The sequence below is a fragment of the Curtobacterium sp. MCLR17_051 genome (assembly GCF_003234395.1).
Taxonomy (GTDB): Bacteria; Actinomycetota; Actinomycetes; order Actinomycetales; family Microbacteriaceae; genus Curtobacterium; species Curtobacterium flaccumfaciens.
The window spans coordinates 564262-620634 of record NZ_QKTA01000001.1 but is presented as its reverse complement, the minus strand read 5'-3'; the positions used below and the strand labels follow the sequence as shown (position 1 = coordinate 620634).

Genomic DNA, 56373 nt, shown 5'->3' with positions numbered 1-56373 from the left:
GACGGCGACGGACGTGCCGCCACCACCGCGGGTGAACACCCACACGAGCGACAGGACGACCACGAGGGCCGCGGCCCCGGCGACGATCCACAGCGCGGACGCTGGGACGTCGAGGCTGCGGGGGAGGTCGACGTACGGCTTGACGGCGTCCTGGACGGCAGGCAGCACACCCGCGCCCATCGCGATCCCGACGACCACGGCGACGAGGCCGAGGACGAACAGGATGATCCGGTTGAGGGTCCGGTTGCTCTTGGTCATGCGAGGGTTCCCTTCTCCTCGACCCGGACGCGGACGCGTCGGCCGAAGCGCTCGTCGAGACCGCTCAGGCGCTCCACGACGGCGGCGCGGACGCGCGCCTCGTCGACCGGCACACCCGTGACGGGGACGATGCGGACCTCGGTGGAACGGCCACGGGCGGTGGCGGAGGCGTTCCCCTCGGGGACACCGGCCGCCATGCCGGCAGCGTTCGCCGCGGTGGAGGCGACGATGCGGGCGTCGATGACGACCGCACCACGCTCGTGCTCGACGACCGATCGGTGCTGGCGGCCGGGCTTGAGCGCCAGGACGACCAGCACGACGCCGAGGACGACGAGCACACCCGCGATGACCTCGACGACGGTGACGAACGCGGCGTCCGGACGGAGCGCCGTGTCGACCACGGTCTGGGGGTCGGCGACCAGCGGCGGGCGTCCGATGGCGCTGAGCACCGCCTCGGTGCCGATCCAGGCGGCCACCAGGGCGAGCACCACGAGTGCCACCGCCACTGCTGTGGAGCGGGAGCGGTGCACGCTCCGACGACGGATGCGTCGTTCGACGGAACCGTTGCTCATGATGGCCTCCTAGCGGGCACGGGACTCGTGCTCACGCACGATCCCGGTGAGTTCGATGTGGGCACTGCCGACGCGGCGCCCGGTCAGGTCGCTCACGCGGCCCTTGACCTGGTCCGCGATCCGGATCGACCCGGAGACGATGTCGTCGCTCGCGGCGATCGGCCCGGTGATGTCGAGCGACAGCGCTCCCGACGCGTCGCCGAGTCCGACGCGCACCCGCTTGGCGGGGGCGCCGAGCCCTTCGGCTGCGACGGCCCGCGCCAGCGAGGTGAGCGCGCGTGCGGTGATCTCGACGCGGCCCGGGACGTCCGGGCCGGCGTTCACCGGGAGCTCCGGCGTCCGGTCAGCACGTCGGTCAGGGCGCCGCGGTCGATGCGACCGGTGGCGAGTGCGGCCACGAGGGCCCCGATCGCACCGAACACGATCACGAGCACGAAGCCCCAGAACCCGAACTGCAGTGCCACGACGGCGAGGACTGCGCCGATGAGGGCGCCGATCAGCGTGTTGCTCATGCGACTCGGGCTTCCTTCTTCTCGTCCTCGTTGTCGTCGTCGTCACCCGGGATGTAGACGTCCTGGACGGTCACGTTGACCTCGGCGACCTCCATGCCGACGATCTGCTCGAGGGCGCGGGCGACACCGGCACGGACGCCGTCGGCGACCTGCTGGAGCGACACCGGGTACTCGGCGACGATCACGATGTCCGCGGCGACCTGCTTCTCGCCGACCTCGACCTTGACGCCCTGACCGAAGTCACGCTGGCCGATGGCGTCGCGGATGGCGCCGATGGCACGGGCCGCGCCGTTGCCGAGGGAGTGCACGCCGTTGACCTCGCGGGCGGCGATGCCGGCGACCTTCGACACGACGGTGTCGTCGATGACGGTCTTGCCGGTGACGCCGCTGGTGCCGGCGTGCGAGGTGGCACGGGTCGCCGTGGTGGCCGGGGTGGGGGTGATGGTGTCAGCCATGTTCGTTCCTTCCGTTGACCCGCCGGGCGTTCCCAGCGGTTGCTGTTCACGGATGAGACGGGCTGTGGAAGAGATTCGTCACATACGACTTCTCGGATTCGGGTGATGTCCAGGGATCCCCGGAAAACCGGGGATGTGGGTGTACCCCCGGGGTGTTCCGTCCGGCCGTTCAGCCGATTCCGGCCGCGCCGTTGCGCTCGGCAGCGGCCCGCATGGCACGCACACAGGCCATCGGGGACTCGCCGCGCTCCTCGCGGAAGAGCTGCTGCAGCCGTCTGGGGAGCACCCCTGCAGCGGCCGCGATGTCGTCGAGCGTGAGCGGGTCGTCGAGGTGCTGCTCGATGTACGACACCGCACGACGGACACGCCACGACGCCTTGCCGGCCTCCGGCTGCGCGGCCAGCGACGCGCGTTTCGTCACGGCGGGGTCCTCGCCGAACCGGTCGCGGTAGGTCTCGGCGAACCGGCCCGGGTTGGTGAAGCCCCAGCGGCGGGCGATCGCGGCGATGCCGGAGGACACGAGCGGGCAGTCCGCCGGGGCGACCGGGCCACCACGGTCCGCGCGGAGCAGCTCCTCGCGCACCCGGTCCAGACGGTGGTCGCGGAGGAACCGGTGCGGGGTGGTGTCGAGCGTCCGGGCGAAGACGTCCTGCAGCCCACGCTGGCTCAGTCCGCACGCGGCGGCGACCGTGGGGACCGAGGGGCGTTCGGCGGCGTGCAGCTCGATGAAGCGGATCGCGTCGCGGAGCCGGTTCGCCACGGGGACGTCGTCACCGCGGTTCCGGATCGGGAACGTGTCGAGGATGACGACGGCCAGCCGGCGGTTCAGCGCGGTCCGCATCGGTCCGAGCACGCGGTCGTCGACCAGGGCCGGCCCGAGTTCACGGATCAGGTGCCGCAGGGGTTCGCGCCGGGCGACGACCTCGTCCTGCTGGTCGAACAGCAGTGGGCCGTCGGGCAGGCGGTAGCCGAGGTCGCGGCCGACGCTCCGCAGGAACCGGTCGGACACGTGCACGCCGTTGTAGACGGTGCCGTCGGACTCGAACCGGTAGGCCTCGGACGCCGAGGCGATGTACGGGCTGCCCGGCTCGACGACGCGGGTGCGGTCGGCGAAGTGCATCTCGAGCCGGCCCTTGGTCAGCCAGAACACCACGTGGTCGTCCCGCACGCCGATGACCCCGCCCCGCCGACCGCCCTCGGCCCGCATGGTGCGCAGCGACAGGTCGTCGTCGCCCACGACCGTGTACTCGTACCGGGTGTCGTCGGTGGCGAAGGTCTCGGAGGCGAAGTCCGAGCCGCCGTACTCGGCCGCGAAGATCTCGGAGTAGTCGGAACCCTCGCCGTCGGAGAACCGCAGCCGGCGGAATCCGTTCGTCGTCGAGGGGTCCATGCGCTGATCATGCCACCGGTTGCGCGCGGACGAGATCGGAATACCCTAGGGGGGTACCGTATTGAGAACGGTGGAGGCGGACATGCACGAACACGTCGGGTACATCGGCGACAAGGACGACCTGCTCAAGCGACTCCGTCGCGCCGAGGGGCAGGTGCGCGGCATCGCGCGGATGGTCGAGGACGAGACGTACTGCATCGACGTCCTGACCCAGATCTCGGCGGCGAACCGGGCGCTCGAACGCGTCGCGCTGTCGCTGCTCGAGGACCACCTGGCGCACTGCGTCGCCGAGGCCGTCGCCGAGGGCGGGGACGCCGCCGACGAGAAGGTGCGCGAGGCCAGCCAGGCGATCGCCCGGCTCGTCCGCTCCTGACCCTGACGACCCACCACCGAGAAGGAGACACCATGACCACCGAAACGCTGCTCGTCGAGGGCATGACCTGTGACCACTGCGTGATGAGCGTCACCGAGGAACTCACCGAGGTCGACGGAGTGTCGGGCGTCGACGTCCGACTCGTCCCCGGCGGATCGTCCGAGGTCACCGTCAGCTCGGCGGCACCCGTCGACGCGGACGCCCTCCGCGCCGCCGTCGCCGAGGCGGGGTACGAGGTCGTGCGCTCGTGACCGACCGCGCCGTCGAACTCGACATCACCGGGATGACCTGCGCCTCGTGCGCGAACCGCATCGAGCGGAAGCTCGGCAAGCTGCCCGGGGTCACCGCCACCGTCAACTACGCCACCGAGAAGGCGCAGGTGCAGGTCGCCGCGGACGGCACCGCCGACCCCGAGGCGCTGATCGCCGCGGTGGAGTCGGCCGGCTACGGCGCCACGGTGCCGGCCCCACCCGCCGCTGCTGACGCCGACCCCGCGGTCGACGAGGACCCGACCGGCCCGCTGCGCCGACGCCTGGTCGTGTCCGCCGTGCTCGCGGTGCCCGTCGTGGTGCTCTCGATGGTGCCGGCCCTGCAGTTCCCGAACTGGCAGTGGCTCGCCCTGACGCTCGCGGCGCCCGTCGCCGTCTGGGGTGCGCTCCCGTTCCACCGTGCCGCGTGGGTCAACGCCCGGCACGGTGCCGCCACCATGGACACCCTGGTGAGCGTCGGCGTCCTCGCTGCCTTCGGGTGGTCGCTGTACGCCCTGTTCTTCGGCGACGCCGGCACGACCGGCATGCACATGACGTTCTCGTGGTTCGCCACGGACCCCGAGGCCACCGACCTGTACCTCGAGGTCGCGGCGGCCGTGACGGTGTTCATCCTCGCCGGCCGGTACATGGAGGCCCGCGCGAAGACACAGTCCGGTGCCGCACTCCGGGCACTGCTCGAACTCGGTGCGAAGGACGCCACCGTCCTGCGCGACGGCGCGGAACACCGCGTGCCGACCTCGTCCCTCGTCGTCGGCGACGTCGTCGTGGTGCGACCCGGCGAGCGGATCCCGAGCGACGGCCTGGTGCAGGACGGCTCCTCGGCCGTCGACCTCAGCATGCTCACCGGCGAGTCCGTGCCGGTCGAGGTCGGCCCGGGCGACCGGGTCACCGGTGCCACGATCAACGTCGGCGGGCGGCTCGTCGTCGCGATCACGCGTGTCGGCGCCGACACCGAGCTCGCCCGGATGGGTCGCCTGGTCGAGGACGCCCAGACCGGCAAGGCCGAGGTGCAGCGTCTGGCCGACCGCGTGTCCGGGGTCTTCGTGCCGATCGTCATCGTGCTCGCCGTGCTGGCCTTCGTCGGCTGGCTCGTGTTCGGCGGCTCGGTCACCGCGGCCTTCACCGCGGCCGTCGCCACCCTGATCATCGCCTGCCCGTGCGCCCTCGGGCTCGCCACGCCCACCGCGCTGCTGGTCGGCACCGGTCGCGGCTCCCAGCTCGGCATCCTGATCGGCGGTCCGCAGGTGCTCGAGCGCACCCGCGGCGTCGACACCGTCGTGCTCGACAAGACCGGCACCGTCACCACGGGGTCGATGACCCTGCGGTCGGTCACCGCCGTCGACGAGACCGAGGACGTCGTCCTGCGCCTCGCCGCAGCGGTCGAGGACGGCTCCGAACACCCCGTCGCCCGCGCTGTGACCACCGCGGCCCGTGCCCGGGGCGCCGGCCTGCCCCAGGCCGAGCAGTTCACCGCCACCGCCGGCGCCGGTGTGCAGGCCGTCGTGGACGGCGACGTCGTCCTGGTCGGCACGACCCGCTGGCTCGCCGACTCGTGGTCGATCACCCTGCCAACGGTGCTGTCCGACGCCGTCGACCGTGCCGAGGTCGACGGGGGCACGGCGGTCGTCGTCGCCCGGAACGGCACCGCCCTCGGCGTGGTCGTCGTCGGCGACACCGTGAAGCCCGAGGCCGCCGACGCGATCGCCCGCTTCCGGGCGCTCGGCCTGCACCCGGTCCTGCTCACCGGCGACAACGACGGTGCCGCACGTGCGGTCGCCGCGAGCGTCGGCATCGACGAGGTGCACGCCCGCGCGACCCCGGCGTCGAAGCTCGAGACCGTCCGCCGGCTGCAGTCCGAGGGGCGGAGCGTCGCGATGGTCGGCGACGGCGTGAACGACGCCGCCGCACTGGCCGCGGCCGACCTCGGCATCGCCATGGGGGCCGGCACCGACGCGGCCATCGCCGCGAGCGACATCACGGTCGTCAGCGGTCGGCTCACCGTGGTGGCCGACGCCATCCGGCTGTCGCGCGCGACGCTCGGCGTCATCAAGGGCAACCTGTTCTGGGCGTTCGCGTACAACGTCGCGGCGATCCCGCTCGCGATGGCGGGGCTGCTCAACCCGGTGCTCGCGGGTGCGGCGATGGCGTTCTCGTCGGTCTTCGTCGTGACGAACAGCCTGCGGTTGCGTCGCTTCGCGGCGCAGCCGTGAACCCGGCGAGCCGACCGCGGCCCTGAACGCGACCGGCCGGGAGGCGTGACGCGCGCAGCGAACGCGAGCCGCGCCTCCCGGCCGACTGTGCGCACCACCCGCCGGAGCGCACTACGCTCGAAGACGGTCCGCGACGCAGCGCTGCGTGACCCGCGGGCTGTACGTCTTGAACGTGATCCCCAGGAGGACCGAAGTGACCGAATCCGCTCCCGTCGACCCCACATCGACCGAAGGCTGGAAGAAGCTCGACAGCATCGCTGCCGGCTTCACCCCGGACCTGCGAGGGTGGTTCGACAGCGACCCCGGTCGTGCCGAGCAGTACACCTTCCAGGCGGCCGACCTGACCGTCGACCTGTCCAAGGGCCTGGTGACCGACGAGATCCTCGCCGCGCTGCTGCAGGTCGCGAAGGACACCGGCGTCGCCGAACGCTTCCAGGCGATGCTCGCCGGTGAGCACATCAACGTCACCGAGGACCGCGCCGTGCTGCACACCGCGCTCCGCCGCCCGAAGGCGACCGAGGGCCTCGTGCCGGCGGCGCCCCTGACCGTCGACGGCCAGGACGTCGACGTCGACGTGCACGCCACGCTCGACAAGGTCTACGGCTTCGCCGAGCAGGTCCGCAGCGGCGCCTGGACCGGTGTCACCGGCAAGCGCATCGAGACCGTCGTCAACATCGGCATCGGTGGCTCCGACCTCGGCCCGGTCATGGTCTACGAGGCACTCAAGCCCTACGTCCAGCCCGGCCTCGAGGCCCGCTTCGTCTCGAACATCGACCCGGCGGACATCTACGAGAAGACCGCGGACCTGGACCCCGAGACCACGCTCTTCATCGTCGCGTCGAAGACCTTCGGCACGCTCGAGACCCTGACGAACGCGCGCCTCGCCCGCCAGTGGCTGTGGGAGAAGCTCGGCCTGACCGACGCCGCCGACGACGAGAAGAAGAACGCCGTCGCCAAGCACTTCGTCGCCGTCTCCACCGCGCTCGACAAGGTCGAGGCGTTCGGTATCGACCCCGAGAACGCCTTCGGCTTCTGGGACTGGGTGGGCGGCCGCTACTCGGTCGACTCGGCCATCGGCACGAGCGTCGTCATCGCGATCGGCAAGGAGAACTGGGAGCAGTTCCTCGCCGGCTTCCACGCCATCGACGAGCACGTCCGCACCACGCCGCTCGAGCAGAACGTCCCCGTCCTGATGGGCCTGCTCAACGTCTGGTACACGAACTTCCTCGGTGCGCAGAGCCACGCGGTCCTGCCGTACACGCAGTACCTGCACCGCTTCGCCGCGTACCTGCAGCAGCTCACCATGGAGTCGAACGGCAAGCGCGTCCGCTGGGACGGCTCGCCCGTCACCACCGAGACCGGCGAGGTCTTCTGGGGTGAGCCCGGCACGAACGGCCAGCACGCGTTCTACCAGCTCATCCACCAGGGCACCCGCCTGATCCCGGCCGACTTCATCACGGTCGCCAACCCGGCCCGTCCGCTCAAGGACGAGACCGGCGACGGCAAGGGTGTCGCGCCCGGCACCGACGTGCACACGCTGTTCCTGGCGAACTTCTTCGCGCAGACCAAGGCGCTCGCGTTCGGCAAGAGCGCCGACGAGGTCCGCGCCGAGGGCACCACCGACGAGGGCATCGTCGCGGCGCGCACGTTCCCGGGCAACAAGCCGACCACGTCGATCATCGCGCCGGAGCTCACCCCGAGCGTCCTCGGCCAGCTCATCGCCCTGTACGAGCACATCGTGTTCACCGAGGGCACGATCTGGGGCATCGACTCGTTCGACCAGTGGGGTGTGGAGCTCGGCAAGCAGCTGGCGCTGCAGGTCACGCCGGCCGTCGAGGGCGACCAGGCCGCGCTCGACGCGCAGGACCCGTCGACCAAGGCGCTCATCGCGAAGTACCTGGAGCTGCGGAAGTAACGCACGCCCCCACCTGACGGACGGGAGGCCCGTGGCGGATCCGCCACGGGCCTCCCGTCCGTCGTGTCGGGCACTGCCAAAGCGACAGTTGCGCCCGACGGGCCGCCGTCAGGCCTGCGAAAGCGACAGATGCGCGCCGATCTTCCGCGGAGAAGTGTCGCTTTCGCGAGGGCCCGCTGCGACGCCGCGGGGCTCGGCGCCGGGCCGCCGGCTCAGCGGGCGAGCGGGTCGAGGTTGAGGGACGTGCCCTCGTACAGGTGCTGGTCCTCGCCGAACACCTGGACGCCCTCGTTGAGCCAGACCAGGTCGCGGACGGTGATGCCGAACCGCGCCGCGACGTCCCCGATCAGGTCGTCCGGTGCGACGCCGTAGGACCTCGGCGCGCCGGCGGCCGTGGTCGCGGTGACGGTCCCGGTCGCGTTCGCCCGTCGTCCGGCGTCCTTCGGGTGCACGTTCGTCTGCCGGGCGGGGACGGACCACCGCACGGTGGACACCGCGAGGACCTTGCCGGCGGAGATCTCGACGGGGACGTCCTGTCCGGGCGCCGCGGCGGAGTAGGTCACGAGGGTGCCGAGGTGTGACGGGTCGACCCCGGATCCGTCCAACGGGACGTCGACCGCGGCCGCTGTGCTGGTCGGACCGCCGAGGGTCCGGTCACCGACACCGGGGTAGGTGAGCCCGTCGCCCACCGCACGGGGCAGGTCGAACAATGCGACGCCGATCGGCACCGGCAGCGTCGAGGTGATCCCGGAGTACTGCGCGGTGAAGGTGTCGTCGCCGTCCGCGACCACCCGGAAGTGGAAGTGCACGCTGCCCTTCGGCGAGGCCACGTCCCCCTGCGCCAGGACGGTCCCGGCGGGGATCGGTGTCAGCGTCGGTGCGGGTGCGGCGGCCTCCGTCGGCACCGGGGTCGGTGTGCGCGGGTTCGCCGAGGCCTCGATCAGGTCCGATGCCGACTCGCCGTCCGGGGTCGCGGTCGGGGTCTCGCTCGCGGTCGGGCTCGACGCGGGTGGGGAGGCGGGAGCGGGCAGGGCACCGTCCGGTCCCCGCAGCAGCGAGCAGCCGGACAGCACCACGCCGGCCGCCAGCACGATGGCGATTCCGCCGGTCCGTTTCATGATGCCCCCTCAGCTCGAGGGTAACGCGATGGCGAACACACGGTCGTCGTCGCCGGCGGACTGTGTCCCGGGACGCAGTCCAGCCGCCGAGGGGGCGAGATGGTGTCGGTCGGAGCGGCTACGGTCGAGGGCATGGAGCGTTCGGAGATCCTCGCCGCGGCTGCCGCCGCGCACGCCGCCCGCATCGCAGCGGCCGGTGGTGACGACGTCGCAGCGCGTGAACGTGCCGACAGCGTCCGGCGCCGGGCCGACGGGCTCACCGACCGGTACGACACGGTCGAGGGCTCGGACACCGAGTCCGATGCCCGTGACGCCGCACGCCGTCGCGCGGGAGAGGCAGACCGCGCCGCCTCGCGCACCGAGGGCGTGCTGTCGGACTGGCACCGGATGGGCACCCGCCGTGGCGTCACTCCCGACGCCCAGGTCCGCACGGCGTGGACCGTGACCGGGGTCCCCGAGCGCGGCGACGCCCGAGCCCTGGCCAACGTGCTGCTCTCCACCGCGGGGCACGCCGGACGCGTCGCCGACGCCGCCCGACGCAACCCCGCCCTGTCCGGCGCCGCGAGTGCCGCCGCCCGACGGACCGTGCGCCGCTACACCGACCACGGCGCCGACATGGCTTCGTTGGGGGACGTCCTGGGCGACGGCCCCGTCGACGACGAGCGCTGAGCCCGACCCACAGATTGGACCGCTCCCGTCCTCATCAGGCCTTCTGTGGACCGATCCAAACGACCTGACGACAGAATGTCCAATTGACAGGACATGGATTCGGGTTACGATCGGTCCACGCACTGACGCGCGATCACCGACGAAGGAGTCACCGAATGGTCGACATCAAACCGACAGCCCCGACTGTCGCACTGCCCCCGTTGGGGACCGGGCCGCACCGCCGACGACTCGGTGTGCTGGCCCTCGTCGCCACGTTCGGCGGGTTGCTCTTCGGGTACGACACCGGTGTCATCAACGGTGCCCTGAACCCGATGAAGGCGGAGCTCGGCCTCACGAACTTCACCGAGGGTGTCGTCACCAGCTCGCTGCTCTTCGGTGCCGCGATCGGCGCCATGCTCGGCGGCCGCATCGCCGACGGCTGGGGTCGCCGCAAGACGATCATCCTGCTCGCCGTCACGTTCTTCGTCGGCACGCTGATCTGCGTGTTCGCGCCGACGTTCGAGGTCATCGTCATCGGTCGTGTGCTCCTCGGCCTCGCGGTGGGTGGCGCCTCCACGGTGGTCCCGGTGTTCCTCGCCGAACTCGCGCCGTACGAGATCCGCGGGTCCCTGTCCGGTCGCAACGAGCTCATGATCGTGATCGGTCAGCTCGCCGCGTTCGTGGTCAACGCCTTCATCGGCAACATCTGGGGTGAGGGCAACGGCGTGTGGCGCGTCATGCTGGCCGTCTGTGCGCTCCCCGCGATCGCGCTGTTCGTCGGCATGCTCCGGGTGCCGGAGTCGCCGCGCTGGCTCGCGTCGAAGGACCGCTACGACGAGGCGCTCTCGGTCCTCGAGCAGGTCCGGACCACCGATCGGGCCCGCGCCGAGCTCGACGACATCAAGCGGAGCAACGACCTCGAAGCGAAGGTCGAGCGCGTCAGCGGCTGGCACACGCTGCGCGGGAACAAGTGGCTCATCCGCATCGTGCTCATCGGCGCCGGGCTCGGCGTCGCGCAGCAGCTCACCGGCATCAACTCGATCATGTACTACGGCCAGACCGTGCTCATCGAGTCCGGGTTCCAGGCGTCGGCTGCCCTCATCGCGAACATCGCCCCCGGCGTCATCGCCGTGGTCGGTGGCGTCATCGCGCTGTACAACATGGAGAAGATCAACCGCCGCACGACGCTGATCCTCGGGTTCACGCTGACGACGATCTGCCACTTCCTCATCGGCATCGCGTCGGTGGCGCTGCCCGAGGGCAACCCGGCCCGCCCGTGGGTCATCCTGTTCCTGGTCGTCGCGTTCGTCGGCTCGATGCAGACCTTCCTCAACATCGCCGTGTGGGTCGTCCTGTCGGAGATCTTCCCGACCCAGATCCGTGCGCTCGGCATGGGCATCTCGGTGTTCTGCCTCTGGATCGCGAACGCGTTCCTCGGGCTGTACTTCCCGACGATCGTCGCCGCGACCGGCATCACCGGAACCTTCTTCGGCTTCGGGGTCGTCGGGCTGCTGGCACTGCTCTTCATCTGGAAGTTCGTGCCGGAGAGCCGCGGTCGCACCCTCGAAGAGGTCGAAGAGGGCGTCACCACCGGCAACATCTTCACCGTCCCCGTGAAGGCGTCGCGCCGCTAGTCCGCACCACGCTGCACCGAGTGCGCAGAAGACGTCGGGTCGCCCCAGGGCACCCGACGTCTTCTGCTCACTGGATCCACGGTCGCCGCCCGGTTGATTGCATGGAGGCGTGACGGAACTGGTGCTGCAGGACTTCCCGGTCGCCCTGAACGTGGTGTGCTCGGCGCTGCTCGTGGTCGCCGTGGGCTGTGCCGTGTTCGTGGCGGTCGACGTGGTGCGTCGGCCGCCGCACATGCGCGTCATGGCGTTCGTGTGGCCGCTCACGATGCTGTTCGGCAGCGTCGTGTGGCTCGTCTTCTACCTGCGTCGAGGGCGGGCCTCGGCGCCCGGCCACGGACGGTGGGCGGGCACCGCGATCGACACGAGCCACTGCGGGGCCGGCTGCGCCCTCGGCGACCTGATCGGCGAGTTCGGGCTCGCGGCGTTCCCGGCGCTCGGGGTGGTCGTCGGACTGGGCACGCTCTACCAGGATCGGATGTTCGCCGGGTGGATCGTCGACTTCGTCATCGCGTTCGTGCTCGGCATCGCGTTCCAGTACTTCGCCATCGCGCCGATGCGGGGCCTCGGCGTCCGGGCCGGGCTCGTCGCCGCGCTCAAGGCCGACACGCTGTCGATCATCGCGTGGCAGGTCGGCATGTACGGCCTGATGGCGGTGTGGCAGCTGGTCGTGTTCCCGGCATTCGTCGGCGGGCGCGCGAGCGTCTTCTCGCCGGAGTTCTGGGTGGCGATGCAGCTGGCGATGGTGGCCGGGTTCGTCTGCTCCTACCCCGTGAACGCGTGGCTGGTGCGTCGGGGCATCAAGGAGGCCATGTGACGGACCAGTGAACAGACGGGAGGCCCGGTGCCAGCTGGCACCGGGCCTCCCGTCCGTTCTGTGGTCGCGCTACGGGCGCAGGAGCACCTTGCCGACTCGGCCGGCGGTGTCGCTGGCGCGCACGGCGTCGCGGACCTGCTCGAAGGCGAAGGTCTCGGCGACGGGGAGCGTCAGCGAGCCGTCGAGCACGCGGGTGATGAGCTCACCGAAGAGCTGCCCCTTCGTCTCGGCCGGCATCGTCTTGCTGACGACGGAGCCCCAGAAGCCCTTCACGGTGAGCTGGCCGAAGATGACCTTGCCCGACGGGATCTCGAGCGTCGGCGACGCCATCGCGCCGAAGACGACGAGGGTGGCGTTCTCGCCCAGCACGGAGGCGATGTCGCCGGCGGCCTTGCCGCCGACCGACTCGACGCCCGCGATGATCGGGGCGCCACCGGTGATCGCGGCGACCTGGTCCTGCCAGTCGTCGGCGTCGGTGGCGACGATGCGCTCGATGCCCTGCTCGCGGAGCTCGTCGACACCGGCGGCGCGACGGACGAGTCCGATCACGTTGATGCCACGGGCGGCGCCGAGCTGGGCGACCATGCGTCCGACCGCACCGTTGGCGGCGTTCTGGATGATCCAGTCGCCCTCGTGTAGGTCGAGCGAGTGCAGCAGGCTGATGGCGCTGAACGGCATCGAGACGAGCTGGGCGGCGGCCTCGTCGGTCATCGCGTCCGGCACCGGGACGAGCCCGGCGGCGTTGGCGGTGTAGTACTCGGCCCAGACGCCGAAGGCGCCGCCGGCGACGCGCTGGCCGACCTGCAGGTTCGTGACGCCCTCGCCGAGGGCCTCGACGACGCCGAGTGCCTCGGTGCCCGAGGCGGCGGGGAGCTCCGGCTTGAAGCCGTAGGTGCCGCGGACGGTCCACAGGTCGTGGTTGTGGATGGGGGAGAGGACCGTGCGGACGAGGACCTCGCCGGCGCCGGGCGTCGGGACGGGGCGCTCCTGCACCTCGAGGACGTCGGCGGGCTCGGCGAACGTCTCGTGGACGACGGCGCGCATGGTGGTGGGGGTGGTGGTGCTCATGGGTCAGTCCTCCGAGACGACGATGGTGACGTCGATGTTGCCGCGGGTCGCGTTCGAGTACGGGCAGACCTGGTGGGCCGCGTCGGCGAGGGCCTGGGCCTGGTCGTGCTCCAGGCCGGGGATGACGACCTCGAGCATGACGGCGAGCTGGTAGCCACCGTTGCCGTTCGGGCCGATCGACACGCGACCGCCGACGGACGAGTCGGTGATCTTCACCTTCTGGCTGCGGGCGACGCCCTGCAGTGCGGAGTGGAAGCAGGCGGCGTAGCCGGCGGCGAAGAGCTGCTCGGGGTTGGCGCCGTTGCCGGAGCCACCCATCTCCTTCGGGATGGCGAGGTCGAACTCGACCGTGCCGTCGCTCGTGGCGACGTGACCGTTGCGGCCTTCGCCGGTGGCCAGGGCCTCGGCGGTGTAGAGGGTTTCCATGGGGTTCCTTCCTTGTGGGGCGGATCGTGAAGTTCGGGGGTGTGCGGCGTGCTCTCGCGCTCAGCGACAGTTCACGGGCACACGTGGCCGCGGGGTGTCGCTCAGCGCGAAACGGCGCCGGCGTCAGCGCCAGCGGCGTCGTGCTCGGGGTCGGCCGCCGCGTGCATCGTCTCGGTCAGCCGGTGCAGCGTCGCGATGAGCTCGGCGGCGGCACGTTCGTCGGCCAGGCCCATCCCGGCGGCGATGCGCGCGGGGATGCCGCTCAGCTCGGACCGCAGTTCGCGGCCGCGGTCACCGACGGTCACCGTGACGACGCGCTCGTCGGTGCTGCGGCGCTCGCGGCGGACCAGGTCGCTCTGCTCCATGCGGCGGAGCAGTGGCGAGAGGGTGCCGGAGTCGAGCTGCAGGTGTTCCCCGAGGCTCGAGACGGTCTGGTCGCCCTCGACCCACAGGGTCACGAGCACCAGGTACTGCGGGTACGTCAGACCCCAGGGTTCGAGCATCGAGCGGTACGCCTGCGTGGTGGCGCGGGACGCCGCGTAGAGGGAGAAGCACACCATCTCGTCGGTCACGGGCATGTGTCCACACTGTCACGCAACCAAGTTGTGCACAACTCGATGCAGCGGATGCCCAGCTGACGAACACGCCGACGACCCGGACGGTTAGGCTGACGTGACCCAAGATGAGCAGCAGCGACCTCGACACCACCACGACCCCCGGCAACGGATCGGCGTCGTCCCACGGCAAGACGATCCTGATCGGTGAGCACGCCGTGGTCTACGGCGCACCCGCTCTCGTCCTGCCGGTGCTCGACGCACGGGTCGTGGCGACGGTCACCCCGGTCGCCGCCGACGCCGAGCAGCCCGGTCACAGCCTGCAGTCAACCGTGCACACCGGCCCCCTCGACCTCGCACCCGCGGCCGTGATGCCGACCGTCACCGCCGTCACCGCGACCCTGCGCCACTTCGGGGTCACCGACCGCCACTTCCACGTCCGGGTCGACAGCGAGGTCCCGACCGCCCGCGGCATGGGCTCGAGCGCCGCGGTCGCCGCCGCCGTGACCGCCGCCGTCGCCGACGCCCTGGGCGAGACCCTCGACGTCGAGACCCACCACGAGCTCATCCAGGAGTGCGAACGCGTCGCCCACGGCCGACCGTCCGGCCTCGACGCCCGGGGCGTCGTCGCGTCCGCGCCGGTCTGGTTCGAGGGCGGGCACATCGAACCCGTCACGCTCGGCGCCCGGTTCACCTTCGTCGTCGCGGACACCGGCGTCCCCGGGCACACCCGCGAGGCCGTCTCGGCCGTCCGCGCCCGCCACGACCAGGACCCGGTCGGTGTCGGTGCCGTGATCGACCGGATCGGTGCGCTCGCCCGTCGGGCACGGGGGACACTCGAGGACGGCGATGCCCAGGCTCTGGGTGCCACCATGGACGCCGCGCACGACCTGCTCAGCACACTCGACGTGTCGAGTGACGACCTGGACCGGCTCGTCGACGCCGCACGTGCTGCGGACGCCCTCGGCGCGAAGCTCACCGGCGGCGGGCGGGGCGGGTGCGTCCTCGCGCTCGCCGCGGACGACGACCACGCGGACCGCATCGCGGCCGCACTCCGCGGCGCAGGGGCCGCAGCCACCTGGACCACCACGATCGGAGCCCGCGCTTGCTGACAGCCACCGCCGTCGCGCACCCCAACATCGCCCTCGTCAAGTACTGGGGGAAGGCGGACGCGCAGCTCGCGCTGCCCGCCACGGGCAGCGTCTCGATGGGGCTCGACGTGTTCCCGACGACGACCACCGTCACGTTGGGCGGCGGGTCGGGTGACGGCCGGGAGGCGCGTGACGCGTTCACGCTGAACGGTCACGTCGTCGACGACGGTGCCCTGGTGCGCGTGCAGCAGTTCCTCGACCTGGTGCGCGAGCTCGCGGGGTCGTCCGAGCGGGCGTCGGTGGTGTCCGAGAACACCGTCCCGACCGGTGCCGGGCTGGCCTCGAGCGCGTCCGGCTTCGCCGCCCTGGCGACCGCCGCCGCCGCGGCCTACGGCCTCGACCTGTCGCCGCGCGACCTGTCCCGTCTGGCACGTCGCGGTTCCGGCTCGGCCACGCGCTCGATCCCCGGCGGTGTCGCCGTCTGGCACGCCGGCGACGACCAGGGCTCCTTCGCCGAGCCGATCCCGGCCCCGCCGATGGCGATGGTCGTGGTCACGATCGACGCCGGCCCGAAGCCGATCGGGTCGCGCGAGGCCATGCGCCGCACCATCGCGACGTCGCCCTTCTACCCGGCCTGGGTGACCTCGACGACCGAGACCGTCGGCGACATGCTCACGGCCTGCGCGGCCGGCGACTTCACCCGCATCGGCGAGATCACCGAGAGCAACGCGCTCCGGATGCACGCGACGATCGAGGGCGCGTTCCCGCCGATCCGCTACCTCAACGCCCGCAGCGTCGCCGTGTTCGACGCCGTCGCCGAGCTGCGTGCCGGCGGCACCGAGGCCTACGCCACGGCCGACGCGGGCCCGAACGTCGTCGTGCTCACGAAGCCGCAGGACCGGGCGGCCGTCGCCGGGGCGCTCGCGTCGCTGGGGGACGTCATCGAGTCCGGCACCGGACCTGCCGCGCGGGTGCTCCGCTCCGAAGAGACCGGGAGCAATCCCGACCAGAAGGAGTCCGCGCAGTGATCGAGTTCCGTGCACACGGCAAGCTGTTCGTCGCCGGCGAGTACGCCGTCGTCGAGCCGGGCCAGCCGTCCGTCCTGATCGCCCTCGACCGCGCCATCACGGCGAAGGTGCGCGAGGGGCACGGCGCGGGCAGCGTGCACTCCGAGGAGTACGGGCACCTGCCGCTCACGTGGACCCGTGCCGAGGACGGCCTGGCGCTCGACCGTGAGCACCACCCCTACGACTACGTGATGGCCACGATCGACCTGGTCGAGAAGCTCCGCACCGAGCACGGCATCGCCCCGCGGTTCCACGACCTGCGCATCGAGAGCCAGCTCGACGACGCCAGCGGCCGGAAGTTCGGACTCGGGTCCTCGGCCGCGGTCACCGTCGCCACGGTCGGTGCCCTCGACCGCTTCTACGGCATCGGCCTGACGCAGCGTCAGCGTTTCCAGGTCGCGCTGCTCGCCACCATCCGGGTGAACCCCCGGGCCTCCGGCGGCGACCTCGCCGCGAGCACGTTCGGCGGCTGGCTGCGCTACAGCGCCCCCGACCGCGAGCGCCTCGCCGCGATGCTCGGCGACCACGCCGTGTCCGCGATCCTGACGGACGCCGACGCGTGGGACGGCTTCGACGTCCAGCGGCTGCCCGCTCCCGAGAACCTGCAGCTGCTCGTCGGCTGGACCGGCTCGCCCGCGTCCACCACGAAGCTCGTCGACGTGGTGCGTCGGCACCGCAACGGCGGGTACCAGGCGTTCCTCGACGAGAGCCGCAGCGCCGTCGACGACCTGACCACGGGCCTCCAGACCGGCGACGCCGAGCGCACGCTCGGTGCCCTCCGACGCGCCCGTGGGCTGCTGCAGCGTCTCGGCGACTCGGTCGGGTCGAAGATCGAGACCGAGCGTCTCGCGACCCTGTGCGACGTCGTCGAGGCGGCGGGCGGGGCGGCGAAGCCGTCCGGTGCCGGCGGCGGCGACTGCGGCATCGCGCTCGTCCCGGCAGACACCGACCCCGCCGGCATCCACCGCGCCTGGGAGGCGCACGACATCAGACACCTCAGCGTCGCGGTGCGAGCACCAGAAGGAGCCCTCGATGAGTGACCTGCTCACACCGATCCCCACCAAGTGGGTCGGCCCGATCCGCGTCAGCGGCAACGCCGTGCAGGGGGAGCACGAGGTCCCCCTCGCCACCTACGAGTCGCCGCTCTGGCCGTCCGTCGGCCGCGGCGCCCGCATCTCGCGGATGGTCGAGGACGGCATCGTCGCGACCGTCGTCGACGAGCGCATGACCCGCTCCGTCGTGGTCCGTGCCGACAGCGCAGCAGCAGCCCACGTCGCCGCGGGGCAGATCCTCGCGCGCCAGGACGAGCTCGCCGCGATCGTGTCCGGACAGAGCCGCTTCGCCAAGCTCATCGAGGTGCACCCGGAGATCGTCGGGGACCTGCTGTTCCTGCGCTTCGCGTTCACCACCGGCGACGCCTCCGGCCACAACATGGTCACGCAGGCGGCGGACAAGCTGCTGCCGGCGATCCTGGACTGGCAGCCGGGCCTGCGGTACGTCTCGGTCTCGGGCAACTTCTGCACCGACAAGAAGGCCACCGCGGTGAACGGCATCCGTGGCCGCGGCCGCAACACCATCGCCGAGATCGTGATCCCCGGCGAGGTCGTCGAGAAGCGCCTGCGGTCGAGCACCGCGCGCATCGTCGAGCTGAACATCGCGAAGAACCTGATCGGGTCGACGATCGCCGGGGCCATCCGCTCGGCGAACGCGCACTACGCGAACATGCTGCTCGGCTTCTACCTGGCCACCGGGCAGGACGCCGCCAACATCGTCGAGGGCTCGCAGGGCATCACGAGCGCCGAGGACCGCGACGGCGACCTGTACTTCGCGACCTCGCTGCCGCACCTGATCGTCGGCACGGTCGGCAACGGCAAGGGCGGGGACCTGCCCGTCGTCGAGGACGCCCTGGTGCGCCTCGGCTGCCGCGAGGACCGCGAGCCGGGCGGGAACGCCCGCCGCCTCGCCGCCCTGTGCGCCGCGACCGTCCTGTGCGGGGAGCTCTCGCTCCTCGCCGCACAGACCAACCCGGGTGAGCTGATGGCCGCCCACGTCGCCATGGAACGCCGCGGCACGAAGCCCGCAGGGGGTGCCGCATGACCGGCGTCGGCATCCACGACATCGCGATCGCGACCGGGCACCACGTGCTCGAGCTCGACGACCTGGCCGAGCGGCTCGGCGTCGACCCGGCGAAGTACCACGTCGGCATCGGGCAGGACGCCTTCAGCGTGCCCGCGCCCGACGAGGACATCGTCACGATGGGCGCCGCTGCCGCGAAGGAGCTCATCGACCGGCACGGCGTCGAGGGCATCCGCACGGTGCTGTTCGCCACCGAGTCCGGCGTCGACCAGTCGAAGGCCGCCGGCGTGTACGTGCACGGCCTGCTCGGGCTGCCGAAGGCCGTCCGCGTGGTCGAGCTGAAGCAGGCCTGCTACGGCGGGATGGCCGCGGTGCAGCTCGCACTCGGCATCGTCGCGCGCGCCCCGCACGAGCGGGTGCTCGTCATCGCCGCCGACGTCGCCCGGTACGACGTCGACACCCCGGCCGAGCCGACCCAGGGTGCCGGTGCCGCCGCGATCCTGGTGTCCGCCGACCCCGACCTGATCGAGATCGAGCCGGCGGCGGGCGTCTACACGGCGGACGTCGACGACTTCTGGCGCCCGAACGACCGCTCCACCGCGCTGGTCGACGGTCGACTCTCGGTGAGCGCGTACGTCAACGCGTTCGTCGGTGCCTGGGACGACCTGGCGGAACAGGGCGGCCCCGCGTACGACGACATCGCCCGGTTCGTGCACCACCAGCCCTTCACGAAGATGGCGATCAAGGCGCACCGCAAGCTCACCCAGCACGTCGGCGCGCCGTTCGACGAGGCCGACCTGGCGATCGGGTTCACCTACAACCGGCAGACCGGCAACACCTACACGGCGTCGCTCTGGATCGGGCTCGCAGCACTGCTCGACCTGGACGACGACCTGGCGGGGGAGCGGCTCGGCCTGTTCAGCTACGGCTCGGGCAGCGTCGGTGAGCTCATCACCGGCACCGTCCGGCCCGACTACCGCGAGCACCGCCGTGCTGGTCGCGTGCGGTCGCTGCTCGAGGCGCGGGTCCCGCTGACGGTCGACGCGTACCGCGCGCTGCACGCCGCGGGTGCCGCCACCAGCGAGGACGTCGAGCGTCCGCGCGTCACGACCGCGCCGTTCCGCTTCGCGGGCGTGCGCGGCGGCGCGCGGCACTACGAGGCGTCGGCGCAGCCGGAGTAGCCGGCCTGCGCCCACCAGCCCCTCGCGAGAGCGACAGATCCCCGCGGAACATCCGCGGGGATCTGTCGCTCTCGGGGACCGGACCCGGATCGTGCGCCGGGATCTGTCGCTTGCTCGGGACGGACGGGAGGCCCGTGGCGGCGCCGCCACGGGCCTCCCGTCCGTCTGCCGGTCACGCTGCGGACAGGACCTCGCGCTCCAGCCGCTGGTAGCTGGCCTCCATGCCCTCCGTCATGCCGGTCGCGAGGATCATGTCCCGCTGCTCCCGGTCCGGGTAGGTGACGAGCAGCGTCATGAGCGTGACGCCGTCGGCCTCGTCGAACTGCAGGTCGTTCGTGTTCGGCGGGAAGGGCGCCCCGGTCATGCGTTCGGTCGACACCATCCGGCGTTCGGGTTCGACGACGAGGTTCTCGCCCTCGAACCCGAAGGCCTCGCCCTCGGTGTCACCCGTCGGCGCCCAGGCCTGCCGGAACGCGCCGCCCGGGGTCAGGTCGTTCTCGTACACCGTCATCTCCCACCCGTCGGGGCCGAGCAGCCACCGGCGCACCAGGTCGGGCTCGGTGTGTGCCCGCCAGAGCAGGTGCCGCGGCGCCGCGAACGCCCGGGTGATCCGGACGTGGGTGTCGTCGAGGACCTCGGTCTCGGTGCCCGCACCGAGGGCCCACTCGCGCAGGTCGGCGAGCACCCGGTCGAGCTGGCCGAACGCCTGCTGGTAGCCCTCGAGCATGCCCATCTGGAGCATCGCGTCGAGGTCGGCGGCCGAGGCGAACGAGGACACCACGGTGACCCGCGAGCCGTCGTCGGCCGGGCCGAACGACAACACGGTCTCGCCCGCGGGGAGTGACTCATCGACGGTGCCCTGGGGGTCGGTGAACAGGTCGCGGAAGACGATGCGACGGGGCTCGTCGACCTCGGTGACCTGCCAGACGGCGTGGAACCGCTCGCCCTGCGGGGACGTCATCCGGTAGTCGGCACGGCCGCCGGGGCGCAGGTCGAACGTCGTGAAGGTCGCGGGGAACCCGGGCGGTCCCCAGAACCGCTCGAGCTGGCGCGGGTCGGCGAAGGCGGCCCAGAGGCGTTCGACGGGGACGGGGAACTCGGCGACGAGGGTCATCGAGAGGGTGTCGGGATCGGTGTGGACGGACGTGGTGGGCATCATCGCTCCTGGTGTCGTCGGGTGTCGTCTGGTGCTGGGTGTCCGGACGCGTCGCCGTCGAGCACGTCGCCGAGGCGGTCCATCCGGCTGTGCCAGAGGCGGCCGTAGGCGTCGAGGAGATCACGGATCCGGTCGAGCTGCTCCGGCTCGGCGCGCACGATGCGGGTGCGGCCGCGGGCCTCCTTGCTCACGAGTCCGGCTCCTTCGAGGACGGCGACGTGCTTCTGGACGGCGGCGAACGACATCGAGTAGGCGTCCGCGAGCTCGCTCACGGACGACGACCCGACGAGTGTGCGCCGGACGATGTCACGACGGGTCGCGTCGGCCAGTGCGTGGAACACCCGGTCGACCTCGGCGTCGGACAGTTCAATTCGTACAACCATTTGGTTGTAGGTTACGTCCGGCTGGTCTCGTCCACAAGGGGGACCTGCCGGTAGTCTTGCCGCGAAGATCGGAGGGGCGATGGCGGAGCAGCTGGGTGCGTCCGGTGCCGTCCGTGCCCTCGTCGCCACCCTGCCCCGTGCGCCGCAGCTGTCCGACGTGGTGACCGGCGTCGGTCGGATGGTCGGCAAGCCCACGCGCGTCGTCGACGTCGACGGGCCGAGCTGGGGTCCGCTCACCGCGCTCGTGTCGCAGTTCGAGCACGAGAACCTGGTGCTCGTGCCGGCCGACGCACCGCCGCTCTACCGCATGCACTGCGTGCTGCACGAGCTCGGGCACCTGGTGCACGGCGACGTCGGCACACCGACCGCGTCGTCCGTCGCCGAGTTCGCCGCCGGGGGCCACGTCTGCCGTCGCGCGCTCGACGCCGACTCCGGGCTCGTGAGCATCTCCGACGACGACGAGCACTTTGCCGAACGGTTCGCCTACGAGCTCGCGACGGTCCTGCTCGCCGGGGCCACGGGCGCGGACGAGCGGGCCTACGGCTGATGGCCGTCCTGCACGCCGCGGCCTTCTGGTTCGCGGCGCTGATCTTCCTCGCCCGCACGCCGTACGTGCTGCGGAACCCCCGTGGTCGGGCGGCCTGGGGCGCCACCGGCGTCGGGGCGCTGGGGCTCCTGACCCTCGGCAGCGTCGTGCCGCAGCCGGTGCTCGACGGTGCCCTGGGCGGTTCGAACCTCATCAACCTGGTGCAGAACGTCTGCGCGACCGTCGCGTTCTGGCTGATGCTGCGCGCGAGCACCGACGACCTGCCGGAGCGCCCGGTGCTCGCCAGGCCGGTGGCGCTGCTGGTCGTGGTCGTGGCGTTCACGGTGCCGTTCCTGCTGGTCGAGGAGCGCGGCGGGACCGACTTCCACTTCATCGTGCGCGAGATCGAGCAGACCCCGATGTGGCTCTACGGGACGGTCTACATGGTGAGCGTGGGACTGATCGCCGCGACGACCCTGCGCCGTGGCGTGCTGCAGAACCCGGTGGCGCTCGTGGTGTTCCGCGTCGGGCTCGCCCTGGTCGTCGTGGCGAGCGTCGACGAGGTCGCCTCGCTCACCGCCGACCACTTCGGACTCTTCCCGGCCGGGGTGCGGGACGGCCTGCGCCTGTCCTTCGACCCGCCGTTCTACCTCGGCATCGTGCTCATCGTCGTGGCGATGGCCTCGCTGACGTTCCGGCGGTGGGGCCGTGACCTGCGACACCGCGGGCACCACCGGCGCCTGCGCCGCATCGCCCGTCGGCACGCCGTGCGGGCGGTCGAGCGGCCGGGGGACCCGCAGGCCCGGACCTACGACCTGGTGATCGCGATCCGCGACGCCGAGGTGCAGGGACGGACCCTCGACGACGCCGAACTCGCGCAGGTGCGGTCGGCGGAACGGACCCTGACCCGGAGCCTCGGAGGATGACGGCGTGACGATCGTGTGGTGGGTGCTCGGAGCGCTCGTGGTGCTGGCGGCGGTGTGCCTGGTCGGCCTGGTGGTCCTGGTCGTCCTGCGGAAGGTCGTCGGCAGGATCGTGCTGCCCGGTGGCGACCGGTGGACGCCCGTGCTCGAGTCCGACGCGGACTCCGTCCGGCTGCCGATCACCGACGACACCGTGCGACCGGGGGAGTACGGGCTGTGGCACGACGGGCCGGGGCACACCACCGTCGGGCCGGTGATCGAGGTCGACGAAGCCGCCGGGTTCGTGCGCCGGGCCGTGGTCCGGACGACCGGCGCGGTGTCGTCGCGGGTGCGGTGGAGCGGACACGTGCACCCGGACCCGGCGGCGATGGAGGTCGACTGGTCCGAGGTGTCGCTGCCGACGCCGGTGGGGCCGGCGCCGGCGTGGGTGGTGCGGCCGGGGCCGGACGGCGCTGCCCGCCCGGGCCGCCCGGCTGCCCTCGGTGCCGACTCCATGGCTGCCCGGGGTGCCGACACCGTGGCCGCCCGCACCTGGGCTGTCCACGTCCACGGGATCCGGACGACCCGGGTCACCGCGCTCCGGACCGTCCCCGCGGCGCTCGAACTCGGCTGGACCTCGATCGTCCCGTCGTTCCGCGGCGACGGCGAGGCGCCGTGGGAGGGCCGGGCCTCACACCTCGGAGCCCGCGAGTGGGCGGACGTCGAAGTGGCCCTCGACCACGCCGTCGCGAACGGCGCCGAACGGCTCGTCATCGTGGGGTGGTCGATGGGCGCGACGATCACGCACGAGCTGCTCGCCCGCTCGGCGCACCGCGACCGCCTGGCCGGGATCGTGCTCGTCGCCCCGGCACTGGACTGGGCCGTCACCGTCCGGTCCCAGGCCCGCCGCGCGGGACTGCCGGGCTTCGTGGTGCGTGCTGCCCTCGGGGCGATGGGGACGCCGGTCCTCTGCCGGACGGTGGGGCTGCGGTCGCCGGTCGACGTGCGTGCGCTGTCCTGGTTGCGCGCACCCCGGCAGCTGCCCCCGACCCTGCTCATCCACTCCACCGGCGACACCACGGTGCCGTTCTCGGCCAGTCAGGAGTTCGCCGATGCCCACCCCGGCACCGTGACACTGGCGGTCAGCGAGCCGGCCGAGCACGCCTGGGAGCGCAACGTCGACGCCGTCTGGTTCGACCGCACCATCACGAACTGGGCGTCCGGCCTCGCGCACACCGGAGCGCAGGAGTAGAAGGAGCCATGGGGCAGCTCATCTACGACGGCCGACCGCTCGACCTGCGGATCGACGACCGCGCGCTCACGCACCTGCAGATCGTCATCGTCAACATGCTCCGGCGTGACCACCGCTTCGCGTTCTCGTGGAAGGACGACGTCGTCCACGGCAACGGTCGCAGCACGATCTGGCTGCACCCCAACGTGAGCCTGCACTTCAAGTTCACCGGCAGCCGGGTGCCGTCGATCAACCGCAGCTGGCTCGAGGACCTCTACGCCTCGGCCACCTCGGGGTCGGGGCTCGTGCTGACGCCGGAGCCGGCGGACACCAGCACGGCGGCCGACTCGGCGTGGTCGCGGGCGGTGGCACCCGGCGACGCGGACGACGCATCCGGGACACCGAGTGGTAGCACAACGCGCTGATCCGGGTCAACGGGTTCCGCTCGAACTCCGCACCTCGTACGGTTTCCGTACCGCGGTTCGCTGTCGTCCCCCCGCACCAGCCTGCTAGGGCGCCGGTGCTGGCAGTGTCCGCGGCAGGAGGGGAACCCGAACAGCCCGTGACGCACAGCGAGTCCGGTGCCGACCAACCACCGGTGACCGAGACGAGCGAGGGACGTGAGTCCCGGATCAGGGGACTCCCTGCTCGGGTCACCGACGCCACGCGTCGGTGATGCGTGCGTCGCGCTGCAGGGCCCGCCGGTCCGCCCCCATCGACCGGCGCTCCTCCGGGACCGCCCCGGCCATCGGATTCGGGTTCCGTGGCCGGGGCGGACTCATCAGAGCTGCACGCGGCTCAGTAGACGTCGCGCACGTACCGCTTCGCGCGACGCATGTCGGCCAGGTACGCCTGCGCGTCGTCCTCGCCGCGCCCGCGTCCTGTCCGGATGACCTGGAGCAGCGCGGCCTCGACGTCCTTCGCCATGCGTGAGGCGTCCCCGCACACGTACACGTGGCCGCCGTCCTCGAGCCAGGCGAACAGCTCCGCCGACCGCTCGAGCATCCGTGTCTGCACGTAGACCTTCTCGGCCTGGTCGCGCGAGAACGCCAGGTCGAGGCGGTCGAGCACGCCCTGTTCCTGCAGCTCGGTGAGCTCGTCCCGGTACACGAAGTCGGTGTCCCGGTGCTGGTCACCGAAGAACAGCCAGTTGCGCCCCGTCGCCCCGGACACCGCGCGCTCGTGCAGGAACCCGCGGAAGGGCGCGACACCGGTGCCCGGCCCGATCATGATCATCGGGGCCGACTCGTCCGCCGGCACCCCGAACGACGCGTTCGGCTGCAGGTAGACGTCGACGGTGCCGTCCGGGTCGACCCGGTCGGCCAGGAACGTCGACGCGACGCCGGCGTACATCCGGTGCGGGTCGCCGTAGCGCACCGACGCGATGGTCAGGTGGATGCGGTCCGGGTGCGCCAGCGGGCTCGACGAGATCGAGTACTGGCGCGCCTGCAGCGGCCGCAGGTTCGGCAGCAGCTCGTCGAGCCCCGGAGCGGCCGGGCCGGCGTCGCGGAGCAGGTCGAGGACGTCGCGTCCCCAGAGCCAGCGGTCCAGCTCGTGCTTGTCGCCGTGCGCCACGACGGCCGCGAGTTCACTCGACGGCGCGCGCTGCACCAGGTCGGCGATGAGGTCCTTCGAGGGCGTCCGGATCTCACGGTCGGTCCGCAGGACCTCGGTGATCGGCCGGCCGTCGAACGCCTCGCCGCCGTTCGCGCCGACCTGCTCGAGCAGGTCCGCCACGAAGACCTCGTCGTTCACGGGCACGACCGCCAGGGCGTCGCCGGCCGCGTACTCGATGCCCGAGTCGCCGAGGTCGAACTCGTAGTGCCGGATCTCCTTCGCGCTGCGCGGCGAGGAGAGCAGCCGGTTCTCGACCAGGCGTGACGGGTACGGGTTGCGCTTGTTCCACTGCGACCCCGGCCGGGAGGCACGGCTCGCGCCCGCCCCGCCGGTCGCGGCGGCACCGTCGCCGGCACCACCGCCCGTGGTCGCGCCGGGTGCAGCCGTCGCGCCGGCCTCGGCGGCGAGGCGGTCGAGGACCGCCGCGGTCCACAGTGCAGCCGGGTCCTCGAAGTCGACGTCGCAGTCGACACGGTCGTGGATCCGGGTCGCGCCGAGCTGCTCGAACCGGGTGTCGAGGAGCTTGCCGGCCTGGCAGAACTCGTCGTAGCTCGTGTCGCCGAGGCCCAGGACGGCGTACTGCAGCCCCTCGAGCCGCGGCACGGTGCTCGCCTGGACCGCGTCCCAGAACAGCCCGGCGTTGTCGGGCATCTCACCCTCGCCGTAGGTCGAGGTGACGACGAGCACGTGCGACATCTCGGCGAGCTGCTCGGGGGTGACGGCGTCGAGCGCACTGGCACGACCGCCGAGTCCGCGGGCCTTCGCGCCGGCGACGAGCTCGTCGGCCAGGAACTCGGCGTTGCCGGTCTGGGTGCCGAAGAGCACGTCGATCGTCGTCGTGGGCGCGCTGGCCGCGACCTTCTTCCCGGCGGCGGCGATGCCCGCGATGAACCCGGCGAGCCAGGACTCCTGGGCGGCCGAGAACGGTGCGTCGACGGGGATCAGCGACCCGGTCGGGGGGAGCAGGCTCACGCGGTCACCGCCTCGGTCGGCGCCTGCGGTGCACGGCGGGCGATGTCCTCGAGCGCCGCGGTGGCGAGCAGCTCGTCGAAGCGGGCCTCGCGGACGCGGCCGTCGTTCTTGGCGTTCTGGTGCATGATCCACCCCGTGGTGCCCGGTGCGTCCATGCTGCGGTTGTTCCGCTGCGTGAGCGCGCGCTTGTAGTCGTCGAGCCGCTTGATCGCGATGAGCGTGGCGAGCTGGTCGTCGGCGAACCGGTCGAGCGTGCCGCGCAGGTACTTCACGACGCGCTGCTTGACGGAGAAGTCCTCGGTGAGCACGAGGTTCTTGACGGCCTCGGCGACCCGCGGGTCGGCGGTGCCGAACGCACCCGGGACGCGCTCGAGGGCGACGTCCTGGGCGACCCCGAGCACCGTGTACGACGACAGCAGCGAGAACATGTCCTCGCCCTGGTCGCCGAGTGCCGGGGCACGGCCGTCGAGCACCGTGCGCTGGTCGCGGTAGTCGAGCTTGAACGCGCGGAGCTTGTCGGTGGCGATCGAGGTCGCGAGCTCGTCGAGGAGCTCGGGCCGGGTCGCCGCCGCGAGGATCTCGCCGGCGTCCTGCGTGAGCAGCAGGGCACGCGGCATGCCGACGTACACGTGCGCGCGGGCGGTGTCCCACTCGGCGAGCAGCCGCTCGGCCAGGGCCGAACCGGTCGCCTCGAGGTGCCACTCGAGCAGCAGGCGGGCGGCGGCCTCGTGGAACGCACCGCGCTCGGTGTCGGTGACCGGGAACACCAGGAGCGAGTCCGTGCTGGCACGCTCGGCGACCTGGCCGGAGGGGTCGTACTGGTACAGGAACCCACCGGACATGCCGTTGCCGAGGCCCTTGCCGAACGCGCCGAGGTTGAACACGGCGCCACCGGTCATGTACTCGCAGCCGAAGTCGCCCACGCCCTCGACGACGGCGGTCGCGCCGGAGTTGCGGACGGCGAACCGGTCGCCGGCCTCGCCCTCGACGAAGGTGCGGCCGCCGGTGGCCCCGAACAGCGCGAAGTTGCCGACCAGCACGTTGCCGCCCTGTGCGGCGCTGCCGCCACCGGGGGCGCGGACGATGATCCGTCCGCCGCTCTGGCTCTTGCCGACGCCGTCGTTCGCGGTGCCGGTGTGCTCGAGCACGACGCCGTCGTTGTTGAAGACGCCGTAGGACTGCCCGGCCGAGCCCTGCGTGCGGATCGTGACCGCACCGTCCACCAGCCGGCGGCGTCCGCGGTCGTCCGTCGTCACGGCGGGCAGCCCCTGCACGTCCTCGGCGCGGAGCTCGTGGTTGAGCAGGCGCTCGAGGTCGATGCCGAGCTGGCCGCCGACCGACTTGTCGGCGTTGCCGAGCAGCACGCCGTGCACGAGCACGTGCTCCTGCGCGTGGTCGACGAGGGCGGTGCGGACGCGCTCGAGCAGGGCGTCGTCGGTGTGGAAGTCCTTCTCCAGGTACTCCGGGTCCGCGACGACCTTCTCGGGCACCTGGGCGAGCAGGGCACGGGCGTCGAGCCGGCCGACGCTCGCCGGGTGGTCCAGGAGCTGCAGCAGGTCGGTCCGGCCGCGGGCCTCGCGCAGGGAGCGCAGGCCGAGCCGGGCCAGGATCTGCCGCACGTCGTGGGCGATGTTGAGCAGGTACTGCGCGAGCGCGCGGGGGTCGCCCTCGAACGCCTCGGCGTTCGTGGTCAGGCCCGCCGGGCACTTCACGTTGCAGTTCTTCGCCATCACGCAGCCGAGCATCATGAGCGCGGTCGTGCCGAACTCGAAGCTGTCGCCGCCGAGCAGGGCGCTCGTGACGACGTCGCTGCCGGTCTGGTGCGCACCCGAGCAGCGGAGCGTGACCTTCTGGCGCAGGCCGTTCGCGACCAGGGCCTGGTGCACCTCGGCGACGCCGATCTCCGCGGAACGGCCGGCGTACTTCAGGCTGGTGACGGCCGCGGCGCCGGTGCCGCCGGTGTTGCCCGCCACGTTGATCACGTCGGCGCCGGCCTTCGCGACGCCGACCGCGATGGTGCCGATGCCCTCGGAGGAGACGAGCTTCACGATCACCCGGACGCGGGCGGCCTTGCAGTCGTGGATGAGCTGCGCGAGGTCCTCGATCGAGTACGTGTCGTGGTGCGGCGGCGGCGAGATCAGCTCGACACCGGGCGTGCCACCGCGGGCCGCGGCGATGTCCACCGTGACCTTGGGTGCGGGCAGCTGGCCACCCTCGCCGGGCTTCGCGCCCTGGCCGATCTTGATCTCGAGCTCCTCGAGCATGGGGTCGGCGAGGTAGCCGGCCCAGATGCCGAACCGGCCCGAGGCGAACTGCTTGATGCGGGAGCCGCGGATGGTGCCGTAGCGGGAGTGGTGCTCGCCGCCCTCACCGCTGTTCGACATGCCGCCGACCATGTTCGTGCCGTGTGCGACGGCCTCGTGGGCGGTGGCGACGAGCGCGCCGTGGCTCATCGCACCGGACGCCAGGGTCCGGGTGATCTCGTGGGCCGGCTGCACCTCGTCGAGCTCGACGCTCGCCGGGGCGCTCTGCAGCAGCGCGAGCAGGGCGACGGCCGCACCGGTGGCGCGGAGCGTCACCCCGGTGTCGTCGACGGCGTCGACGTCGATCTGTCCGGGGTGGAGCAGCGCGAGGCCATCCGCCAGGGCCGCGTGGCGCAGTGCACCCGTGGTCCCCGTCGACGTGAGCTCCAGGCGGAACCGCTCCGTGCCTCCCGGCAGGTCCTGGTCGTCCGACGGACGCGAGCCGGAGAGCCCGCGGACGGTGACGCTGGCGTTGCCGCTCGTCGAGAAGCGGCCGAGCTCGCGCGCGAAGTCCTCGGCCGTGTCGATGCCGGTGACGTCCGCGGGCAGCGCGAGCACGTCGCGGAGCGCGGCGGGGCGGCGGGACCGCTCGTCGTGGGTCGTCTGCAGGAACGTGACGTAGCCCGGCGTGATGCGGTGCGCGTCGATCTCTGCGTCGCTCAGCCGGTCGTACCCGGTGTTCCGGTACGCGGCGTCGGTGATGCCGAACGAGTCGTCGAGCTGGCCGAGCGTGAGCAGGCGCAGCGCGTCGGAGTCGCCGGAGCGTTCGAAGGCCGGGCGCTCCTCGGTCATGCCGCCGAACCCGCGGACGCTCGCGACGCCGAACGAGTGGCCGGCGCCGTCGGAGCGTTCCTTGAACAGGCCGAGCAGCGGGACCTGGCCCTCGGACGCCACCGAGCGGGCACGCTCGTGCCAGTCCGTCGCCGCCTGGGCGATGCGCGCGAAGCCGACGCCGCCGACCGGGGCCTGCATGTGCGGGAAGATCCGCGCGAGCACGTCATCGCCGGTGTCGAGGTAGTTCGGCTCGAAGAACTCGCCGCCGATGTAGCTCTCGGCCGTGCACAGGCCGACGCGGCCCATGGTCTTCGCCAGGGCCTTCTCGGCGGCCTTGCGGAACTGCTTGAGCGCCAGGTCGGTCGCGGTCAGCTCACCGGCGGGTGCGGGTGCGGCGGGGTACTTCTCCTCCGCACGCAGCCGAGCGCTCAAGCTGTACACAGCGGCGGCACCGAAGCCCAGCGCGGTCGCGACGTGGTGTGACGATGGCAGCTGACCGCTCTCCGCGACGACGGACACCCGCAGGCGCAGACCGGTCTCGATGAGCCGCTGGTTGACGGCGGCCACCGCCAGGATCACGGGGAGGGGCGCATGGGTCGACGACACCTCGCGGTCGGTCACGACCGCGATCCCGCCACCGCGCGCCGCGAACGCCTCGATCGCGTCGCACAGGGCGTCCAGCGCGCCGCGCATCGCGTCGGCGTTGGCGTGCTCGTCGGCGGGCACCGGCACGTAGAGCATGTCGAAGCGCTCGAGCGGCACGATGTCCTGCTCGCGCAGGCGCACCATGTCGAGGTGCCCGAGGATCGGCGACTGCACGACGAGCTGACGCCCCGTGGTGCCCGTGCCGTCCGGCTTCGCGCCGAGTGCCACGCGCATCGACATCCCGTCGGCCTCGCGGATCGAGTCGAGCGGCGGGTTCGTCACCTGGGCGAAGCGCTGCGAGAAGTACTTCGCCATGCCGCCCTCGGTGTCGCTCAGGGCGTTGATCGCGTTGCCGTAGCCCATCGCCGAGATGCGCTCCGACCCGTTCTGCAGCATCGGGTCGAGCATGAACCGGAAGCTCTCCTGGTTCAGCGAGTACGCCACGTACCGGCCCGCGAGCGACAGGTCGCCGTCGTAGCCCAGGGTGGACGTCGTGCGCTCGTAGTCCGGAGCGGGCACGTCGTCCAGGTTCACGCGGGCGGCGTCGAGCAGGGTGCCGTAGTCACGGCGGGCCGCGAGCATGTGCAGCACCTCGCCGGTGCGCATGCGGGTGCCGGTGCGGTGGTCGACGACGAGCATGCCGCCGGCCTCGATGCGGCCTCGGTGCACGACCTCGTCGGCGTCGAACTCGACCTGGCCGGCCTCGGACGACACCATCAGGTACTCGGCCGTCTCGACGGTGCGCAGCGGGCGCAGGCCCAGCCGGTCCAGGCGGGCGCCGACGACGTCGCCGTCGCTGAAGATCACGGCGGCGGGGCCGTCGTTCTTCTCCTCGTACAGCGAGAAGTACTCGAGCATGTCCCGGACGTCCGGGGTCAGGGTGCGGTCGTTCTCCCACGCCGGCGGCATGAGCGAGACCACGGCCTCGACGATCTCGAGCCCGTCGTCGAACACGCGGCTCTGCAGTGTCTGGTCGAGTCGGCTCGAGTCCGACTGCCCGGGCGGACGCACGATGCTCCGGGTGCGGGCCCGCGCGAGCGCCTCGTCCGACAGCCGGTTCTTGCGGTCGGTGTTCAGCTCGCCGTTGTGCGCCATCAGGCGGAACGGCTGCGCCATCGTCGGGTGCGGCTCGGTGTTCGTCGAGAACCGGGTGTGGAAGTACAGCGTTCGCACCGAGTGCCGGGGGTCGCGCAGGTCGGTGAAGTACCCGATCACCTCGCCGGAGTTCAGCCGGCCCTTCAGGATCTGGGTCCGGGCGCTGAGCGACAGCGGGTACAGGGCGGCGTGCTCGGCGCGCTCGGCGGCTGCCTGGGCGTAGGAGACCGCCTCGATGGCGAGCAGGGCGCGGTTCGCGGCGGCGTCGACCTCGGTGCGGTCCCAGTCGGACGGAGCACGGAAGACCCACTGCACGATCGGCAGCTGGTACTGCTCGGCCTCGGGGCGCGCGACGGAGTGGTCCACCGGGACGTCACGGACCAGCAGCAGCTCGAAGCCCTCGGCCGTGATCGCGTCCGTGACGGTCTGCTCGGCGCGGGCGCGCTCGTCGGTGCCGTCCGCTCCGTCGCTGCTCGGCACGAAGCAGTTCGCGACGCCGAAGTGCCCGGCGCGCAGCTGCTCGCCGGTGATGGCGCTGAAGAACTCCACCGACAGGTCGATGCTGACGCCTGCGCCGTCACCGACACCCTCGGCGGACTTGCCGCCGCGGTGCGGGATGGAGCACAGCGCTTCGTCGCCCTTGCGGATGACGTCGTGGCTCGGCGTCCCGTCGAGACGGGTGATGAAACCGACGCCGCAATCGCTCGATTCGCGGGCAGGGTCGTAGAGACCGAAAGAGGTGGGGTTCACGTGCGGGTCCAGTGGGGCGTTGCCGGCAGCGGACGGCGCGGGCTGCATCGATGGAGCGCTCGCCGCGGGCAGACCGATGGTGGCAGTCGGGCCCTGTGGGGTGGTGGTGCGGTAGGGCGATGCTACGGCTTGGTATACCGACCGTGCAACACGGGTGGTGTGCGTGTGATGGTGTCGCACCGTGCGGGTCTGTTCGGCTGGTGCGAGGTTGCACGCTCGGTGCGAGTTCGTAGCGCCGCACGGAGCGTGCAACCTCGCACGGGATGGCCGACGCCACACGGTGCGGCGTGCCGCGGGCGCCGTGCAACCCTGCACCGGGTGGGTAACCCGGCACGGTGTCAGGCTGCTCGCTCGCCGGTTCGGTCGCTCACTGCGATCGGCTCCGTGACCGCCGTGCTCGCGTCGGCCGCCGGGGTGGTGCCGGGGCGGATGAGCTCCGGGCGTCGGCGCCCACGGAACACCCACGCCTTGAACAACACGAACCGCACGCCGGTCGCAACCAGGTTGGCTGCCGTCAGCACCGCGATCTCCGCACCGTGCGAGGCTCCCGGCACCGACGCGTGCAACACCACGAGCGACCCCGACGTGATGGCCCAGGCGATGCCGAACACGACCAGACCCTGCACGTGGTGCCAACCCGCTCCCGCACGGCCCCGCACCCCGAACGTGAACCGCCGGTTCAGTGCGGTGTTGCCGATCGCCGTGACCAGCAGCGCGAGGAAGTCCGCGGTCTGGGCGCCGATCGCCGGCCGGAACAGGGCGTACAGGGCAGCGAACGCCAGGGTCGAGAGCACCCCGATCGCCCCGAACCGCAGGACCTGCCCCAGGAACCCCACGCTCGGTGGGGTGAACGGCTGCCGACCGATCGCCGCGTAGACCGTGCTGATCGGCACCCGCCCGGTGGCGATGTTCCTCGACACCCGCCACATGCCCTTCAGGTCCTCGGTCGCGGTCGACGCGATGTGCACCGAGGAGTTGACGTCGTCGACCCAGTCGACAGGGACCTCGTGGATGCGGAGTCCCGCGTGCTCGGCCAGCACGAGCAGCTCGGTGTCGAAGAACCAGGCATCGTCCTCGCACAACGGCAGCAGGTGGTCGGCGGCGGCCTTCGTGACCGCCTTGAACCCGCACTGCGCGTCCGAGAACGACACCCCCATCGTCGTCCGGAGCAGCAGGTTGTAGGAGCGCGAGATGAACTCCCGCTTGCTGCCGCGCACCACGCGCGACGAACCGGCGAGCCGGGTGCCGATCGCCAGGTCCGAGTGCCCCGACAGCAGGGGTGCCACGAGTGGTTCGAGCGCGGCGAGGTCGGTGGACAGGTCCTCGTCCACGTAGACGAGCACGGCCGCCGGCGATGCCGCCCAGACCTCCTTGAGCGCGCGGCCCCGGCCCTTCTCGGGCAGGTGCACCGCATGCACGCCGGGGAGCATCGCGGCGAGGTCGTCGGCGATCCGGGCGGTGTCGTCGTTCGAGGCGTTGTCCGCGATCGTGATGCGCCACGAGTGGTGCAACGACGTCCGGCAGAAGGCGTGGAGCCGTCGCACGTGGGCGGCGAGCGTGTCCTGCTCGTTGTAGCAGGGGACGACGATGTCGATGTCGAGGGGCTGGTTCGTCTCCGTCATGGCGCTCATGCTCGGCAGCGGGGCTACGGGGGCCGAGGCAGGGCGCTGTGGCCCGGGTAAGAACGAACACCACGTGAACGCAGCGGACACGACACCTGTTGTCCGGATACGTTCGACGCACGATGACGACCGAGCGCGACGACGCACGACGGACGGCCGTGCTGCTCCCCGGGGAGCGGCTGGGGCTGGCGCTCGACGAGCGGTGCCCGGAGTTCACGGAGCTGCTGCTCGCGCCACCGTTGCACGGCATCCGATCCGACGGGCACGACTGGCTCCGGCGTCGGTACGAGCAGATCGTCCCGCTCGTGCTCCCCGCGGCACTGCGCGCGGTCGAGCGTGGGGAGCCGCTCGACCCGGAGTGCCTGGTGCGGCTCCGCGAGGTCGCAGCCGCCAGCGCCGACGACCCGCAGGTCGACGTCTCGGTCGTGCTCCGCGGCGCCCTGCCCGCGATCCGTGTCTTCGCCCTCGTCATGCACACGGCCACCCGCGAGCACGCGACGACGATCGACCACGCCGGCCGGACGATGCTCGCGATGAGCCGGGCATCACTCGTGGCGCACGAACTCGGCTCGTGCTGGGCGGAGGCCTGGGCGCAGCACCGCGGAGGGGCGTCAGCGGACCCGACGACAGCACTCGGCACCGACGACATCGACCTGGTGGCATCGGCGCCCGGCCTGGACGAGACCGAGGAACGGATGCTGGCGCTCGCCGCCCGTGGGCTGTCGAACGACGCCATCGCCAAGGAGACCGCCTACAGCCGACAGGCCGTCGCCTGGCACCTCGGCCGGCTGATGAAGTCCTGGAACGCGCCGAACCGGACGGCGCTGGTGTCGGTCGCCTTCGTCCGGGGCTGGATCCGGTCTCGGCGGGACTTCATGCTGGCTGCACGCAACCGGCCGTCGGCGATCGAAGCGGCGCGGTCGAATGGCGACGCCCCCTGAGACCGAGGTCCCAGGGGGCGTCGCCGACGAACGGAGGAGTCAGCCGCCGTTGACGTGGATGACGTTGTCGATGCGCTCGATGTTGCCGAACACACCCCAGTTCAGCCAGCCGCCGTCACCGTTGTTGGTGACCTTGCCGGGGCCCTTGAACCAGTAGATGACGTAGTTGCCACCCTTGATGTCGATCGACTGGGCGTCCGCGACGTCGCCCTCGACGGTGATGTCCTGGTTCTTGTTGACCACCGCGACGGTGAGGCGGTCGGGGTTGCCGGCGTTCCAGTAGCCGACGTCGAGCGCCGCCTGCACGGCACCGCCGCGGTCGCTCTGGTCGTTGACCGCGTCCTTGATCGCGTTGACGATCGCGACCGGGTCGAGGTTGACGTTGACGCTGCCGCCGACGGACGACGAGGTGCTGGGCGGCGCCGGCTCGGCGGCCTGCGCGGGGGCTGCGACGAACGCCCCGGCGATGACGGCGCCGCCGAGGGCGGTGCCGGCGAGGAGCTTCACGGACTTGCGCTTGAACGAGTTCATGATCGTGTTTCCCATCTCTGCAGTGGTGACCCGTTCGGGTCGTCTTGCTCGGACAGGACCCAGCCTGCGTGCGCTCCGACGCGGATGCACGCGTTGAGTCTCGACGTTGGTCGATCGTCTGACGATCCGGACGACGCTCGGGTTTCGTGCTCAGCGACACCTCACGCCGTCGTCTGTGCGTGAGGTGTCGCTGAGCGCGTGAGAACGCGTCCGAGCGCCCCGGCCAGTGACGCTCTCGGTCAGCGGGGCAGCAGGATCTGCACGATCGCGACGACCACGAGCGCCGCGATCGGGACGCCCGCGATCCAGGCGCCCGCCCGCATCTGCGTCCGGCGGATCGTGGGCGGTGCGTGCGAGGAGCGCGCGAACTCGGTCGCGGCCACGAGCTCCGGCGCCGCGGCGGGCGGTGCGGGCTCGGGCTGGGGGCGGTCGTCCTCGAACGCCGGGACCTCGACCACCAGGTCGGTGGGGTCCGGGCGGCCCGGGAGTTTGTCGTACGCGTTCGTCACGGTGCCTCCTCGTCCGGCGTTCTCCGACCAGTATGCGACCGGGACGGCACTCGGTGAGCAAGAGATGTCGAGTGCGGTCGCGGCACCCGACGTCTTCTGCTCACGAAGCGCCCGAGGGCGGCAGGTCCACGGTGAACGCGGTCCGCCCGGGCTCGGACGCGACCCGCACGCTGCCGCCGTGCGCCATGACGACGGCCCGCACGATCGCCAGCCCGAGACCGCTCGTGCCGTGCTCCCGTGAGCGCGAGGCCTCACCCCGGGTGAACCGGTCGAACAGGGTCGGCAGTGACTCGGCGTGGATCGGCGGCCCGTCGTTCGCGACGACGAAGCGGACGACGGCACCGTCCGACGCAGACGCAGACGCAGACGCCGACCCCGACCCGGGCACCGACTGCAACGACACCACGACGGCAGTCCCCGGCGGCGTGTGCGTCCGGGCGTTGGTCAACAGGTTCGTGACCACCCGTCGGAGCTGCACCTCGTCACCGGCCACGAGCACCGGCTGGTCGTCCACGATCTGCAGCGTCCACCGGTGGTCCGGCGCCGTCGCGCGGGCGTCCATCGTGGCGTCGACGACGAGCGACGTCAGGTCGACCGGCTCGCGGACGACCTGCGCCGCCGCCGCCCCCGACGCCAGGGCCGAGGCGTCGAGCCGTGCGAGCAGCAGCAGCTCGTCGACGAGGTCGCCCATCCGGACGGCCTCGCGTCCGATCCGGTCGACGTTGCGGTGCACGGCGTCCAGGTCGGAGGTCCGCTCCGACAGCTCGGCGTACGCCCGGACGGTGGCGATCGGGGTCCGCAGCTCGTGCGAGGCATCGGCGACGAACGTCCGCATGCCGGCCTCGGCGTCACGACGGACGGTGAGCGCCCGGGCGACGTGACCGAGCAGCCGGTTCAGCGCACCGCCGACCTGCTCGACCTCGCGGTTGGCGCGCAGGTCGGCGTCGGAGACGCGCACGGGGATGTCCGGGTCGCCGCGTTCCAGGTCGAGTGCGGTCACGCCGGACGCCACCGCGGCGACGCGTTCGAGTGGACGGAGCGATCGACTGACGAGCACGGTGAGGGCCCACGCGGCGACGGCGAGTCCGAGCACCGTGACGACCCCGATGACGAGCAGCAGTCGAGCGATCGCGGCGTCGAGGTCGCCGAGGGGGAGCGCGGTGACGAACACGTCGCCGTCGTCGCTGACCGCCTGCACCCGGTAGTCGCCGAGTGCGCCGAGTTCGACCGTCACGGGGTCGTCGCCGGTCTGGACCGCTGCGAGCGTCCGCTGCTGCGCCGCGGTCAGGCGGCGCTGGTCACCGTCCCCGTCGGTGTAGCCACCGAGCACCACGTCGCCGTCGCGGACGATGGCGATGACCGTGCCCGCAGACTGCCCCGGCGCACCGATGAAGGCGTTGTCGGGATCCGGCAGATCGTCCGACGAGGACGAGGACGAGGACGAGGACGACGAGGACGAGGACGAGGACGACGACGACGACCCCGGCGGCGGCCCGGAAGCCCCCGGCGGCGGTTCCGCCCCGTCCCGTCCGCCGACGGTCCGCATCGCCGCCGTCGACAGCTCCGCGTCGAGCCGGTCGACCAGGTACCCCCGGAACGCGACGACGGTCACCGCCCCCACGACGACGTTCGTCGCCACGAGCAGCAGGGCCATCGCCGCCACGATCCGCCAGCGCAACGACGGCACACGCCCGGTGCGCCCGGGGCGGCTCACGTCGCCGGCCGGAGCACGTACCCCGCCCCACGGACGGTCTGCAGCATCGGCTCACGTCCGGCGTCGAGCTTCTTCCGCAGGTACGACACGTACATGTCCACCAGGTTCGACGACGTGCCGAAGTCCATGCCCCAGACGCTCGCCAGCAGCTGCTCGCGGGACAGCACCCGCCTGGCGTTCCGGGCCAGGTGCCGCAGTAGCTCGTACTCGGTCGGCGTGAGCTCGATCGGGTCCCCGGCACGGCTGACCGAGCGGGCGTCCTCGTCGAGCCGGAGGTCCCCGACCACGACCTCGGCGCTCGCCCCGGCCGCGGCGACCCGGGCCGAGGTACGCGCCAGGATCCGGGAACGGACGAGCAGCTCCTCGATGCCGAAGGGCTTGGTCAGGTAGTCGTCGCCGCCGCCGGTCAGCCCGGCGAGCCGGTCCTCGGGGGCGTCGCGTGCGGTGAGGAACAGCACCCGGACGCCGTCGCGGGCGTCGCGGAGCCGTTCGAGCACCTCGAACCCGTCGATGTCCGGCAGCATCACGTCGAGCACGATCACGTCGGGCTGGAACTCCCGGGCCGCGAACAGCACGTCGCGCCCGCGGTGCACCGACCGCACGGCCCATCCGTCGCCCGCGAACGCCAGGGCGACGGCCTCGGCCAGGGCGTGCTCGTCGTCGACGACGAGGGCGCGGACGGGGGAGCCGTCGGTGCGCTGCAGCGGGGTGCCGGGCATGTCCCGGAGCCTATCCACCGCGCCCTCGTCGCCGGTCACTCCGTGCTGCTCAGGTCGTAGACGGTCTGGCCGCCGACGGTCGTCGACTCGTAGTTCGCTGCGACCCACTCCTGGATCGCCGACGCGGTCGACGAGCCGCCGCCCATGCCGCCGCCGGAGCCGGACGACACGTAGTACCCGATGTCGCCGTCGGCGACGTAGGCCTTGAACTGCGCGAGCGTCGGTGCCGGGTCGCTCGACCAGCCGCCGATCGCCATCACGGCGGTGTCGGTGTCGAGTTCGAGCTGCGCGGCCGACTGCGATCCGTTGACCGCGGCCGCCCACTTCGCGTCGGATGCCTCGAGCAGCTCCTGCAGGGCGGACGAGGTCGACGCACCTTCGCCACCACCCCCGGCCTGGAGGCTCGTCCCCGACCCGCCCTCGGAGGTCGCGTCGTCCGTGCCGTCCTGCCCACTGCCCGGCGCCGTACCGGACGTGCCGTCCGGCATCTCCGGCGCCTCGCCGGACGCGCCTTCCGGCGGGGTCCCGCCGGGACCCTGCTGGGAGTCGGACGTGCTGTCGGAGCCGCCGTCGTCGGAGCCGGAGGTCGACCCACCCGGTCCGCCCGTGCCTCCCGGGAAGCCACCGGTACCGCCGCCCATCCCACCGGAGCTGCTGCCCGCCGGACCGACGCTCGGGATCGAACCGGAGTGCGCGACGGTCGTCGTGGCGAGGGCGTAGGCGGTGGTGCCGGACAGGCCGAACAGGGTGCCGGCGAGGACGCCGACCGTGACGAGCCGGCGCAGCGACGGCACGCTGCCGATGACGATCAGTGCCGCGGACAGCAGCCCGCCGGCGAGCATCACCCAGCGCAGCCACGGCAGCCAGGTCGGGTTCTCGTTGAGCAGGCACCAGCCCCAGAACGCGGTGACACCGATCATCGCAGCGAGGCCGAGGCGGCCGACGAAGCGGGCTCGTGCGTGCCAGAGCAGGGCGCCGCCGGTACCGACGAGTCCGGCGATGGCCGGGGCGAGGGCGACCGTGTAGTACGGGTGGATCGTGCCCGACATGTACGAGAACACGAGTCCGGTGACCAGGAGCCAGCCACCCCAGAGGACCAGTCCGGCGCGTGCGGGATCGGCCAGGTGCCGACGGCCGACGACGACCAGCCCGACGACCAGGGCGATGAGCGCCGCGGGCAGGAGCCACGAGATCTCGAGCCCCATCTCGGACGAGAACAGGCGGTTCAGGCCGGTCGAGCCGCCGAACGAGCCGCCGGCGGTGCCGCCGGTCGTGCCGCCGCCTCCGCCGCCGTTGCCCGAGCCTCCGAAGATCCGGCCGAGGCCGTTGTAGCCGAACACCAGGTCGAGCACGGTGTTGTTCGTCGAGCCGCCGATGTAGGGGCGGGACTCGGCGGGCCAGAGCCACACGGCGACGACCCACCAGCCCGCGGCCACCACGAGGGAACCGGCGGCGACGAGCAGACCGATCACCCGTCGGCCCCAGCCGGTGCGGGCGGCGAACAGGTAGACGAGGCCGAAGGCGGGCAGGACGAGCAGGCCCTGCAGCATCTTCGTCAGGAACGCGAACCCGAGGGCGACCCCGGCGAGCGCGATCCACTTCCAGCTGCCCTTCGGCAGCGCCCGCACCGTGCAGTACGCCCCGGCGGTCATCAGCAGGACGAGCAGGGCGTCCGGGTTGTCGAAGCGGAACATCAGCGCCGCCGCCGGGGTCGCTGCCACGACGAAGCCCGCGAGCAGCGCGCCGACGTTCGCGGTGGTGGCACCGAGTCGGGCCAGGGTGCGCCGGACCGTGCCCCAGACCAGGGCGACGGAGCCGACGGCCATCAGCGCCTGGGGGAGCAGCAGGCTGAAGCTCGAGAAGCCGAACAGCCGGGCCGAGAGCACCATCACCCACAGCGAGGCGGGTGGTTTGTCGACCGTGATGAAGTTCGATGAGTCGAGGGAGCCGAAGAAGAACGCCTCCCACGACTTCGTGCCGGCCTGCACAGCGGCGGCGTAGAAGCTGTTGGCGTACCCGGAGACGCTGAGATCCCACATGTACACCACGGCGGTCACGGCCAGGAGCGCCCAGAACGCCGGCCGGAGCCAGCGGGCGTCCTCGCGCTCGCCGAGGAACAGCCGGGCGAGGGGCGGGCGGGGCCGATCCCGGGCGGCACTGCGCGCGGGGTCGCGTCGGTCGGTCACGGGTATCGGGTACGTGGTCATGTCGATGAGCATCCGGGGCGTTCCCCGACTGCTGCACTGCGCCGGCTATGTGCGGGCTAAGGACGCACGGTGCGCGGTTGGCCGGCGGGCGGTGGCGCGGCGCACGGTGCGCTGTCGTTCGGTCCGTGCGGCGTCGCCTGCTCGGTGCGCGGTTGTAGCGCTGCACGGGGCGGGCAACCCCGCACGGGTTGAGCGAGGCCGCACGGTGCGACGCCGGCACCGGGGCGGGCAACCTCGCACGGGGTGAGCGAAGCCGCACGGTGCGAGGGGTCAGGCGTACCGCCGCGCTGCCCGGAGTGCTGCTCCGGAGTACGAGCCGCCGAACAGGAACACGTGCAGCAGCAGCGGCGCGAGCTGGTGGAGTTCGACGCGCTCCTGCCAGCCGTCGGCCAGCCGTGACTCCCGGTCGTAGGCGGCGAGCACCGTCTCGAGCCGGGGCAGCCCGAACAGTCCGAGCAGTGCCAGGTCGGTCTCCGCGTGCCCGCCGTGGGCGATCGGGTCGATGAGCACGGCGCCGGTCGGTTCGGACGAGTCCGTCGGCCAGAGGACGTTGCCGGCCCACAGGTCACCGTGCAGGCGTGCGGGTCGGTCCCCGACGAGCGCGGGCTGCGGCGACCCGAGTGTGCCGTCCTGCACGCGTGCGGCGACCCGCTCGAACACGGCGGCCTCGGCGTGGTCGAACCCGCCGGCGTCGACGATGCGGCGGACGAAGTCGCGGATGCGGTACTCGGCGAAGAACTCACCCCAGGTCGCCGGTGCCCGATCGGCCGCGACGAACGGCGTGCGCGAGCGGCCCATCCGCAGCGCCGCACCGCGGGTCCAGCCGGCGGGCGGTGCACCCCAGTGGTCGGCGCCGGCGGCGTGCGTGTGCGCGAGGGAGCGGCCGAACCGCTCCGCCTGGGCGGCGGTGGGGGAGCCGTCGGAGATCAGCTCGAGGTCGAGCACGGTCGGGGTCGGGCGCCCGAGCACGCGGGCGATGCGGGTGCCGCCGGTGTCCTCGGCCTCGGCGAGCCAGGCGAGTCCGGCGGCTTCGGCTGCCGCTTCGTCCGCGGTGGTGAACGTCTTCACGTGCGTCTCGGCCATCGGTCCATCCTGCCGATGGGGCACCGTCGACCGTTCAGCCGACGATCACCCGGCGACCCGGCGACCCGGTCACCCGGTCACCCGGTCGGTTCTCCCCGCCGGGCCGCGTGCACCACGAGTGCCAGCTGCACCCGGTTCTCGACGCCGAACTTCTCGTACACGTGCCCGACGTGCGTCTTCACGGTGGCCAGGCCCACGTACAGGTCGGCGGCGATCTGCGCGTTGGACGCCCCGTTCGCCACGGCGAGTGCGACCTCCCGCTCCCGCTCGGTCAGCAGGGCGAGCAGCCGGCGGGCCTCGGTGTCGTCCGCAGCGGCATCGACCGGTGGCCCTGCCGGTGCGCCGCCCGGACCACCGGCCGCCTGGCCCGAGCGGGATCCGGCCGCGAACGCGATGACCCGGTCGAGCACGGACGGGGACAGGATCGAGCGCCCGGCCGCCACGGTCCGCACGGCCTGCACGAGTTCGTGCGGCGGGGTGTCCTTGAGCAGGAACCCACGGGCGCCGGCCTGCAGTGCTCCGAGCACGAGGTCGTCCCCCTCGAAGGTCGTCAGCACCAGGACGGCCAGGTCGGGTCGGCGGCGCAGTTCGCGTTCGGTGGCGACGAGCCCGTCGCACCGGGGCATCCGGATGTCCATGAGCACGACGTCGGGCGCGGTCGACGCGATGACGCCTTCGGCCTCGAGCCCGTCGCCCGCTTCGCCCACCACCACCAGGCCGTCGTCGCCGCTGAGCAGCATGCGGAGCCCGACGCGCACGAGCTGGTCGTCGTCGACCAGGACGACGCGGACGGGAGCGGTCACGGAGTCCACGGCAGCACCGCCTCGACCACGTGCACGCGTCCGTCGTCGCTGCCGGCGCGGAAGCTCCCGCCGACGAGCCGGGCGCGTTCGGCGAGCCCGCGCAGGCCGTGCCCGGCGGTCTTCCCGGACGCGTCCGCGTGCGCAGGTCCGTCGGTCAGCGTGTTCGACACCACCACCCGGACCCCGGGACCGGGGACGGTCTCGACCACCACGTCGACGGGTTGTCCGGGGGCGTGCCGACGGGCGTTCGTCAGCGATTCCTGCACGATCCGGTAGGCGTGCCGGCCGACTGCCGTCGGCACTGCTGCGCCGTCGGTGTCGACGCGCGCCCGGACGGTCGCACCGCCGGAACGCGCCTGGTCGAGCAGGTCAGGCAGGTCGACGAGCGTCGGCTGCGGAGGCGCGGTGCCGGTCACCTCGTCGCCGCCGGTCGCCGCGGGGTCGCGCAACACCCCGAGGACGTCGCGCAGGTCGGTCAGCGCGGAGTGCGCCTCGGCCCGTACGACCCCGGCCGCCGCGGCGGTCTCGTCGGGGGTGAGCCCCGGGCCGCGGTACTCGAGCGCGCCGGCGTGCAGCGCGACCAGGGACAGCCGGTGGCCCAGGACGTCGTGCATCTCGCGGGCGATGTGGGCGCGCTCCTGCTCGCGGGCACGGTCCTCGCGCAGCTGCTGGTCGCGTTCGAGCAGGGCGGCCCGCTCACGCAGCGACAGCAGGAGCGCCCGGCGCTGCCCGATCGCGATGCCGATGACCACGAGCAGGGCGATGCCGACGACGCCCGCGATCAAGATTTGCCAGAGCGGCATGTCGTCGGCCGGGGGCGCCAGGACGACGTCGTAGAGCACCGTGGCACCGAGCAGCACCGCACCGGCGACGGCGAGCTCGACAGCCCGGCGCCGGGTGGCGAGCGACACCGTGGCGATTGCGGCCGCTCCGACCGCCAACGTCGACACCGAGCTGAGGGCAGCGATGACGACCGTGATCAGCAACGGTGCCCGGTGCCGGAACGGCAGGAGGACGAGGGCGGCCAGACCGGCACCCACGTCGCCGAGGATCAGTGCGCCGACGTGCAGGTCGCTCCACCCACGGGTGTCCATCGTCGGCCACACGAGCCCCGCGGTGAGCAGCCCGGTCAGGGCCGCGACGGCGACACGCCAGGTCTGGGACCACACACGCTGCCCGAGCGGCACGGCGGGGAGCGTGGTCGAGGTCATGCCCCGAGCCTAGGGAGCCGTCGGGACGAGCGGATCCGCCGAAGGTCGGAGCTGCCGGAGCAGCCTGACCAGGGGGCGTCCGTCTCAGACCGCGTCGACCAGGGCCCGCGCCAACGGGTGCCACGCACGGGACGACGGCCCGCTCAGCACCAGGGTCCGTTCGAGCCGCCGGGCCATCGGGATCATCACGAGGTCGGGCGGCAGCATCCCGCGGCCCAGGGTCGGCACGATCGACACGCCCTCGCCCCGCTGGATCATCCCGAACATCGTGCTCATCTCCCGCACCCGGTGGGCGTACCGGAACGGGCGGCCGTCGAGCTCGTGGAGCTTCTGGATCTGGTACTCGCAGCCACCGCCGCCCGCCACCAGACCGTCCTCGTGCAGGTCGTCGAGGGTGAGCGCGGGCAGCTCGGCGAGGGGATGGTCGCGGCGGATCACGGCGGCCATCTCGTCCCGCGCCACGACCACGCCGCCGTCGGGCACCGGCGACGGGTCGACGAGCACGGCGGCGTCGACGGTGCCGGCCTCGAGCCACTCCGGCATCTCGTCGTCGTCCCCCTCGTAGACCTGCACGTCGACGTCCGGCAGGGTCACCGCCCACAGCTCGCGGAGCCGCGGCAGCAGGCCCTGGCAGACGGTGGGGACGGCGGCGAGGCGCACGGTGCCGCGCGCCGTGGCGGGCCGGACCACCGCCTCCAGGGCTTCGACCGAGGCGAGCACGCTGCGGGCGTGGGCCAGCAGGCGGTCGCCCAGCGGTGTGGCGGCGGCGACCGTGCCGCGGCGCACCACGGGGCCGCCGACCTCGCGTTCGAGCCCGGCGACGGCGTGGGACACCGCGGACTGCCCGACGCCCAGCGCTGCGGCCGCTGCGGTGAAGGACCCGGTGTCGAGCGTGGCGACGAACGCGCGCAGTTGCTGGACCGAGACGGTCATGCGTCCTCCTCATGTCGGCATGAGCGACATGCGTTTGCCGCATGTCACCCGGTGGTCCGACACTAGGCCACGTGAACGCCCTCCTCTACGCCCTCGTCGCACTGACCTGGGGATCGAGCTTCCTCTTCGCGAAGATCGGACTCGACGGTCTCGCCCCGCAGCAGGTCGCCACCGTGCGGACCGTGCTCGGTGGGGTCACGCTGGTCGTGGTGCTCCTGGCGACCCGTCGCCGGTGGCCCCGGGAGCCGCGGACCTGGGCGCACCTGGCGGTCGTCGCGGTCTTCCTCAACGCGGTGCCGTCGTCGCTGATGGCGTGGGCGGAGCAGACGGTGCCGTCCGGGCTCGCGAGCATCTACAACGCGACGACGCCGATCATGACGCTGGCCGCGCTCGCGGTGCTCGTGCCGTCCGAACGGCTGCGCGGACGGCAGGTGCTCGGGATCGTGCTCGGCATCGTCGGGGTGCTCGTACTGGTCGGCCCGTGGGACGTGCTGACCGACCCGGATGTCCTGGCGAGCGTGCCGGGACAGGTCGCGCTGCTCGGCATGACCGCGTCCTACGGCATCGGGCTCGCCTACCTGCGCCGGGTCGCGGTGGCGAGCGCGTACGACCCGGTCACGCTGGCGACGGTCCAGCTGACGCTGGCCTCCGGGATGCTCCTGCTGGTCGCGCCCGTCATCGCGACCGGTCCGGTGCAGCTGGACGGGAGGATCGTGGCCGCGATGATCGCGCTCGGTTGCGTCGGCACGGGGCTGGCCTACGCCTGGAACACCCGGCTCGTGCAGGCGTGGGGCGCCGGTCGCGCCTCCACCGTCACGTACCTGACGCCGGTGGTCGGCGTGGCGCTCGGTGTGCTCGTGCTGGGGGAGCGGGTGCGGTGGAACGAGCCCGTCGGCGGACTCGTCGTCCTGCTCGGGATCGCCCTGGCGTCCGGGGTGCTCGTGCGCCGGCGGGAGCCTGCGGCGTCCGCCGCCTGACCGGTCCGCCGGGTCGAGCCGTAGGATCGGCGGTGACGACGACGAGGTCGTCGACGAAGACGGAGACCGGCATGCACGACACCCACACCACCCGCGCGACCGCGTCGGTCGCAGCGATCCTCGCCGAGTCGGCGGCACGCTACCCGGACGACGTCGCCGTCATCGTGGGCGACGTCCGCACCACCTACGCCGAGCTGTGGGCGCAGACCCTGGCCTACGCCGGGGCACTCCGCGCGCGGGGCGTGACCGAGGGGTCGAAGGTGGCGATGCTCGTGCCGAACGTCGCGGACTTCCCCCGCGTCTACTACGCCACGCTGGCCCTCGGCGCGGTGGCCGTGCCCGTGCACGCGCTGCTGAAGCGCCGCGAGATCGAGTACGTCCTGCGCGACAGCGGCGCGACGCTGCTCGTCTGTGCTGCCCCGCTGCTCGGCGAGGGCGCCGCCGGTGCCGAGCTCGCCGGGGTCGACGTCGTGACCGTGCTCGCGCCGGCGACGACCGACGACGGGTCCGCGTCCGGCCCCGACCGGCTCGAGGCCCTGGCCGCGCAGAGCGAACCGCTCGACACCTACGTGCCGCGGCACCCGTTCGACACCGCCACGATCCTGTACACGAGCGGCACCACCGGCCAGCCCAAGGGTGCCGAGGGCTCGCACTTCGCGCTGCTCGAACAGGTCAACACGAACCTGATGACGACGTTCGACATGCACCGCGGGGACGTCCTGCTCGGCGCCCTGCCGCTGTTCCACACGTTCGGGCAGACCTGCACGATGAACACCGGGTTCCGGACCGGCGCGACGCTCGTCATGCTGCCGAAGTTCGACGGTGACACGGCGCTCGCCGCGATGGTCGAGCACGGCTGCGGCATCTTCATGGGCGTCCCGACGATGTACATGGCGCTGCTCGACGCCGCGACCCGGTCCGAGGCCCGTCCGACGCTCCGGTACGCGATCTCCGGCGGGGCCTCGCTCCCGCTGGCGGTGCTCGAGCGGTTCCAGCAGGTCTTCGACGCGCCGATCCACGAGGGGTACGGGCTGACCGAGACCTCGCCGGTCGCCACCTTCAACCACGTCGGGCAACCGCCGCGGCCCGGCACCATCGGCACCGCGGTGTGGGGCATCGACGTGGAGATCGCCGACCCCGAGGTCCGCGACGCGATCGTCATGCTGCCGCACGGCGAGATCGGGGAACTCGTGATCCGCGGCCACAACCTGATGAACGGGTACCTCGACCGGCCCGAGGACACCGCCGAGGCCATCGTCGACGGGTGGTTCCGCACCGGTGACCTGGGCACGAAGGACGACGACGGGTACCTGACGATCGTCGACCGCACGAAGGACATGATCATCCGCAACGGCTACAACGTGTACCCGCGGCAGGTCGAGGAAGTGCTCGCCACCCACCCCGACGTCGCGATGGCCGCGGTCTTCGGCGTGCCGCACGCGGTGCACGGGCAGGAGGTCGAGGCCGCGGTGGTCCTGCACGCCGGCGCGACCGTCGAGCCGCAGATCCTGGTCGACTTCGTCGCCGCCGAGATCGCCGCGTACAAGTACCCGCGGGTGGTGCACGTCCTCGATGCGCTGCCGCTCGGCCCGAGCGGCAAGGTGCTCAAGCGTGAGCTCGTCGACCGCTTCAGCGTCGAGGTGACGGCGGTTCCGTGATCCGCCCCACGACCGCGCAGGGGCGATCCGTACGCTGACCGGGTGACCGCCAGCCGTACCCCGTCGACCGCGCGTCTGCTGTTCGCGTCGTCGCACCCCGGACCCACGGTCACCGTGACCGTCCTCGCCGCGGTGATCGCCGCCGCGGTGGGGCACCCCGTGTGGCTCGTCGTGCTGGTGGCGCTGACGGTCGTCGCCGGGCAGCTGTCCATCGGGCTCGCGAACGACTGGATCGACGCGGACCGCGACCGGGCCGTCGGGCGGAGCGACAAGCCCGTCGCCCGCGGCCTCATCGCCGTCGGCACCGTCCGCACCGCCGCCTACGCCACCGCCGGGATCGCCGTGGTGCTCTCGCTGTTCCTGGGGCCGGTCGCCGCGGTCGCGCACCTCGTGCTCGTCGCCGCGGGGTGGGCCTACGACGCCGGGCTGAAGCGTTCGGTGTGGTCGGTGGTGCCGTTCGTCGTCGCCTTCGGGCTGTTGCCCGTCGTGTCCGTCGCAGCCGGGCCCGAGGGACAGTTGCCGGCGTGGTGGGCGATCGCCACGGGGGCCGTCTTCGGCATCGCGATCCACTGCACCAACGTGCTGCCCGACCTGGTCGACGACGCAGCGACCGGTGTGCGGGGCTTCCCGCACCGGCTCGGGCTCCGTGGCGCGGGGATCGTCGCGTTCGCCTCGCTCGTCGTCGCTGCAGCGCTGGTGCTCGGCGGACAGGTCCTCGGCGACGACCCGGTGCGGGGCCTCGGCGTCGTGCTCGCGGTCCTCGGTGCCGTCGTGGTGGCCGTGCTCGCCGTCGTCGGCGTCCGGTTGGTGCTCGCAGGACGGGCTTCACGCACCCTGTTCCGGCTGGTCATCGCGTCGTCCCTCGTGCTCGTCGTCGAGCTCGGTTTCGCGGGCGCGCGACTCGTCGCCTGACGACGCGGAACAGACTGCGCGACTGCGCCGGTGCGCCGGTGCGCCGGTGCGCCGGACGCGAGCCGTCAGGCCCAGCGCATCGCGTAGAGCCGGGCCAGGCCGTGCGCGGTCGGCAGTGACAGGGCGGTCCGGAGCAGCGCCTCCCGGCCGGTCGCCGTGACGGGGCCGAGCGGACGGCCCAGTGCCATGTTCGCCTCGGCCTGCCGAGCCGCGCGGCGGGCGGCTGCCTGGCGGCGGGCGGCGTAGCCCGGCCACGGCCCGGCCGTACCGGTGCGGACCGCTCCGGCGAGCAGCGGCGCGAGCTCGGCGGCGTCGAGCCACCCCAGGTTCATGCCCTGCCCGCCGATCGGACTGATCTCGTGGGCGGCATCCCCGACGAGCACGGCTCGGCCGACGCCCACGCGGTCGGCGGTGCGGCGGCGCACCCGGAAGCCGCTGGTCATCGAGCAGGTCGCGGGGTCGGGGACGACACCGGTGCGCTCGGCGACGAGTGCGGCCAGGCGTGCGACGACCGCGGGGTCCGGCGTGCCCGTCCAGCTGCCCTCGGCCGAGGCGAACGCGTCGTCGTCCGGCACCAGGGCGACGTACCGGCGACGCGCACCCGGCAGCGGGAAGGACTCGACGACGCCGTCCGGGCCGACGTCGACCAGGGCGGCCGACCGAGCCGACGGCGCCTCGGGATCGGCGAAGTCACCCATCACGTAGCGGTCCGGGTACTCGCGCCCGGTGGTGCCGATGCCGAGCAGGTCGCGGACGGCGCTCCGGGCACCGTCGGCCCCGACGACGAAGGCCGCACGGACCGTCACGGTGTCGCCGTCCGGTCCGGTCCCGGTGGCGTCGACGTGGTCGGGGTGCCGGGACAGCGCCGTCAGGGTGGTGCCGGTCCGCAGGGCGCTCGGTGCGCTGGCCCGGAGCTGGTCGCGGAGCAGGGACTCGGTGCGGTGCTGGTCGAGGGTGGCCACGTACGGGTGGGTCGGCGACGCGCGGTCGAAGCGCAGGGTGCCGAGGGTCCGACCGCGGCTCCGGGCCACGCCGGCGTGCACCAGTGACGCCTCGGCGAGCACGGCGGTGTCCAGGCCGATCGCGGCGAACGCGTCGAGGGACGGCGGGTGGATGCCGATGGCCCGCGAACCGGTCGGCGGCTCGTCCCGGCGTTCCCACACCCGGACGTCGACGCCCCGCGCCGCCAGGAGTGCCGCCACGAACAGCCCGACGGGGCCGCCGCCGACGACGAGGACGTCGACGCGTTCGATGGGCACGGGGCGAGCCTACGGTGACCGATCGCCGCGGCGTTCAGTGAGCAGAAGACGTCGGGTCAGCGGGCCGTACTCGACGTGTTCTGCTCACTCGATGCGCTGCGCGGGCGCGGGCGCGTGCGCGGGCGCGGGCGGGGGCGCGGGCGCTGCCGCACTGCGACCCGCACGGACCCGTGCGCGGAACCGCTCGACGGGCACCTCGACGGCGTAGGCGGCACCGATCGACACGATCGCCACCGCGCCGACCAGGCAGACCGTGCCCCACGGACCGATCGCGAAGGTCCCGAGCAGCGCGATCACCAGCGGGTGCCAGAGGTACGCCGAGTACGACACCCGGCGGCCGAACCACGACACCGGCGTCCACGCCAGTGCGGCGGACACGGGGGAGCGGACCGAGACCAGCCCGCCGATCGCCACCGCCGCGATCACACCGGTCAGCGGCAGCACGATGCCGAACGTCGACGCGCGCTGCGTCCAGTCGTCGTCGATCCAGAGCAGCACCCCGACCACCAGCACGAGACCGAGCCAGGTCGCCACGTGCCCGAGGACCCCGGCGGCCCGCACGCGCACCCGTTCGTCGTCGAGCACCAGGGCCAGTCCGCAGCCGATCGCGAGCGGCACGACCCCGAGCACGGGCGAGAAGTAGACGTCGGGCGTGGCACCGCCGCTCGGGCTGCGGTAGCTCGCCCACGACGCCGCCGAAGCCCCGACGACCAGGACACCGAGCCCCGCCAGGAGCCAGCGACGGCGGACCCGGAGTGCGGCGAGCAGGACCAGCACCGGCGGCCACACCAGGTAGAACTGCTCCTCCATCGAAAGGCTCCACGTGTGCGCGAACACGCCCTGCGAGGTGTCCCAGAAGGCGCGGAACAGGTTGCCCGTGTAGGTCAGCGCGATGAACGCCGCTTCGCCGGACTGCAGCGAAGCGCCCTTGTAGTCACCGACCCAGTTCCAGAGCAGGAGCCCGACGACGACGAACGCGAGCAGTGCCGGGTAGAGGCGGAGCAGCCGCTTCACCCAGAACGTTCCGAGGCGCACCCGCCCGGTACGACGCCGTTCGCCGAGCAGCAGCGTCGTGATGAGGAAGCCGGACAGCACGAAGAACACCGTCACGCCGATGAAGCCGCCCTCGAACTGCGGCACGTGCAGGTGGTACAGGACGACGACCAGGATGGCGAGGGTCCGGAGTCCGTCGAGCGCGGGTGCGCGGTGCGTCAGCGGGGGTGGCGGAGCCTGCTGCGTCCCCGCTCCGGAGCGCTCCGGGGCGGCCGTGTGGTGCTGTGGCTGCGCCTGCGTCGGCGCGTGTGTCAGCGTGGTCGTCGCCATGGTCCCTCCCCGCGCTGCTCGGTTGCGTGTCGCCGACCAGGGTCCTCCTCGCGGGTAAGAGGAGTCTCAACGAGCGGCGCACACCTGGCTCGTCAGGGCCGATGCCGAACGACAGTGTCGACGTCGCACGACGTCGACAACGTCGTTCGTTGCACGCGCGCGCTGTTGCGAAGCGCGCGCGGCGACGATGTCGCTGTCGTACGACAGCGACAACGTCGTTCCGCGTCGGCCGGCCCCCGCGGTTCCGGCCATACGTCGGCGCCAGCCCCGCGCACCACGCGTCGGCCGGGAGGCCCGTGGCCGGCCCGCACCGCGCCTCCAGTCCGTCGCGCCCCGCGTCCACCGCACGCACACCGTGAGCAGGAACGGTCGGGTCCGACGTGCGGACCCGACCGTTCCTGCTCACGAAGCGAGCGTGCGAGCGAACGCGCGCGGCTACTCGGCCTTCTGCAGCTGCCAGGGGTCCGGCTCGCGGTCGCCGTTCGGGCGCACCGGGCGGACGTCGCCGACGATCGGGATCGAGCGCTTCCGCATGAACCACACGTAGCGGACGAAGAAGTGCGTCAGGGTCGACATCCGGTTGCCGGCGCCGAGCAGGCTCGTGATGTGCACGAACACCCAGGCGAGCCAGGCGATCGGGCCGACCATCGTGATCCCGCCGCGCAGCTGGGCGACCGCGGCGTTCGTGCCGATCGTCGCCATGGTGCCCTTGTCGAAGTACTTGAAGCGCTCGGTGGCCTTGCCCTCGAGCAGGCGCACGATCTGCCGTGCCGAGTGCCGTCCGCCCTGCAGCGCGGGCTGGGCGAGCTGGGCGAGGGCGTCGTCCTGCGCGGCGATGTCACCGGCGGAGAAGATCCGTTCGGCGCCCTTCACGCTCAGGTCGTCGTTCACCTGGATGCGGCCACCGTGGGTCTGCGGCAGGCCCCAGCCGGAGACCTCCTTGTGGGCGGCGACGCCGGTCGCCCAGATCACCTGCGACGCGGGGATGAACTCGCCGTCCGCGGTCATCACGCCGTCGCGCTTGACCTCGGAGACGCCGGTGTTCAGCCGCAGCACGACACCGCGCTTGCGCAGCACCTTGGCGGCGTACCGGCGCAGGCGCGGGGCGAACGGCTTGAGGAGCTCGCCGCTGCGGTGCACGAGGGTGATCGAGATGTTGCCGCGTTCGATCTCCGGGTACGCGCCGACGAGTGCCTGGTCGCGGAGCTCGGCGAGCGCGCCGGCCATCTCGACACCGGTCGCACCGCCACCGACGATCACGATGCGGATCTCGTCGGGGCCCTGGTTGGCCGCCGCTTCTTCGAGCCGGGTGAACAGCTCGTCGCGGATGCGGAGTGCCTGCGAGCGGGAGTACATCGAGTACGCGTACTCGTACGCACCGGGGGTGCCGAAGTAGCTCGTGTTCACGCCGTTGGCGAGGATCAGGTAGTCGTAGTGCAGGTGCTCGCCGTCGGACATCTCGGCGATGCGCTCGTCGGTGCGGATGCCGGTGAGCAGGCCGTGACGGAACTCGGCGTTCGACTGGCGGGCCCGGAGCGAGCGCAGGAAGTACGTCACGTCGCCGGCGTTCAGGCCGCCCGTCGCCACCTGGTACATCAGGGGCTGGAACATGTTGTAGACGTGGCGGTCGACCAGGGTCACCCGGACCGGCGCATCGGCGAGCTCCCGCATGGCGGCCACACCGGCGAATCCACCGCCGACGATGACGACGTGCGGGCGGGTGTCCTGGGTCATGCTTGCTCCGGTGTTCCTCGGGTGCGGATGGTCACCCACGAGGGTACGCGCGGTTTGCCGGGGCGCATGACGGGCAGAGGCCGGGAGGCCCGTGGTGCGTCCGTCAGGCGTCGAACCGCCCGTAGGTGTTCAGCACGTTCCCCTTGCTCGTCACGGTGCTGTCGACCAGACGCAGGCGCGTGGGCGGATCGGTCGGTTCGAACAGTCGCCGGCCACGGCCGGCGATCGCCGGGTGGATCATGAGCTGCAGTTCGTCGAGGACCCCGGCGAACAGCAGGCTGCGGACGAGCGTGACACTGCCGCACACGGCGATGTCCGCCCCCTCGCGCTGCTGCAGGTCGCGCACGAACGCGGGGACGTCACCCGGGATCCGCGTGCTGTTCTGCCAGGTCAGGTCGTCGCCGAGCGTGGTGGAGGCCACGTGCTTCTCGATCGGGTTGATCCACTGCCCGAAGGGGTCCTCCGGGTGGGCGGGCCACCACTCGGACCACTCGAGGTAGCTGTTCCGGCCGAGCAGCACGGTGTCGGTGCGGGCCATGAAGGCACCCATCGCCGCGCCGAGCTCGTCGTCGAAGCTGTCGTACTGGAACTCGTAGGGGTCCTGCACGACGCCGTCGACCGACGTGAACAGACCGGCAGTGGTCTTCCGCATGGTCCGGATCGTACCCGCCGGTCAGCTCCCGGTGCCGTCGGTGCCGTCGGTGCCGTCGGTGCTGCCGGGGGCCTGGCCGGTGCCGTTGCCCGGGAACCGGTTCGTGCCGGGCACCTGCGTCGTCGACTGCGTCCGGTCCGCACCGATCGCGTGGCCGATGGCGAACCCGACGCCTCCGCCGACGAGCAGTGCGGCGAGTCCGACGATCACGGCGAGGAGCGGCCAGAACCACGGGGGCTTCGGGCCGGTGCTGCGGCGGTTGGTCGGGCTCGCGGCGCCGGCTGCGGCTCCGTACCAGGGGGTGGTGCCGTTCGGGGCGGTGGAGTCCCAGCCGCCCGGGGCGCCGGCGCCGGCGTCCGCACGGTACGGCTGCTGTTGCGGCCCGGGGGCGTCGAGCGTGGAGGTCGACGTCGGGGTCGGGGCGGCGCCCCAGCCGGTCGGCGTGGTCGCCCGGTTCGCCGGGTCGGAGCCGTCCGGTTCGTGGCCGTTGGTGGGAGTGGTGTCGCTCATGCCAGGAGTGCACACGGCCCGGCTGTGTGCGGCCGATGACGAGGCTGACCCGGTGCTGCGAACCGCCGCGTAGCCTCGGCTCGTGCGCGCTGCTGTGGAGACCGTCCGGATCGACGGGTTGCCCGTGCGCCTGCACACCATGGCGGCGCGAGAGCCGGTCCGCGACGACACCGACCCCACCGTCGTGTTCGTCCACGGCATCGGGATGTCGCACCGGTCCTTCGCACGGTCGCAGCGCGCCGTCGCCGCCGAGCACCGCACGATCAGCGTCGACCTGCCGGGGTTCGGCTGGCTGCCCGCGGCCGGTCGGCGGCTGCCCATCGAGGAGCTCGGCGACGTCGTCGTGCGGGCGGTCCGCCACCTGGTCGACGGCGACCTGGTGCTCGTCGGGCAGTCGATGGGTGCCCAGGTCGTGGTCGAGTCCGCCCGGCGCCACCCGGAGACCGTCGCGGCGATCGTGCTCGTCGGTCCGGTGATCAACGCGGAACGGCGGTCGCTCCCGCTGCAGACGCTCGACCTGGGTCGCGACGGGTTCGTCGAGGGGGTCCGGATGAACGGCGTCCTGGTCACCGACTACCTGCGGAGCATGCGGCAGTACACGCGTGAGCTCGGGCCGATGCTCCGCTACCCGACCGAGCAGACGATCACCGAGGTGACGCAGCCCGTCCTCGTCGTCCGCGGCACCCAGGACCCGATCGCGCGGCACGACTGGTCGGCTCGGGTCGCGGCCGCTGCGCCGAACGGCACCTTCGTGGAACTGGCCGGCCCGCACCACGTGCAGGAACGGCAGCCGGACGCCTTCGCACGCCTCCTCGAGACGTTCCGCAGCGCCGAGCGCCTGGAGGGGCTGCGATGACCCGGCCGACCACGTCGGGGACGGAGGCGGCGCGGACGGCGCGATCCGGGCCTCCAGGCCGTGTCCCGCTGGTTCGGCGCGCGTGGTGGGCCGCACTCGACTGGGGGTACGCGGCACGCTGGCAGGTGCGCAGCTTCGGCCCGACCACCGCGGACGACTACCGGACCGGCGCCGGGCAGCCCGTCGTCGTGGTCCCCGGCGTCTACGAGACCTGGCACTTCATGCGGCCGCTGATGGACGCACTGCACGACCGGGGGCACCCGGTGCACGTGCTGCCGGTCCTGCGGCACAACCTGCGGCCCGTGCCGGACTCGGCGCGCGAGGTGATCGCGACCCTCGAGGAACAGGACCTGCGGAACGTGCTCGTGCTCGCGCACAGCAAGGGCGGGCTCATCGGCAAGTACGCGATGACGCAGCTCGACCAGCACGAGCGGATCGACCGGATGGTCGCGGTCTCGACGCCCTTCGCGGGGTCGGTCTACGCGCGGCTCGCGCCGGTGCCGCACCTGCGGGCGTTCCGGGCGGCCGACCCGGTGCTGGCGGGGCTGGCGCGGGAACTCGACGCGAACGCGCGGATCACCTCGGTGTACGGAGTGTTCGACACGCTCATCCCCGAGGGCAGTGAGCTCCAGGGGGCGACGAACGTGCGGCTGCCGGTGGGTGGGCACTTCCGGATCCTCGGTGATGCGCGGACGCGGTCGGCGGTGCTGGCGGCGGCGGCGGACCCGGGCGGGGGCGGCTCCGGCGGCGGCGGCGCTGGCGGTCTTTCGCGCTGAGCGACACTTCGTGGGCGCGCGGCCGCGTGAGGTGTCGGTCAGCGCGAAACGGCGCGGCGGCCGCAGCGGCAGCGGCGCGGCAGCAGCGTCAGCGCGGGCGGTCGGCGACGCTCGCGCGCTCGACGATCCGGTGCGGCACGACGACGGTCTCCGGCGCGGCACTGCGGTCCGCGATCCGCCGGGTCAGCAGGTCGAGCGCCGCCGTCGCGAAGGCCCGACGGTCGAACGACACCGTGCTGAGCGACGGGATCGCGTACGCGGCCGCGTCGACGTCGTCGAACCCGATGACGCTGACCTGCTCGGGCACCCGGACACCGCGGGCGGCGAGGACGTGCAGCACCCCGAACGCGATCGAGTCGGTGAAGGCGAAGACGGCGTCGGGCAAGGGGTGCTCGTCGAGCCAGGCCGCGAAGGTCGTCGCCGCGGAACTCGTGGTCCACGACGGCAGCGGGACACGGAGCGAGGGGTCGGGCGTGATGCCGGCCGCGGCGAGCGCGGCGGTGTAGCCGCGTTCGCGGAGCTCGCTCGTCGCCGTCGCGGCACCCTCCGGTGACGCCCCGACGATCGCGATGCGCCGGTGCCCGCGGGCGATGAGGTGTTCGGTGACCTGCTCGGCCGCCGCGCGGCTGTCGACGTGCACCTGGTCGACGTGCTCGGGCTCGACCTCGCCGATGACGACGGTCGGCGGCAGCCCCTCGGTCGAGGCCAGGACGCTCGCGCTGAGCGACACCGGGTTGAGGATCAGCCCGTCCACCAGGTGTGCCCGGGCACGGGAGACCAGTTCGCGTTCACGGGCCGGGTCGTTGCCGGTCTGCTCGAGCTGCACGACCCAGCCGCGTTCGCGGGCGAGTTCCACGAAGGACTGCGCGAGTTCGGCGGAGTAGGCGCTGCCCATCTCCGGCAGCGTCAACGCGATCGCGCCGGAGCGGCCGTTCCGGAGCCCGCGGGCGGACAGGTTCGGCACGTAGTCGAGCTCGGCGACCGCCCGCTCGACGCGTTCGCGGGTCTCCGGGCGCACGACCACGCCGCCGTTGACGACGTTGGAGACGGTCTTCGGGGACACCCCGGCGAGGGCGGCCACGTCCCGCACGGTTGCGCGCATCGGGACGAGCGTAGCGCGGGGCGGTGGCGGCGGTGCGGAGCAGGGCAGCGCTCAGCCCGCGACCTGCACCGGCACCGTCCTGCCCGTCCGCACCGACTCCTGCGCCGCCAGTACGATCGACAGCGTCCGGAGTCCGACCCCGACGTCCGGCTGCGGCTGCTCCCCGGACCGCACCGCCGCCAGGAACATCCGGAGCATCGGCACGTCGTGGTCGGGTCCGTACCGGAGTTCGATCGGCCGGCCCCCGACCGCCTCGAGCCCCCGAGCAGCCGCCCCGAAGAAGTCCACCGACACCGTGCCGCCCGTCCCGGCGACGTCGAGCGTCAGCCCACCCCACACCGGCGACGTGTCCGGTC

The 56373-nt window shown here is 72.5% G+C and carries 53 protein-coding genes (2 of these 53 cut by a window edge); 22 read left to right on the top strand and 31 right to left on the bottom strand.

Annotated features, from left to right (window positions below):
* The 6 genes from DEJ06_RS02955 to DEJ06_RS02930 all read right to left on the bottom strand — a co-directional run.
* A protein-coding gene (locus DEJ06_RS02955) for a hypothetical protein (RefSeq protein ID WP_111038342.1) crosses the window boundary here: on the bottom strand, window positions 1-258 show its beginning. 306 nt of this gene lie to the left of the window's left edge; the window shows 258 of its 564 coding nt (coding positions 1-258); it begins with the start codon at window positions 256-258; its stop codon lies off the left edge, out of view.
* A complete protein-coding gene (locus tag DEJ06_RS02950; RefSeq protein ID WP_111038341.1) occupies window positions 255-830 on the bottom strand; it encodes a DUF6286 domain-containing protein in 576 nt (191 codons plus the stop codon). Before DEJ06_RS02950 ends, DEJ06_RS02955 begins: the two co-directional genes overlap by 4 nt.
* Window positions 831-839: 9 nt before the next feature.
* On the bottom strand, window positions 840-1154 hold the full coding sequence (locus DEJ06_RS02945; RefSeq protein ID WP_017885411.1) for a hypothetical protein: 315 nt from the start codon (window positions 1152-1154) through the stop codon (window positions 840-842).
* The gene (locus DEJ06_RS02940) at window positions 1151-1342 is read right to left on the bottom strand and encodes a DUF2273 domain-containing protein (RefSeq protein ID WP_017885412.1); all 192 of its coding nucleotides are present in this window, start codon (window positions 1340-1342) and stop codon (window positions 1151-1153) included. Before DEJ06_RS02940 ends, DEJ06_RS02945 begins: the two co-directional genes overlap by 4 nt.
* Entirely contained in the window at window positions 1339-1797 is a 459-nt protein-coding gene (locus tag DEJ06_RS02935) for an Asp23/Gls24 family envelope stress response protein (protein WP_111024451.1), read from the bottom strand. Before DEJ06_RS02935 ends, DEJ06_RS02940 begins: the two co-directional genes overlap by 4 nt.
* A gap of 169 nt (window positions 1798-1966) precedes the next feature.
* Window positions 1967-3187: an AraC family transcriptional regulator gene (locus DEJ06_RS02930; RefSeq protein WP_111038340.1), complete on the bottom strand. Its 1221-nt coding sequence runs from the start codon at window positions 3185-3187 to the stop codon at window positions 1967-1969.
* Between the two features lie 82 nt (window positions 3188-3269).
* On the opposite strand from DEJ06_RS02930, the gene DEJ06_RS02925 reads away from it, so the two are divergent.
* The 4 genes from DEJ06_RS02925 to pgi all read left to right on the top strand — a co-directional run bounded on the left by DEJ06_RS02925 (window position 3270) and on the right by pgi (window position 7954).
* A complete protein-coding gene (locus tag DEJ06_RS02925; RefSeq protein WP_027466001.1) occupies window positions 3270-3560 on the top strand; it encodes a metal-sensitive transcriptional regulator in 291 nt (96 codons plus the stop codon).
* Between the two features lie 32 nt (window positions 3561-3592).
* Complete coding sequence (locus tag DEJ06_RS02920; RefSeq protein ID WP_027466002.1) at window positions 3593-3811, top strand: heavy-metal-associated domain-containing protein; 219 nt, start codon at window positions 3593-3595, stop codon at window positions 3809-3811.
* Window positions 3808-6039, top strand: coding sequence for a cation-translocating P-type ATPase (locus tag DEJ06_RS02915; protein WP_111038339.1), 2232 nt, complete (start codon window positions 3808-3810; stop codon window positions 6037-6039). The genes DEJ06_RS02920 and DEJ06_RS02915 overlap by 4 nt, the downstream gene beginning before the upstream one ends.
* A 193-nt stretch (window positions 6040-6232) precedes the next feature.
* Window positions 6233-7954 (top strand): glucose-6-phosphate isomerase, encoded by a 1722-nt coding sequence (pgi, locus tag DEJ06_RS02910; protein ID WP_111038338.1) that lies wholly within the window; start codon window positions 6233-6235, stop codon window positions 7952-7954.
* Window positions 7955-8166: 212 nt separating this feature from the next.
* Here pgi and DEJ06_RS02905 read toward each other — a convergent pair whose 3' ends face one another.
* Window positions 8167-9072, bottom strand: a complete 906-nt coding sequence (locus DEJ06_RS02905; RefSeq protein WP_258372390.1) for a LysM domain-containing protein — start codon at window positions 9070-9072, stop codon at window positions 8167-8169.
* Window positions 9073-9204: 132 nt separating this feature from the next.
* Here DEJ06_RS02905 and DEJ06_RS02900 point away from each other — a divergent pair, with 132 nt between their 5' ends.
* From DEJ06_RS02900 to DEJ06_RS02890, 3 genes are all read left to right on the top strand, one after another.
* Window positions 9205-9741, top strand: a complete 537-nt coding sequence (locus DEJ06_RS02900) for a hypothetical protein (RefSeq protein ID WP_071405966.1) — start codon at window positions 9205-9207, stop codon at window positions 9739-9741.
* A gap of 155 nt (window positions 9742-9896) precedes the next feature.
* Entirely contained in the window at window positions 9897-11354 is a 1458-nt protein-coding gene (locus tag DEJ06_RS02895; RefSeq protein ID WP_071405967.1) for a sugar porter family MFS transporter, read from the top strand.
* Window positions 11355-11463: 109 nt separating this feature from the next.
* Window positions 11464-12168, top strand: a complete 705-nt coding sequence (locus tag DEJ06_RS02890) for a DUF4396 domain-containing protein (RefSeq protein ID WP_258372391.1) — start codon at window positions 11464-11466, stop codon at window positions 12166-12168.
* Between the two features lie 69 nt (window positions 12169-12237).
* On the opposite strand, the gene DEJ06_RS02885 is transcribed toward DEJ06_RS02890, so the two are convergent.
* The 3 genes from DEJ06_RS02885 to DEJ06_RS02875 all read right to left on the bottom strand — a co-directional run bounded on the left by DEJ06_RS02885 (window position 12238) and on the right by DEJ06_RS02875 (window position 14240).
* Window positions 12238-13212, bottom strand: coding sequence for a zinc-binding dehydrogenase (locus tag DEJ06_RS02885; protein WP_071406109.1), 975 nt, complete (start codon window positions 13210-13212; stop codon window positions 12238-12240).
* Between the two features lie 27 nt (window positions 13213-13239).
* Window positions 13240-13662, bottom strand: coding sequence for an organic hydroperoxide resistance protein (locus DEJ06_RS02880; RefSeq protein WP_071406102.1), 423 nt, complete (start codon window positions 13660-13662; stop codon window positions 13240-13242).
* Between the two features lie 101 nt (window positions 13663-13763).
* A complete protein-coding gene (locus DEJ06_RS02875; protein ID WP_181436724.1) occupies window positions 13764-14240 on the bottom strand; it encodes a MarR family winged helix-turn-helix transcriptional regulator in 477 nt (158 codons plus the stop codon).
* Between the two features lie 104 nt (window positions 14241-14344).
* Here DEJ06_RS02875 and mvk point away from each other — a divergent pair, with 104 nt between their 5' ends.
* The 5 genes from mvk to DEJ06_RS02850 are packed head-to-tail and all read left to right on the top strand — an operon-like array spanning window position 14345 to window position 19631.
* Window positions 14345-15328, top strand: a complete 984-nt coding sequence (gene mvk, locus DEJ06_RS02870) for a mevalonate kinase (RefSeq protein ID WP_111038336.1) — start codon at window positions 14345-14347, stop codon at window positions 15326-15328.
* Window positions 15322-16335, top strand: coding sequence for a diphosphomevalonate decarboxylase (gene mvaD / locus DEJ06_RS02865; RefSeq protein WP_111032761.1), 1014 nt, complete (start codon window positions 15322-15324; stop codon window positions 16333-16335). Before mvk ends, mvaD begins: the two co-directional genes overlap by 7 nt.
* Window positions 16332-17414: a phosphomevalonate kinase gene (locus DEJ06_RS02860; RefSeq protein ID WP_111038335.1), complete on the top strand. Its 1083-nt coding sequence runs from the start codon at window positions 16332-16334 to the stop codon at window positions 17412-17414. The genes mvaD and DEJ06_RS02860 overlap by 4 nt, the downstream gene beginning before the upstream one ends.
* Complete coding sequence (locus tag DEJ06_RS02855; protein ID WP_071406099.1) at window positions 17407-18471, top strand: hydroxymethylglutaryl-CoA reductase; 1065 nt, start codon at window positions 17407-17409, stop codon at window positions 18469-18471. Before DEJ06_RS02860 ends, DEJ06_RS02855 begins: the two co-directional genes overlap by 8 nt.
* A complete protein-coding gene (locus DEJ06_RS02850) occupies window positions 18468-19631 on the top strand; it encodes a hydroxymethylglutaryl-CoA synthase (RefSeq protein ID WP_110864115.1) in 1164 nt (387 codons plus the stop codon). The genes DEJ06_RS02855 and DEJ06_RS02850 overlap by 4 nt, the downstream gene beginning before the upstream one ends.
* Window positions 19632-19803: 172 nt before the next feature.
* On the opposite strand, the gene DEJ06_RS02845 is transcribed toward DEJ06_RS02850, so the two are convergent.
* Together DEJ06_RS02845 and DEJ06_RS02840 are read right to left on the bottom strand one after the other, a co-directional pair.
* A complete protein-coding gene (locus DEJ06_RS02845; protein ID WP_111038371.1) occupies window positions 19804-20787 on the bottom strand; it encodes an SRPBCC family protein in 984 nt (327 codons plus the stop codon).
* Window positions 20787-21170, bottom strand: a complete 384-nt coding sequence (locus tag DEJ06_RS02840; protein WP_111038334.1) for a helix-turn-helix transcriptional regulator — start codon at window positions 21168-21170, stop codon at window positions 20787-20789. The genes DEJ06_RS02845 and DEJ06_RS02840 overlap by 1 nt, the downstream gene beginning before the upstream one ends.
* Window positions 21171-21249: 79 nt before the next feature.
* Here DEJ06_RS02840 and DEJ06_RS02835 point away from each other — a divergent pair, with 79 nt between their 5' ends.
* The 4 genes from DEJ06_RS02835 to DEJ06_RS02820 are packed head-to-tail and all read left to right on the top strand — an operon-like array spanning window position 21250 to window position 24254.
* The gene (locus DEJ06_RS02835) at window positions 21250-21717 is read left to right on the top strand and encodes a hypothetical protein (protein ID WP_071406096.1); all 468 of its coding nucleotides are present in this window, start codon (window positions 21250-21252) and stop codon (window positions 21715-21717) included.
* Window positions 21717-22622, top strand: a complete 906-nt coding sequence (locus DEJ06_RS02830) for a hypothetical protein (protein ID WP_111038333.1) — start codon at window positions 21717-21719, stop codon at window positions 22620-22622. The genes DEJ06_RS02835 and DEJ06_RS02830 overlap by 1 nt, the downstream gene beginning before the upstream one ends.
* 4 nt (window positions 22623-22626) lie before the next feature.
* Window positions 22627-23850, top strand: coding sequence for a S9 family peptidase (locus DEJ06_RS02825; RefSeq protein ID WP_111038332.1), 1224 nt, complete (start codon window positions 22627-22629; stop codon window positions 23848-23850).
* Between the two features lie 8 nt (window positions 23851-23858).
* Window positions 23859-24254, top strand: coding sequence for an ATP-dependent DNA ligase (locus DEJ06_RS02820; protein WP_111032766.1), 396 nt, complete (start codon window positions 23859-23861; stop codon window positions 24252-24254).
* A 373-nt stretch (window positions 24255-24627) separates the two neighbouring features.
* Here DEJ06_RS02820 and DEJ06_RS02815 read toward each other — a convergent pair whose 3' ends face one another.
* From DEJ06_RS02815 to DEJ06_RS02805, 3 genes are all read right to left on the bottom strand, one after another.
* Entirely contained in the window at window positions 24628-26418 is a 1791-nt protein-coding gene (locus DEJ06_RS02815; protein ID WP_111038331.1) for a sulfite reductase subunit alpha, read from the bottom strand.
* Window positions 26415-31985 carry a glutamate synthase-related protein gene (locus DEJ06_RS02810; protein ID WP_111038330.1) on the bottom strand — a complete coding sequence of 1857 codons (5571 nt, stop codon included), beginning with the start codon at window positions 31983-31985 and terminating at the stop codon, window positions 26415-26417. Before DEJ06_RS02810 ends, DEJ06_RS02815 begins: the two co-directional genes overlap by 4 nt.
* 338 nt (window positions 31986-32323) lie before the next feature.
* Window positions 32324-33616: a bifunctional glycosyltransferase family 2/GtrA family protein gene (locus DEJ06_RS02805; protein WP_111038329.1), complete on the bottom strand. Its 1293-nt coding sequence runs from the start codon at window positions 33614-33616 to the stop codon at window positions 32324-32326.
* 113 nt (window positions 33617-33729) lie between these two features.
* Between DEJ06_RS02805 and DEJ06_RS02800 the strand changes: the two genes are divergently transcribed.
* Window positions 33730-34548: a helix-turn-helix transcriptional regulator gene (locus DEJ06_RS02800; protein WP_111038328.1), complete on the top strand. Its 819-nt coding sequence runs from the start codon at window positions 33730-33732 to the stop codon at window positions 34546-34548.
* 39 nt (window positions 34549-34587) lie between these two features.
* Here the strand turns inward: DEJ06_RS02800 and DEJ06_RS02795 are convergent, their stop codons facing one another.
* The 9 genes from DEJ06_RS02795 to DEJ06_RS02755 all read right to left on the bottom strand — a co-directional run bounded on the left by DEJ06_RS02795 (window position 34588) and on the right by DEJ06_RS02755 (window position 44258).
* Window positions 34588-35094, bottom strand: coding sequence for a hypothetical protein (locus DEJ06_RS02795; RefSeq protein ID WP_245165815.1), 507 nt, complete (start codon window positions 35092-35094; stop codon window positions 34588-34590).
* 224 nt (window positions 35095-35318) lie between these two features.
* On the bottom strand, window positions 35319-35588 hold the full coding sequence (locus DEJ06_RS02790; protein ID WP_027466025.1) for a hypothetical protein: 270 nt from the start codon (window positions 35586-35588) through the stop codon (window positions 35319-35321).
* A 100-nt stretch (window positions 35589-35688) separates the two neighbouring features.
* A complete protein-coding gene (locus tag DEJ06_RS02785) occupies window positions 35689-37302 on the bottom strand; it encodes a cell wall metabolism sensor histidine kinase WalK (protein WP_146245781.1) in 1614 nt (537 codons plus the stop codon).
* On the bottom strand, window positions 37299-38021 hold the full coding sequence (locus DEJ06_RS02780; protein ID WP_111038326.1) for a response regulator transcription factor: 723 nt from the start codon (window positions 38019-38021) through the stop codon (window positions 37299-37301). Before DEJ06_RS02780 ends, DEJ06_RS02785 begins: the two co-directional genes overlap by 4 nt.
* Before the next feature lie 35 nt (window positions 38022-38056).
* A complete protein-coding gene (locus DEJ06_RS02775) occupies window positions 38057-40228 on the bottom strand; it encodes a glycosyltransferase family 39 protein (RefSeq protein WP_258372392.1) in 2172 nt (723 codons plus the stop codon).
* A gap of 270 nt (window positions 40229-40498) precedes the next feature.
* Window positions 40499-41311, bottom strand: coding sequence for a fructosamine kinase family protein (locus tag DEJ06_RS02770; RefSeq protein WP_111038325.1), 813 nt, complete (start codon window positions 41309-41311; stop codon window positions 40499-40501).
* 77 nt (window positions 41312-41388) lie between these two features.
* The gene (locus DEJ06_RS02765) at window positions 41389-42123 is read right to left on the bottom strand and encodes a response regulator transcription factor (RefSeq protein ID WP_111038324.1); all 735 of its coding nucleotides are present in this window, start codon (window positions 42121-42123) and stop codon (window positions 41389-41391) included.
* The gene (locus tag DEJ06_RS02760) at window positions 42111-43325 is read right to left on the bottom strand and encodes a sensor histidine kinase (protein ID WP_111038323.1); all 1215 of its coding nucleotides are present in this window, start codon (window positions 43323-43325) and stop codon (window positions 42111-42113) included. Before DEJ06_RS02760 ends, DEJ06_RS02765 begins: the two co-directional genes overlap by 13 nt.
* Window positions 43326-43409: 84 nt before the next feature.
* Complete coding sequence (locus DEJ06_RS02755; protein ID WP_111038322.1) at window positions 43410-44258, bottom strand: LysR family transcriptional regulator; 849 nt, start codon at window positions 44256-44258, stop codon at window positions 43410-43412.
* Between the two features lie 71 nt (window positions 44259-44329).
* On the opposite strand from DEJ06_RS02755, the gene DEJ06_RS02750 reads away from it, so the two are divergent.
* From DEJ06_RS02750 to DEJ06_RS02740, 3 genes are all read left to right on the top strand, one after another.
* A complete protein-coding gene (locus DEJ06_RS02750; protein WP_111038321.1) occupies window positions 44330-45235 on the top strand; it encodes a DMT family transporter in 906 nt (301 codons plus the stop codon).
* 71 nt (window positions 45236-45306) lie between these two features.
* Window positions 45307-46893, top strand: coding sequence for a long-chain fatty acid--CoA ligase (locus DEJ06_RS02745; protein ID WP_111038369.1), 1587 nt, complete (start codon window positions 45307-45309; stop codon window positions 46891-46893).
* A gap of 42 nt (window positions 46894-46935) precedes the next feature.
* Entirely contained in the window at window positions 46936-47805 is an 870-nt protein-coding gene (locus DEJ06_RS02740) for a UbiA family prenyltransferase (protein WP_111038320.1), read from the top strand.
* Between the two features lie 65 nt (window positions 47806-47870).
* Here DEJ06_RS02740 and DEJ06_RS02735 read toward each other — a convergent pair whose 3' ends face one another.
* The 5 genes from DEJ06_RS02735 to DEJ06_RS02715 form a co-directional block, all read right to left on the bottom strand.
* Window positions 47871-49064 (bottom strand): NAD(P)/FAD-dependent oxidoreductase, encoded by a 1194-nt coding sequence (locus tag DEJ06_RS02735; protein ID WP_258372393.1) that lies wholly within the window; start codon window positions 49062-49064, stop codon window positions 47871-47873.
* Between the two features lie 84 nt (window positions 49065-49148).
* A complete protein-coding gene (locus tag DEJ06_RS02730; protein WP_111038319.1) occupies window positions 49149-50387 on the bottom strand; it encodes an acyltransferase in 1239 nt (412 codons plus the stop codon).
* 435 nt (window positions 50388-50822) lie between these two features.
* Entirely contained in the window at window positions 50823-52121 is a 1299-nt protein-coding gene (locus DEJ06_RS02725; RefSeq protein WP_111032782.1) for an NAD(P)/FAD-dependent oxidoreductase, read from the bottom strand.
* A 103-nt stretch (window positions 52122-52224) separates the two neighbouring features.
* The gene (locus DEJ06_RS02720) at window positions 52225-52773 is read right to left on the bottom strand and encodes a dihydrofolate reductase family protein (RefSeq protein WP_111038318.1); all 549 of its coding nucleotides are present in this window, start codon (window positions 52771-52773) and stop codon (window positions 52225-52227) included.
* A 21-nt stretch (window positions 52774-52794) separates the two neighbouring features.
* On the bottom strand, window positions 52795-53283 hold the full coding sequence (locus DEJ06_RS02715) for a hypothetical protein (protein WP_111038317.1): 489 nt from the start codon (window positions 53281-53283) through the stop codon (window positions 52795-52797).
* 82 nt (window positions 53284-53365) lie between these two features.
* Here DEJ06_RS02715 and DEJ06_RS02710 point away from each other — a divergent pair, with 82 nt between their 5' ends.
* Window positions 53366-54139 carry an alpha/beta fold hydrolase gene (locus DEJ06_RS02710; protein WP_146245780.1) on the top strand — a complete coding sequence of 258 codons (774 nt, stop codon included), beginning with the start codon at window positions 53366-53368 and terminating at the stop codon, window positions 54137-54139.
* A 125-nt stretch (window positions 54140-54264) separates the two neighbouring features.
* Window positions 54265-54915, top strand: coding sequence for a triacylglycerol lipase (locus DEJ06_RS02705; RefSeq protein WP_258372580.1), 651 nt, complete (start codon window positions 54265-54267; stop codon window positions 54913-54915).
* Window positions 54916-55003: 88 nt separating this feature from the next.
* On the opposite strand, the gene DEJ06_RS02700 is transcribed toward DEJ06_RS02705, so the two are convergent.
* Together DEJ06_RS02700 and DEJ06_RS02695 are read right to left on the bottom strand one after the other, a co-directional pair.
* On the bottom strand, window positions 55004-56017 hold the full coding sequence (locus tag DEJ06_RS02700) for a LacI family DNA-binding transcriptional regulator (RefSeq protein WP_111038315.1): 1014 nt from the start codon (window positions 56015-56017) through the stop codon (window positions 55004-55006).
* A 51-nt stretch (window positions 56018-56068) separates the two neighbouring features.
* Window positions 56069-56373 carry the end of a Gfo/Idh/MocA family protein gene (locus DEJ06_RS02695; RefSeq protein WP_111038314.1) on the bottom strand. The gene runs 724 nt beyond the window's last position, so the window shows 305 of its 1029 coding nt (coding positions 725-1029); its start codon lies beyond the right edge, outside the window — the gene reads right to left on this strand; it ends in the stop codon at window positions 56069-56071.

Coding starts and splice junctions, on each gene's coding strand:
- DEJ06_RS02835 (WP_071406096.1), top strand. CDS start 21,250: ATGGCGGAGCAGCTGGGTGCGTCCGGTGCCGTCCGTGCCCTCGTCGCC.
- DEJ06_RS02770 (WP_111038325.1), bottom strand. CDS start 41,311: ATGGCCGAGACGCACGTGAAGACGTTCACCACCGCGGACGAAGCGGCA.
- DEJ06_RS02850 (WP_110864115.1), top strand. CDS start 18,468: ATGACCGGCGTCGGCATCCACGACATCGCGATCGCGACCGGGCACCAC.
- DEJ06_RS02795 (WP_245165815.1), bottom strand. CDS start 35,094: ATGGGAAACACGATCATGAACTCGTTCAAGCGCAAGTCCGTGAAGCTC.
- DEJ06_RS02855 (WP_071406099.1), top strand. CDS start 17,407: ATGAGTGACCTGCTCACACCGATCCCCACCAAGTGGGTCGGCCCGATC.
- DEJ06_RS02760 (WP_111038323.1), bottom strand. CDS start 43,325: ATGACCTCGACCACGCTCCCCGCCGTGCCGCTCGGGCAGCGTGTGTGG.
- DEJ06_RS02920 (WP_027466002.1), top strand. CDS start 3,593: ATGACCACCGAAACGCTGCTCGTCGAGGGCATGACCTGTGACCACTGC.
- DEJ06_RS02900 (WP_071405966.1), top strand. CDS start 9,205: ATGGAGCGTTCGGAGATCCTCGCCGCGGCTGCCGCCGCGCACGCCGCC.
- DEJ06_RS02875 (WP_181436724.1), bottom strand. CDS start 14,240: ATGCCCGTGACCGACGAGATGGTGTGCTTCTCCCTCTACGCGGCGTCC.
- DEJ06_RS02725 (WP_111032782.1), bottom strand. CDS start 52,121: ATGACCCAGGACACCCGCCCGCACGTCGTCATCGTCGGCGGTGGATTC.
- DEJ06_RS02780 (WP_111038326.1), bottom strand. CDS start 38,021: ATGCCCGGCACCCCGCTGCAGCGCACCGACGGCTCCCCCGTCCGCGCC.
- DEJ06_RS02930 (WP_111038340.1), bottom strand. CDS start 3,187: ATGGACCCCTCGACGACGAACGGATTCCGCCGGCTGCGGTTCTCCGAC.
- DEJ06_RS02940 (WP_017885412.1), bottom strand. CDS start 1,342: ATGAGCAACACGCTGATCGGCGCCCTCATCGGCGCAGTCCTCGCCGTC.
- DEJ06_RS02745 (WP_111038369.1), top strand. CDS start 45,307: ATGCACGACACCCACACCACCCGCGCGACCGCGTCGGTCGCAGCGATC.
- DEJ06_RS02715 (WP_111038317.1), bottom strand. CDS start 53,283: ATGAGCGACACCACTCCCACCAACGGCCACGAACCGGACGGCTCCGAC.
- DEJ06_RS02720 (WP_111038318.1), bottom strand. CDS start 52,773: ATGCGGAAGACCACTGCCGGTCTGTTCACGTCGGTCGACGGCGTCGTG.
- DEJ06_RS02840 (WP_111038334.1), bottom strand. CDS start 21,170: ATGGTTGTACGAATTGAACTGTCCGACGCCGAGGTCGACCGGGTGTTC.
- DEJ06_RS02935 (WP_111024451.1), bottom strand. CDS start 1,797: ATGGCTGACACCATCACCCCCACCCCGGCCACCACGGCGACCCGTGCC.
- DEJ06_RS02925 (WP_027466001.1), top strand. CDS start 3,270: ATGCACGAACACGTCGGGTACATCGGCGACAAGGACGACCTGCTCAAG.
- DEJ06_RS02845 (WP_111038371.1), bottom strand. CDS start 20,787: ATGCCCACCACGTCCGTCCACACCGATCCCGACACCCTCTCGATGACC.
- DEJ06_RS02805 (WP_111038329.1), bottom strand. CDS start 33,616: ATGAGCGCCATGACGGAGACGAACCAGCCCCTCGACATCGACATCGTC.
- DEJ06_RS02755 (WP_111038322.1), bottom strand. CDS start 44,258: ATGACCGTCTCGGTCCAGCAACTGCGCGCGTTCGTCGCCACGCTCGAC.
- DEJ06_RS02775 (WP_258372392.1), bottom strand. CDS start 40,228: ATGACCACGTACCCGATACCCGTGACCGACCGACGCGACCCCGCGCGC.
- DEJ06_RS02895 (WP_071405967.1), top strand. CDS start 9,897: ATGGTCGACATCAAACCGACAGCCCCGACTGTCGCACTGCCCCCGTTG.
- DEJ06_RS02885 (WP_071406109.1), bottom strand. CDS start 13,212: ATGCGCGCCGTCGTCCACGAGACGTTCGCCGAGCCCGCCGACGTCCTC.
- DEJ06_RS02830 (WP_111038333.1), top strand. CDS start 21,717: ATGGCCGTCCTGCACGCCGCGGCCTTCTGGTTCGCGGCGCTGATCTTC.
- DEJ06_RS02950 (WP_111038341.1), bottom strand. CDS start 830: ATGAGCAACGGTTCCGTCGAACGACGCATCCGTCGTCGGAGCGTGCAC.
- DEJ06_RS02700 (WP_111038315.1), bottom strand. CDS start 56,017: ATGCGCGCAACCGTGCGGGACGTGGCCGCCCTCGCCGGGGTGTCCCCG.
- DEJ06_RS02880 (WP_071406102.1), bottom strand. CDS start 13,662: ATGGAAACCCTCTACACCGCCGAGGCCCTGGCCACCGGCGAAGGCCGC.
- DEJ06_RS02730 (WP_111038319.1), bottom strand. CDS start 50,387: ATGGCGACGACCACGCTGACACACGCGCCGACGCAGGCGCAGCCACAG.
- DEJ06_RS02800 (WP_111038328.1), top strand. CDS start 33,730: ATGACGACCGAGCGCGACGACGCACGACGGACGGCCGTGCTGCTCCCC.
- DEJ06_RS02905 (WP_258372390.1), bottom strand. CDS start 9,072: ATGAAACGGACCGGCGGAATCGCCATCGTGCTGGCGGCCGGCGTGGTG.
- mvk (WP_111038336.1), top strand. CDS start 14,345: ATGAGCAGCAGCGACCTCGACACCACCACGACCCCCGGCAACGGATCG.
- DEJ06_RS02820 (WP_111032766.1), top strand. CDS start 23,859: ATGGGGCAGCTCATCTACGACGGCCGACCGCTCGACCTGCGGATCGAC.